Annotated in this window: 49 protein-coding genes and 7 pseudogenes (1 of these 56 running past the window's edge); 21 read left to right on the forward strand and 35 right to left on the reverse strand. The window is 63.5% G+C overall.

From position 1 onward, the window contains the following. Positions 1–102: 102 nt before the first annotated feature. From NI18_RS03555 to NI18_RS03565, 3 genes are all read right to left on the reverse strand, one after another. Entirely contained in the window at positions 103–2298 is a 2196-nt protein-coding gene (locus NI18_RS03555) for a hypothetical protein (RefSeq protein ID WP_128082063.1), read from the reverse strand. Between the two features lie 118 nt (positions 2299–2416). Continuing rightward, positions 2417–3106 carry a hypothetical protein gene (locus NI18_RS03560; RefSeq protein WP_128082064.1) on the reverse strand — a complete coding sequence of 230 codons (690 nt, stop codon included), beginning with the start codon at positions 3104–3106 and terminating at the stop codon, positions 2417–2419. Positions 3107–3228: 122 nt separating this feature from the next. Then, positions 3229–3747 (reverse strand): hypothetical protein, encoded by a 519-nt coding sequence (locus tag NI18_RS03565; protein WP_037528171.1) that lies wholly within the window; start codon positions 3745–3747, stop codon positions 3229–3231. 311 nt (positions 3748–4058) lie between these two features. On the opposite strand from NI18_RS03565, the gene NI18_RS03570 reads away from it, so the two are divergent. Continuing rightward, positions 4059–5186 (forward strand): hypothetical protein, encoded by a 1128-nt coding sequence (locus NI18_RS03570; RefSeq protein ID WP_037528173.1) that lies wholly within the window; start codon positions 4059–4061, stop codon positions 5184–5186. A 91-nt stretch (positions 5187–5277) separates the two neighbouring features. On the opposite strand, the gene NI18_RS03575 is transcribed toward NI18_RS03570, so the two are convergent. Beyond that, positions 5278–6198: a hypothetical protein gene (locus NI18_RS03575; protein WP_037528175.1), complete on the reverse strand. Its 921-nt coding sequence runs from the start codon at positions 6196–6198 to the stop codon at positions 5278–5280. Between the two features lie 1158 nt (positions 6199–7356). Here NI18_RS03575 and NI18_RS03580 point away from each other — a divergent pair. After that, entirely contained in the window at positions 7357–7707 is a 351-nt protein-coding gene (locus tag NI18_RS03580; RefSeq protein ID WP_037528177.1) for a hypothetical protein, read from the forward strand. Positions 7708–7718: 11 nt separating this feature from the next. Continuing rightward, positions 7719–8381 (forward strand): hypothetical protein, encoded by a 663-nt coding sequence (locus NI18_RS03585; RefSeq protein ID WP_128082067.1) that lies wholly within the window; start codon positions 7719–7721, stop codon positions 8379–8381. Between the two features lie 19 nt (positions 8382–8400). Here NI18_RS03585 and NI18_RS22970 read toward each other — a convergent pair whose 3' ends face one another. The 14 genes and pseudogenes from NI18_RS22970 to NI18_RS03650 all read right to left on the reverse strand — a co-directional run bounded on the left by NI18_RS22970 (position 8401) and on the right by NI18_RS03650 (position 25086). Continuing rightward, positions 8401–8676: a metalloregulator ArsR/SmtB family transcription factor gene (locus tag NI18_RS22970; protein ID WP_084215014.1), complete on the reverse strand. Its 276-nt coding sequence runs from the start codon at positions 8674–8676 to the stop codon at positions 8401–8403. A gap of 362 nt (positions 8677–9038) precedes the next feature. Then, positions 9039–10202, reverse strand: a complete 1164-nt coding sequence (locus NI18_RS03595) for an acetyl-CoA C-acetyltransferase (RefSeq protein WP_037528182.1) — start codon at positions 10200–10202, stop codon at positions 9039–9041. A gap of 47 nt (positions 10203–10249) precedes the next feature. After that, positions 10250–11008: pseudogene (locus NI18_RS03600) on the reverse strand (SDR family NAD(P)-dependent oxidoreductase). Next, complete coding sequence (locus NI18_RS03605) at positions 11008–12606, reverse strand: fatty acyl-CoA synthetase (RefSeq protein ID WP_084215015.1); 1599 nt, start codon at positions 12604–12606, stop codon at positions 11008–11010. The pseudogene NI18_RS03600 and the gene NI18_RS03605 overlap by 1 nt, the downstream one beginning before the upstream one ends. Before the next feature lie 3 nt (positions 12607–12609). Further along, a pseudogene (locus NI18_RS03610) lies at positions 12610–14302 on the reverse strand (acyl-CoA dehydrogenase). A 256-nt stretch (positions 14303–14558) separates the two neighbouring features. Next, positions 14559–15743 (reverse strand): acetyl-CoA C-acyltransferase, encoded by a 1185-nt coding sequence (locus NI18_RS03615; RefSeq protein WP_037528184.1) that lies wholly within the window; start codon positions 15741–15743, stop codon positions 14559–14561. Between the two features lie 25 nt (positions 15744–15768). After that, positions 15769–16894, reverse strand: a pseudogene (locus tag NI18_RS03620) (acyl-CoA dehydrogenase family protein). Between the two features lie 45 nt (positions 16895–16939). After that, on the reverse strand, positions 16940–18607 hold the full coding sequence (locus NI18_RS03625) for an AMP-binding protein (RefSeq protein WP_198526933.1): 1668 nt from the start codon (positions 18605–18607) through the stop codon (positions 16940–16942). Positions 18608–18632: 25 nt separating this feature from the next. Next, on the reverse strand, positions 18633–19571 hold the full coding sequence (locus NI18_RS03630; protein WP_052148964.1) for an alpha/beta hydrolase: 939 nt from the start codon (positions 19569–19571) through the stop codon (positions 18633–18635). Between the two features lie 14 nt (positions 19572–19585). After that, on the reverse strand, positions 19586–20743 hold the full coding sequence (locus NI18_RS03635) for a serine hydrolase domain-containing protein (protein ID WP_037528186.1): 1158 nt from the start codon (positions 20741–20743) through the stop codon (positions 19586–19588). A 1-nt stretch (position 20744) separates the two neighbouring features. Next, the gene (locus tag NI18_RS27790) at positions 20745–20912 is read right to left on the reverse strand and encodes a hypothetical protein (protein ID WP_347574797.1); all 168 of its coding nucleotides are present in this window, start codon (positions 20910–20912) and stop codon (positions 20745–20747) included. A 759-nt stretch (positions 20913–21671) separates the two neighbouring features. Beyond that, on the reverse strand, positions 21672–21965 hold the full coding sequence (locus tag NI18_RS26420; protein ID WP_306286219.1) for a glycoside hydrolase family 68 protein: 294 nt from the start codon (positions 21963–21965) through the stop codon (positions 21672–21674). After that, on the reverse strand, positions 21962–22786 hold the full coding sequence (locus NI18_RS03645; RefSeq protein ID WP_306286220.1) for a glycoside hydrolase family 68 protein: 825 nt from the start codon (positions 22784–22786) through the stop codon (positions 21962–21964). The genes NI18_RS26420 and NI18_RS03645 overlap by 4 nt, the downstream gene beginning before the upstream one ends. 95 nt (positions 22787–22881) lie before the next feature. Further along, positions 22882–25086 carry a TonB-dependent receptor gene (locus NI18_RS03650; RefSeq protein WP_037528188.1) on the reverse strand — a complete coding sequence of 735 codons (2205 nt, stop codon included), beginning with the start codon at positions 25084–25086 and terminating at the stop codon, positions 22882–22884. A gap of 158 nt (positions 25087–25244) precedes the next feature. On the opposite strand from NI18_RS03650, the gene NI18_RS03655 reads away from it, so the two are divergent. Further along, positions 25245–26762 (forward strand): MFS transporter, encoded by a 1518-nt coding sequence (locus NI18_RS03655; protein ID WP_084215018.1) that lies wholly within the window; start codon positions 25245–25247, stop codon positions 26760–26762. Positions 26763–26834: 72 nt separating this feature from the next. Next, positions 26835–27827, forward strand: coding sequence for a LacI family DNA-binding transcriptional regulator (locus NI18_RS03660; protein WP_037528289.1), 993 nt, complete (start codon positions 26835–26837; stop codon positions 27825–27827). 330 nt (positions 27828–28157) lie between these two features. Here the strand turns inward: NI18_RS03660 and NI18_RS03665 are convergent, their stop codons facing one another. Next, positions 28158–28745, reverse strand: coding sequence for a TetR/AcrR family transcriptional regulator (locus tag NI18_RS03665; RefSeq protein WP_037528193.1), 588 nt, complete (start codon positions 28743–28745; stop codon positions 28158–28160). Positions 28746–29106: 361 nt separating this feature from the next. Between NI18_RS03665 and NI18_RS03670 the strand changes: the two genes are divergently transcribed. Beyond that, entirely contained in the window at positions 29107–29742 is a 636-nt protein-coding gene (locus tag NI18_RS03670) for a glutathione S-transferase family protein (protein ID WP_037528197.1), read from the forward strand. A 30-nt stretch (positions 29743–29772) separates the two neighbouring features. Here the strand turns inward: NI18_RS03670 and NI18_RS03675 are convergent, their stop codons facing one another. Beyond that, complete coding sequence (locus NI18_RS03675; RefSeq protein WP_084215019.1) at positions 29773–30678, reverse strand: LysR family transcriptional regulator; 906 nt, start codon at positions 30676–30678, stop codon at positions 29773–29775. Between the two features lie 84 nt (positions 30679–30762). On the opposite strand from NI18_RS03675, the gene NI18_RS03680 reads away from it, so the two are divergent. From NI18_RS03680 to NI18_RS03715, 8 genes and pseudogenes are all read left to right on the forward strand, one after another. Next, positions 30763–31929, forward strand: a complete 1167-nt coding sequence (locus NI18_RS03680; RefSeq protein ID WP_037528199.1) for an acyl-CoA dehydrogenase family protein — start codon at positions 30763–30765, stop codon at positions 31927–31929. Then, positions 31926–33521, forward strand: a complete 1596-nt coding sequence (locus NI18_RS03685; RefSeq protein WP_037528201.1) for a carboxyl transferase domain-containing protein — start codon at positions 31926–31928, stop codon at positions 33519–33521. Before NI18_RS03680 ends, NI18_RS03685 begins: the two co-directional genes overlap by 4 nt. Positions 33522–33609: 88 nt before the next feature. Beyond that, positions 33610–35463, forward strand: coding sequence for a biotin carboxylase N-terminal domain-containing protein (locus NI18_RS03690; RefSeq protein ID WP_037528204.1), 1854 nt, complete (start codon positions 33610–33612; stop codon positions 35461–35463). Continuing rightward, a complete protein-coding gene (locus NI18_RS03695; RefSeq protein WP_037528207.1) occupies positions 35463–35915 on the forward strand; it encodes a MaoC family dehydratase in 453 nt (150 codons plus the stop codon). Before NI18_RS03690 ends, NI18_RS03695 begins: the two co-directional genes overlap by 1 nt. Next, positions 35912–36253: an aldolase/citrate lyase family protein gene (locus NI18_RS03700; RefSeq protein WP_084215020.1), complete on the forward strand. Its 342-nt coding sequence runs from the start codon at positions 35912–35914 to the stop codon at positions 36251–36253. Before NI18_RS03695 ends, NI18_RS03700 begins: the two co-directional genes overlap by 4 nt. A 93-nt stretch (positions 36254–36346) precedes the next feature. Then, a pseudogene (istA, locus tag NI18_RS03705) lies at positions 36347–37834 on the forward strand (IS21 family transposase). 29 nt (positions 37835–37863) lie between these two features. Then, positions 37864–38682 carry an IS21-like element helper ATPase IstB gene (gene istB, locus NI18_RS03710; RefSeq protein ID WP_198526934.1) on the forward strand — a complete coding sequence of 273 codons (819 nt, stop codon included), beginning with the start codon at positions 37864–37866 and terminating at the stop codon, positions 38680–38682. A 77-nt stretch (positions 38683–38759) separates the two neighbouring features. Next, on the forward strand, positions 38760–39749 hold the full coding sequence (locus tag NI18_RS03715; protein ID WP_052148968.1) for an alginate export family protein: 990 nt from the start codon (positions 38760–38762) through the stop codon (positions 39747–39749). An 86-nt stretch (positions 39750–39835) separates the two neighbouring features. Here NI18_RS03715 and NI18_RS25480 read toward each other — a convergent pair. The 3 genes and pseudogenes from NI18_RS25480 to NI18_RS03730 all read right to left on the reverse strand — a co-directional run. Continuing rightward, positions 39836–40118, reverse strand: a pseudogene (locus NI18_RS25480) (IS3 family transposase); the annotation flags it as partial. A gap of 623 nt (positions 40119–40741) precedes the next feature. Continuing rightward, a complete protein-coding gene (locus NI18_RS03725; protein WP_037528209.1) occupies positions 40742–41596 on the reverse strand; it encodes an SDR family oxidoreductase in 855 nt (284 codons plus the stop codon). A 29-nt stretch (positions 41597–41625) separates the two neighbouring features. Then, on the reverse strand, positions 41626–42465 hold the full coding sequence (locus NI18_RS03730; RefSeq protein WP_306286221.1) for a class III extradiol ring-cleavage dioxygenase: 840 nt from the start codon (positions 42463–42465) through the stop codon (positions 41626–41628). An 87-nt stretch (positions 42466–42552) separates the two neighbouring features. Here NI18_RS03730 and NI18_RS03735 point away from each other — a divergent pair, with 87 nt between their 5' ends. Beyond that, a complete protein-coding gene (locus tag NI18_RS03735; RefSeq protein ID WP_037528212.1) occupies positions 42553–43461 on the forward strand; it encodes a LysR family transcriptional regulator in 909 nt (302 codons plus the stop codon). Positions 43462–43688: 227 nt separating this feature from the next. On the opposite strand, the gene NI18_RS03740 is transcribed toward NI18_RS03735, so the two are convergent. Beyond that, entirely contained in the window at positions 43689–44705 is a 1017-nt protein-coding gene (locus NI18_RS03740) for a zinc-binding alcohol dehydrogenase family protein (protein WP_037528214.1), read from the reverse strand. Positions 44706–44789: 84 nt separating this feature from the next. Continuing rightward, the gene (locus NI18_RS03745) at positions 44790–45725 is read right to left on the reverse strand and encodes a LysR family transcriptional regulator (protein ID WP_037528216.1); all 936 of its coding nucleotides are present in this window, start codon (positions 45723–45725) and stop codon (positions 44790–44792) included. Positions 45726–45838: 113 nt separating this feature from the next. Between NI18_RS03745 and NI18_RS03750 the strand changes: the two genes are divergently transcribed. From NI18_RS03750 to NI18_RS03775, 5 genes are all read left to right on the forward strand, one after another. Beyond that, the gene (locus NI18_RS03750; RefSeq protein ID WP_037528301.1) at positions 45839–46633 is read left to right on the forward strand and encodes a type 1 glutamine amidotransferase domain-containing protein; all 795 of its coding nucleotides are present in this window, start codon (positions 45839–45841) and stop codon (positions 46631–46633) included. 71 nt (positions 46634–46704) lie between these two features. Next, positions 46705–47001 carry a putative quinol monooxygenase gene (locus tag NI18_RS03755; RefSeq protein WP_037528217.1) on the forward strand — a complete coding sequence of 99 codons (297 nt, stop codon included), beginning with the start codon at positions 46705–46707 and terminating at the stop codon, positions 46999–47001. 10 nt (positions 47002–47011) lie between these two features. Beyond that, on the forward strand, positions 47012–47191 hold the full coding sequence (locus NI18_RS03760) for a hypothetical protein (RefSeq protein ID WP_037528219.1): 180 nt from the start codon (positions 47012–47014) through the stop codon (positions 47189–47191). An 18-nt stretch (positions 47192–47209) separates the two neighbouring features. Further along, on the forward strand, positions 47210–47950 hold the full coding sequence (locus NI18_RS03765; RefSeq protein ID WP_037528221.1) for an SDR family oxidoreductase: 741 nt from the start codon (positions 47210–47212) through the stop codon (positions 47948–47950). Between the two features lie 742 nt (positions 47951–48692). After that, on the forward strand, positions 48693–48986 hold the full coding sequence (locus NI18_RS03775) for an antibiotic biosynthesis monooxygenase (RefSeq protein ID WP_037528225.1): 294 nt from the start codon (positions 48693–48695) through the stop codon (positions 48984–48986). A gap of 193 nt (positions 48987–49179) precedes the next feature. Here the strand turns inward: NI18_RS03775 and NI18_RS26425 are convergent. From NI18_RS26425 to NI18_RS03790, 4 genes and pseudogenes are all read right to left on the reverse strand, one after another. After that, positions 49180–49440, reverse strand: a pseudogene (locus NI18_RS26425) (transposase); the annotation flags it as partial. A gap of 11 nt (positions 49441–49451) precedes the next feature. Then, positions 49452–50561 (reverse strand): S-(hydroxymethyl)glutathione dehydrogenase/class III alcohol dehydrogenase, encoded by a 1110-nt coding sequence (locus NI18_RS03780; protein ID WP_037528303.1) that lies wholly within the window; start codon positions 50559–50561, stop codon positions 49452–49454. 415 nt (positions 50562–50976) lie between these two features. Beyond that, positions 50977–51267, reverse strand: coding sequence for a metal/formaldehyde-sensitive transcriptional repressor (locus NI18_RS22990; protein WP_084215022.1), 291 nt, complete (start codon positions 51265–51267; stop codon positions 50977–50979). A gap of 284 nt (positions 51268–51551) precedes the next feature. Further along, positions 51552–52541, reverse strand: a complete 990-nt coding sequence (locus NI18_RS03790) for a zinc-dependent alcohol dehydrogenase family protein (RefSeq protein ID WP_037528229.1) — start codon at positions 52539–52541, stop codon at positions 51552–51554. A gap of 96 nt (positions 52542–52637) precedes the next feature. Between NI18_RS03790 and NI18_RS26430 the strand changes: the two genes are divergently transcribed. Next, positions 52638–53258 carry a TetR/AcrR family transcriptional regulator gene (locus NI18_RS26430; protein ID WP_037528231.1) on the forward strand — a complete coding sequence of 207 codons (621 nt, stop codon included), beginning with the start codon at positions 52638–52640 and terminating at the stop codon, positions 53256–53258. Between the two features lie 102 nt (positions 53259–53360). On the opposite strand, the pseudogene NI18_RS22995 reads toward NI18_RS26430, so the two are convergent. From NI18_RS22995 to NI18_RS03825, 6 genes and pseudogenes are all read right to left on the reverse strand, one after another. Beyond that, positions 53361–53930 (reverse strand): annotated as a pseudogene (locus NI18_RS22995) (LysR family transcriptional regulator); the annotation flags it as partial. 655 nt (positions 53931–54585) lie between these two features. Continuing rightward, positions 54586–55029, reverse strand: coding sequence for a hypothetical protein (locus tag NI18_RS25485; RefSeq protein WP_031439399.1), 444 nt, complete (start codon positions 55027–55029; stop codon positions 54586–54588). Between the two features lie 103 nt (positions 55030–55132). Then, positions 55133–55336: a DUF5818 domain-containing protein gene (locus tag NI18_RS26435; protein ID WP_081874104.1), complete on the reverse strand. Its 204-nt coding sequence runs from the start codon at positions 55334–55336 to the stop codon at positions 55133–55135. A gap of 109 nt (positions 55337–55445) precedes the next feature. Next, the gene (locus NI18_RS26440; protein ID WP_306286222.1) at positions 55446–55841 is read right to left on the reverse strand and encodes a hypothetical protein; all 396 of its coding nucleotides are present in this window, start codon (positions 55839–55841) and stop codon (positions 55446–55448) included. A gap of 316 nt (positions 55842–56157) precedes the next feature. Continuing rightward, complete coding sequence (locus tag NI18_RS03820) at positions 56158–57372, reverse strand: restriction endonuclease (protein ID WP_037528240.1); 1215 nt, start codon at positions 57370–57372, stop codon at positions 56158–56160. 33 nt (positions 57373–57405) lie between these two features. Further along, positions 57406–57671 carry the end of a hypothetical protein gene (locus NI18_RS03825; RefSeq protein ID WP_037528242.1) on the reverse strand. The gene runs 1861 nt beyond the window's last position, so the window shows 266 of its 2127 coding nt (coding positions 1862–2127); its start codon lies beyond the right edge, outside the window; the stop codon is at positions 57406–57408.

Raw genomic sequence — 57671 nt, forward strand, 5'->3', positions numbered from 1 at the left:
CCTGTGGCGCGGCGGGGTCCTGCCGGCCTGCGGCTTGGCGGCGGCGCCGGGGGCCGTGATCTTGCTTTTGCTAGGCATCGATAGTTTCCTTTTCGTTGGTGATCAGAAATAGCCGCCGGAACCGGAGTCGCTGTCCAGACGGCGGGCGGTCTGGGCAGTGTCCTGGCGTGCCTGCTCGGCCGCTTCGGACCTCGTCGCGCCGGAAGCGTCGTGACTGGCGCCGCCCTTCCCGGTCGTCTTCTTCCGGCTGGAACTGCGCGGAGCGACTCGTGTCGCATCGCGGCGGGTTCCGACACGCGTATCGTGGGCAACGATCGTCTCCATGCCGCTCGGCGACGGCATGACGCCGAGAAGCCCTACCGAATCGCCGAGGTATGCCCGGCCCTGTGAGGAATCCTCCAGGCGGGCTGCAGCTCGACGCTCCGCCACCACGGCCTCGGGCATGATCCGCGACATGGCCTGTGCGTACGCATCGCGGACCGCGACCATGTCGTGCTCGGTCTCGAACTTCCGCTTCTTCTGGCGCGCCCATTCCTTTAGGCGGACGTGTAGCCAGAGCGGCAGGTTCTCTGCGTAGCGTCGCATCGTACAGGGAATCGCCACGTATTCGCGCAATTGCTCGTCGAAGAGCCAGGCGCTGCTCAGGTCGTTCGGGTCGTACTTGATCTTGACGTCGTCGAACGATCGCTTCTTCGCGTCGGACGCGACGCCTCGTGCGAGACCCAAGTGGAATAGGATGTCCTCGTTAGACAGCGGATAGCGCTCGTCGGAGCCGTCGCTGCCGTACCTAAGACCTTCGACCCCTGCCCCGTCACCGCGGAAGGAGACGTAGACGACCGACCCGATCGCCCGTCGGAAGTGGTCGGCGTCCGTGACCCAGTCCAGGCCGTGAAGCGCCCGCTGTTCCAGCCAGACGTCCAGTGGCGTGCGCTGCACAAGCCCCTCGTGCCCTTTCGTATGATAGCGGGCGACGACCTCGGCGAAGATCTCGCGAAACTGCTCCATCGTGACGATGGCATGCTTCGAAGGATCATAGTCGAACTCGCGCATCAGCGGGATGTCCCAGGTGGCACCCTGCAGGCGATCGCGCAGGATCGTCTGCAGGGTGCCGAGGCAGCTCTCCACATGCCCCTTGTGAGTCGGCTGCTTCTTGCCTGCCCAGCGCACACCGAAGCCGATGTCTCCACCTGCATCCTGCGCCGCTCGACCGATCTGGTGCCGCGCGTTGTCGAGCATCATGTGGCCGACGACCTTGCCGCACAGCTCGGCCAGGCCCGCCTCTATGCTCGGCTCGCACTGGAAGCTCTCCGGCACCCGCTTTGGCAGCGCCGTATGCAGCATGGTTCGGAAGTAGCTGGCATAGCTCGGCGGCTCGTAGGTGATGTCCCAGCCCAGGATGACCCGGGTGTAGACGTCCAGCGCGATCGTCACCGTCGGCACGCCCACGGGAAGGCGGCGCACGGGATCAAAGACGAAGACCATGGGAAACGGGGTGTCGTCGAGCTGGACGTACTGGAGGAAGCGCACCGGTTCCTGCGCGACGCCGCCGCCGCCATAGCGCTGCTCCCGTGCACGCTGCCCATAGGCGACGGACATGGCCTTTCCACCGCGCGCTCGCTCGAGCTCCATCGTAAAGATGCGCCGAGTGCACATCTTTACCCTCTCGGGATCCACCGGCGGATCTATCGCGCGTTCGAAGTCCAGTATCTCGAGCTTCTCACCGCGGCGATAGCGGTCCACGTCCTCTTCCACCCTGCGAAAGAAGGCGTTCACAGACTGTCGCGGCTTGGCGTGGAAGCGCACGGCCCAGTAACGAATGATCGCCAGCACCATGCTGTCGATGCGCCGACGGCGCGTGCCGACGCTCTTGTAGGAGGCGAAGTCTCCCGGGCGTCGATCACCGTCCGAGCCCCGCGTCTGAACCCACTTGCGGAAGGTCGTATCACTGGGAAGACGGCCGAACCTGCGCTCCAGGTCAGCCACGTCGAAGTTGCGCGCGTACCATTCCGGAATGGCTACGCGGGTAAGCGAGCAGCGCTCGATCTCGGGATCGTCCCAGGCGCGAAGCGTCTCCTCGCGCAGGTAGTACCACGGATCGCGGGACTGGCCGGGCCTACTCTTGCACTTGACCTCTGCAAGCTCCTTACGCGTACCTTCCTCGCCGCGAGCGCGCCGGCGGACCGGATTGTCGAGGGGATCGGCGCGGAGGATCAGATACTGATCGGCCATGAGTTCCCGGACGCGATCCGGCAACGGCCACACTGGAAGACCGGTTTCCGGATCGGAGACCTCGAGCATCCAGCCGGCGCCGTCCGTGAACTGGCAACGCCCGTTGGCCGCCACGCCATGATAGACGCACGGATGGCCGTGATAGGAGAGGTGGGATCCTCTGCTGAAAGGAAGTCTGTCCATGAGATCAGAAGCCGAAGACGTCGGTACAGATCTTGGCGGGCACGAGTCGGACCGGCATGGGATCGAACAGATACCGGTCCAGGTCGAACTGCACGCGACCCCGGCAGATCATCGCATGGGCAAGCGACGTGCCCATGACGCGATCGGAATGGAGCGCCTCGCGAAGGTCACGGAAGGTGACGTCCGGCTTCTCGTCGCACATGCGATCGAAGACATCGAGCACATCCTCCGGCACATGCCGCGTCTGCCGCGCGTAGATCTCGCCGAAGTTGACCTGGCGCTCGCCGCTGCCTTCGACGTCGCGCAGGTAGAGCACGCGGTGCCGCCAGCCCATGCCGCGCATGACCGCGCCAACGGCGGTCTGCACGGCGCGCTCGTCGTCATCCAGGAAGGACAGGTTGGGCTTGCATTCGATCGCCTCGACCACGTCGACGCCATCGACGCGCACGTGCCGAAGGTGATCGCAGATCCACTCGCGTACGGAGACGCCGACGAGCAGACGCAGGCGGAACGCCTGCGTCCGATAGGTCCAGACGTCGGAGCGGAGCTCGCTCTCGATGATGAGGGCGTGCTCCGTCGCGCCGTCGTACGGATTCGAGCGTCCTGTCTTCTGCGAATGCTCCTCTCCCGTGTAGTGTCGATGGCCGTCGCCGACGATCGTGCGGATTGGACCGCCGTCCTCCGCGACGAACATCTTTGCTGCGAAGCGAGCGCCCTCCGCCTCGGCGCTTCCGGCGCGCACGAGGCGCAGCCGCTGCTCCGGATCGGGTCGAGGCACTCCGTGAAGATCGCGCGCCTTCGCGCTCGGAGCTACGCTCACTTGCCGGCCGCCCGGCCGCGCCTGGCCGGAACGGCCACCGTCTGCACCCTCGTCGATGCGCCGCCATTATCGGGCACGTAGCGGACCCTGTCCTCGTGAGCCCGCCTGCGGTGGCGACGACGCCCGTGACCGTGCGCACTCCGGACTGCGTCGATCTCGATCCCCACGGGTGCGCCCGGCCGGGCGAGTTCCCCCACGCCAACGCGGTCGTCCGGGATGTCACGCATGGTCCGCGGGGAGGCCGTCCCCCCCGGCAGGAGAGACACCCGGCCGCGTCGCACCATCTGGATAAAGGTCCTGGCCTGCATGGCCTGCCGCAGACTACGCAGGTACGAGTGCGTCATCTCGAAGCGGATCACCACCACGTCGCCGCCCATGCCGGCCCGACAGCGATGGATCTGCTCTATGCGTGCCTGATCACCGTCGAGTTCGAACGCGCACCCCTGAAGGCAGCTCCATGCGATCGCCGCGGCCTCGGAACCTGCCCGCGCCGCGGTACACTGGACGACACCCATCACTCGAACTCCCCGTCGCAGGGTCCCGGCCGGTAGAGGAGCCGGAACGTCGACGTCCGGCAGGAGCGCCGGCGCCGCCAGGCTTGCTGCGGCGTGCGTCGGGAAGACGGGCCGTGGGGCGAATCGGGCTTGTCCGTGTCCTTCATGGGAGCATGTCCTTCTGTCAGAGATTGATCGACAGATAGTTGGACATTCGTCGAATTTCAACTGCCCTTAGTTGGATATCGAGGGCTGGTTGGATATTCCCGTACTCGATCCACTTGGTGGCTGCGCTGCTCGACTACAAGTTGGTCATGCGCTAACCAGACTTCATGAGCGTCGATGGCCACGAACGGAACGCCGGGACGGACACTACGCCCGCGCGCGCCCGAAAGGGCAACACGGAGGCGCTGCTGGCGTCTATCTTCGGCTCGCCGCTTCCTAGCGAGGAGGCGGCGATGTGGGCGCTGATGTCTCCGGCCCAGCGCGATAGCGCCGTCCAGCGGCTCAGGACGCTGCTGAAGTTCGACCGGCCGGAGACGGCGCCACCGGTGGAGCGGGCCGCGGCGGACGCGGGGCTGAGTCTCAACCGCTGGTACGAGATGCACCGCCAGTGGCGCGAGCATCGCTCGCTGGCGGTGCTGGGAACATCCGCTGCGCTTCCGAGGTCACGAAAGCTGTGGTACCACGACGACCTGCAGCGTCTGGTCGTCGGGGTGGTCGATCGCGATCCCGCGGGCAGCGTCAGGAAGCTCGCTCTTGCGCTTGGGGAAGCTCTTGGTGAGGCGCTCGGCGTGCCGCCGGACAAGCGCCCGAGCTACAACACCCTGCGCAGATTCGCGGAGATCGAGACCAGGCGACGTGCGCGGGAGGGTGCGCCCGGGAACGAAATTCTATTCGACTGCCTGGCGTGCGAGCTTCCTCATTCGTCCGCCGTCTTCGTCGCTTTCCTCGTACTGGACAAGGGAAGCCACGCCGTACTGGGCGCGGCCCTGGGCGACGCGCGGCATAGTCGCGACGGTTACGCATCCGCAGCACGAGACGCCCTCTCGCGCCTCGCGCGGGCACCCCTTGCTAAAGTGCCGTGGACGGAGAAGACGGAGCGCAGCCAGCTCGTCTTCGGCCCCGACGACGTCTCCTGGAACGGTATCGCGACGACGCTGGCCCGTGCAGGCCTCGCGGGCCACCTTCAGCCCGCGGGATCGAAGCGGCGCTTCGGCATGTATGTCCGACGGATACTCGGCGAGCGCATGGGCCGAGTGAAGTTTGTACCGGGCCGGACACTGGACGACGAAGCCGGTGCGCCGACGACTCTAGACGCCGCCGCTCGTCTGGCCGTTGAGGTCGACGTCCATAACTCGGGTCTGCCGGTCGCGACCAAGGCTACCGAGCCGTATGCCCCGCCGCCGGAGCTCCTCGCCATTCTGCGGGCACTAGCCGGGAGCACCGCCCCGATCTGATCCCGGCTATCAGAGACAGCATCCCGCTTCCCCCCAATGCCGACACGTCGCGCTCAACTATTAGAAGCCGGGACGAATTCTGCTAGCCGGATCATTGCGATCCCGTATCGATCCAGATCGGAGGGGGAATCTGACGAGCGCCATTATGTCGGGTCAACGCGTCCGCAACGATCACGTGCGCATCCCCGGGCGACAGAGGGCGATCCTCTCTTGTAGTGAGTAGGCGCTCCGGCGCGATGGCCTTGCTGGCGACGTACACCAGTCGCAACCTTTCGATGCCGCGCCCGAGGACGCGCGAGAGCGCCGATCGCGCCGCCGTCGGCGTGATCGAACGCGATCGGTGGCCGTCGTCCGGCAGAAGCGGCGACAAGGTCTCGTCGATGCGCACGTCCTCTTCCGCGGCGACAAGTCGGAAAAGAAAGTCGGACCAGCCGTCATTCGGCTCCGACATGGAAGCGGCAAGAACCGCTCCATCCTCGCTACGAACCGCTAGCGTCAGCGAGGGCATAGCGATAACCGTCCCCGCCTGCACCGGCAGGCGAACGCGACATGTCCCTACCACGACGCCTTTTAGCGGGCCGGCCTGGGTGCTGCGCCGGCTCATGACCATGTTCCAGACGGTGCTCCGCGACGGCGGCGTCAGTCCCTGTGCCAAGCACTTCTCGGCTACCCTCCGGTTGATGTCGACGAACGGCGCAGATCCTCCCAGCTCGTCGATGATCGCGGCCGCGACGGTCTTGGATTCATGTGGCACCGCCAGCCGGGTGCGTCGGCGAGGGGCACCGCGCTTCGCGCCGGATCCCGCCAGCCGCGCCGCTCTGCCCTCGTGCTCGCGCCATGCCCGCACCAGAGCCATGAACTGGTTCGGACTGAGACCGAGCAGCCTGGCGTGCTCTTTCCGATGAACCTCGTCGGCGTCCTCGACTGCGAGATACTTCCTGATCACGTCGGCTCTCCGACGAACTTCCGCCCATCGAAGTGGGTCGACGCCGTCCATGTCGATCTTCTCCATTCTCCACTCCTGCTAGATGTTGTTCGGATGGCGGATCGATCGAAGCGGTCCGAGATTCACGTTCGAATTCGCCCCTCAGACGCCCCGATCGGCCGATCGAGTGGCATGGGGGACCCCGGGGGGTGGCCCTTTCGTCGAACGGCTTGGGATATCGCATGAGGGGCGGACTGCCGCGTGGCGTGCGCCGCGCGATTTGCGATGACGTCGTGATGGGTGATGCCGCCGATCCGAGGGAGCGACTTCGCGCCGCCGTGCGCTTGGCCGACCTTATCGGCGAGACCTGCGTGCTAGCTGACGATCACGGCCTGCTACGTGCAGCGTGCCCTGCCCATCCCGATTGGTCGAACAGTCTGCACGTTGCCCGGGATGGCAGTTTCTATCACTGCTTCTCGTGCGGTCGACATGGCGATGCAGTGCGCTGGACGATGGATCGGGAGGGGGTCGACGGGTCACGAGCGTTTTCACTGCTCGCGACGTGGATGGCGAATGACGAAGTGCTATCGTCTCGGGCGGATTTTTACCGGCAGGCAACACTTCCGGCTGAATGTGGTCGGTCCGATCCAGCGCCCCTGGTACGTCGCTCGTTTTGAGTGAGACGTCTATGCGAAGGCATCGTCGCGGCGATCCACGCCAGGAATGCAGCCCAAGGCTATGGAGAGGGTGGCACGGGACGTTGAAGCGTGCGGATGCAGCCGGACACCTCCGTTCCAAGATCATTGCTCCAAGCGATCGTTTTGAGTCGCGCGGGTTCCACATGCCACCACAAATCCGTCGTTGACGCGCGATCGCTCCTAAAAGCCCATCGCCTTCGGGAACCTGACAACCTATAGTGGGCGATGCACGGGAAGCGGTTCCCGGGCCGGGGCGTGGAAACCCTGAACGAGAGTCGGTCGAAAGACCAATGACGGTCGAAGAGCTTCTTCGGCCGGGTGGCGGACACGTATGTCCAGACCACCCGGTTAAAGGTGCCCGCGCCAGCTCGTTCTGGTTTCCAACACCCGGCTCAGGGGGCCGGCGTCCCGTTCGACGGGGCGCCGCCGACTGGCTGCGCCCTTCCATGACGGAGGGAACGATGGCCAACGATGAAGCCGGATACATGACGAGGGTCGCTGCAATAGCGGCCTCCGGAGAACTTCCCTCGATGCGAGGGGACTAGCCGTGCCGATCCGTACTGTACCGTTCGTCCCGATATTCGTCCTGGGCGGCTTTTTCCTGATCGTTCCGGGCATGGTCGTGACGCTCTTCACGAATAGCGACCCGCTTGGCTTCGCGGTCGTGATGGCCACCGCCGTCACCGCGCTCGTCAGGCCGACCGCGTCCTGGATTCTGTTCGCAGTGCTGTGCTCCATGCGGACCGTGCCGTTCATCGCAGCCGCTCTTACGGCGGTGGCGATGCGGATCGGTCTTGCGAAGCACGCTCTGCCCTATCTTGTCACATATCTGGTCGTCGGCGCGATCGCGCATATCCGCATCCGCGCCCTGCACCGGTCGGGCGAAATCGACATCTGAAAGGAAGCATGATGACACATACGATGGCACTCGTCCTTGCTGCCGCGCTAGCCGCTGCAACCGGTCAGGTCGGCGTGAACACCGTGGCCCCGCAGACGGTCAAAGGCGTTCCGGCAACCTTCGACCTAGGTGGCTTTCGGCTCGGAATGACAGAGGAGGAAGCACAGCGCGTTTTGAAGGCGCGCGGCATGACCGTCCGTCGTAGCAGTAGGACCGACACGTTCGACGACCGCGTCCGCAAGCTCGTCAACATGCGAGGGGGCCGGCGCCCACTCAGGGGCGACAGCGTCCTGGACAGCGCGGACATCGACGACGGCAGAGGCGGCAGGATTATGATCCGGATGCTCGGCTGGCCGGAAGGCGCCCGGATCCGCGGCGTCACCTACCTCCCGCCCGCCGGAACCGACCCTGCTAAGTGGCGCTCGCTGCTTGCCGACAAGTACGGTATGCATTCGAAAGACAGCGGAGCGGTCGACGGCGACGGTCTGCATGCCCGCTGGTGCGGCCAGGCAGCGTGTCTCGGTGAAGGTAGCGTCTTCAGACTGGGCGCCGACGTCGGGCCGCTCGGCGGCCAGATCACGTTGGCCCAGCCCGACGGTACTTCGCAGAGGGTGACGACGCTCGTCGAGCAGGAAGCACTACGTCAAGGAAAGCGTTCTGCGCCCTCGCTCTAGCGGAGCAAAGTAGCAAGGACTAGCGTGGCATCAGACGGCCGAGCTCTGCCACCAGAGCGGAAAGGGGCTCGATTACCGCCTCGTAGACGATGTTCCGCCCCTCTCTCGTCGACTTCACGAGACCGGCATGTGAAAGAATGGTGAGGTGGCTGGACATGGTGTTTGCTGGAACGCCCAGCACGACCGCAAGATCGCCGGCAGTGCACCGCCCGTGACCGACCAGGTGGGATACGCAGCGGTATCGAGTCGATTGCGACAGAGCGCTCAGAACCGTCATCGCGTCGCCAATTTCCATGATCCTAGAATAGTCGTACTTTTATGACATTCAAGCGCCCCGAAGATGTTGAAGCCGATTTAACCACAAAGAGCGACCTGGCGATCGGCTTCCGAGACGCGGGCTTGGCCGCCTGCTACTATCGGTCTCGCCGGACACCCCCCAGAAGCGTGTCGCGACATCGATGCGGTGCCCCGGGTTTCAGCAACGCTACCCGACGGCCGGCGAGCGGCCAATTATCGAAAACACGATCTGAACTTCATGGCTGCTTGGTACGGCCTGGAACAATTCGACGGCGATACCATGGCATTCCTCCGCAAGCGACTGCGACCGCGAGAGCCAGTCGGGGGCGGTGCACGCGCTCCCCTTCGGACGGCACGCCGTCAGTATAGCGCCTCGACGATCGTCACGTTCGAGACTCCACCACCCTCGCACATCGTCTGCAGGCCATATCGCAGACCTCGTGCGCGGAGCGCATGGATCAGCGTAGCGAGCAGCTTCGTACCGCTGGCGCCGAGAGGATGACCAAGAGCGATTGCTCCACCGTTCACGTTCATCTTCGAGGCATCTACGGAAAGGGCCTTCGCCCAGGCCATCGGGATCGAGGCGAAGGCCTCATTGACCTCGAAGAGGTCTATGTCGTCCAAGGTCATCCCCGCTCTGGCTAGCGCCTTTCGCGTCCCCGGTATCGGCTCCTCGAGCATGATGACCGGATCGCCCGCCGTCACGCCCAGGGCGTGTACCCGAGCGATGGGCGTCAGCCCGTATGTGCGGAGCGCTCTTTCACTGACGATCAGCGCCGCGGATGCCCCGTCCGTCATCTGGCTCGCATTCGCCGCGGTGATGGTGCCGCCCTCCACCAGCGGCTTGACCGCAGCGATGGCTTCCGGCGACGCATCGTACCGGATGCCTTCGTCACGGCTCACCAAACCGGCACTCGTCGTGACGGGGATGATCTCAGAAACAAAGGCACCCGCGTCCGTCGCGATGGCGGCGCGCCGATGGCTTTCCAAGGCATAGGAGTCCATCGCCTCGCGGGACAGGCCGTACTTTTCGGCTATCGCCTGGGCGCCGGAGAACTGGCTGAAGCCTTCGACGCCGAAGCGATCCCTGATGGATCGGCTCCATGGTCCCTCGCCGATCCCGGCCTGCTCGTGAAGGGTATAGTTCGAACCCATTGGGACGCGGGTCATGCTCTCCGCCCCTGCGGCCACGACGACGTCCTGCGTACCTGACATCACCGCCTGGGCCGCGAAGTGGAGAGCTTGCTGCGAGGATCCGCACTGTCGGTCGATCGTCACCGCCGGGACGGTCTGCGGTAATCGCGACGCCAGAACCATGTTGCGGCCGAACGCGAACGCCTGTTCGCCGGCCTGACTGACGCAGCCGACGATCACGTCCTCGATCGCGCCGGGATCGATTCCCGTACGATCGAGCAGCCCGTCGAGCACGGTGGCGCCGAGATCAGCTGGATGGATGCCGGAAAGACCGCCCTTTCGCCGTCCTCCTGGCGTGCGGATCGCATCGACGATGTAGGCCTCGGCCATAGGTATCTGTCCTCTGTTCGCAAAAAGAATCGATGGTCGCGCGGGGGTCAGCGTGGAGCCATCCTGATCGCGCCGTCCAGACGGATCGTCTCGCCGTTGAGCATGGGATTGGCGATGATGGCGGCTACTAGATCCGCGTATTCCTCCGGGCGCCGAGACGGCTTGGATGCGGCACCTGTGTCCCAAGGCTGTCCTGCGCGGCCTGCGGCAGGCCGGCGAGCATCGGCGTCCAGAAGATGCCGGGCGCGATGGTGACGACGCGGATCAGATGCTGAGCGAGATCTCGCGCGACCGGAAGCGTAAGGGCCACGACCCCGCCCTTGGAGGCCGCGTATGCCGCCTGGCCGACCTGACGTCGTAGGCTGCGACTGAAGCGGTGTTGACGATGACGCCTCGCTCCTCGCCAAGCGGCTCGGCCTGCGCGAGCGCGGCGGCGAATTGCGAGAGGACGTTGAAGGTGCCTATCAGATTGATCTCGACCGCCTTGCGGAACGGGTCGAGGGGATGCGTCGCGTATTCCCGCCCGACGGTCTTCATCGCGGGCGCTATACCTGCACAGTTCACGAGAAGGCGTGCCACACCGTGGTGCCGTTCAGCCGTTCCCAGTGCGTCCCGGACACTGCTCTCGCTGGTGACGTCGGTGCGCACGAACAAGCCGCCAATGGCCTCCGCCTTCTGTTTTCCCGCCTCCTCCTGCAAGTCGAGCACGGTGACCTTGACCCCACGCGAGCCCAGCATCTCGCGGTCGCTCCACCAAGGCCCGACGCTCCGCCGGTAACGATCGCGGCCAGTCCCTCGAGGTTCATCAGTCTTGTCCTTCTATGCTGCTGCCTTGGTCGTCCGGTATGATCAGAGCACGAAGGTCGCGCTTCATTATCTTGCCGCTCGCGTTCTTCGGAATTTCCGAACGGAAGACGACGCCTTTCGGCACCTTGAAGCCCGCAAGCGATCGCGCGCAGTGATCGATGATGTCGCTTGCATGGCATTCCACGTCATCCCGCAGGACGATGACTGCCGTGATCGCCTCTATCCAGGTCGGGTGGGGCAGCCCGACGACTGCAGCCTCCGAAACAGCAGGATGGGCGTAGAGAACCTCCTCCACTTCGCGCGAGGACACGTTTTCGCGCCCCGTCTTGATCATGTCCTTCTTGCGATCGACGATGGTGATGTATCCCTCGGCGTCGATGGTCGCCAGATCGCCGCTGTGGAACCAGCCGCCCGCGAAGGCCTCGAGAGTCTTCTCCGGGTCCTGCCAGTACTCGGTCATGAGCTGCGGCGAACGGTGCACGACCTCGCCGATCCGACCGACGGGAATGTCCTGCATCTCGTCGTCGACGACGCGGGTCGTGACGTGGAGGACGGCTCGCCCGACGGATCCGGGATGGGCGAGCTGCTCGTCCGGAAACAGCATCGTCGCCAGTGGAGCAATCTCTGTCTGTCCGTACAGGTTCCACAGACGCAGGCCCGGCAGCCGGACGATCAGTTCACGTACCACCTCGAGTGGCATGATCGACGCGCCGTAGTAGGCCCGCCTGAGCGACGAGAGATCGTTTTCGGCAAATAGAGGCGACCGCAGCAGCGAGATCCAAACCGTCGGCGGTGCAAAGAAAGAAGTGACCTGATGCTGCGTAATGGCCGGAAGGATGTTGCCGGGGCTTGGTACGGACATGATCACGTTCGTCGCGCCCACGCTCAGACCTGGTCCCAGCATCGCGTCGAGCTGCGCGCAGTGAAACAGCGGAAGGGCGTGGAGCGCGACGGTCTCCCGAGACCATTCGCAGTCACCGATGCAGCTCTGGTACTGCCATAGCACCGCAGCATGGCTTAGCACCGCCCCCTTGGGGCGGGATTCGGTACCGCTCGTATAGACGATCTGAAGCGGATCGTCCGGCAGGACGTCGGTCTCCGGCGGAGGCGTCATCCGATAGAGCTGCTCGGCGGGTGCGATCCCCGCTCCGCTGGGCGCCAGCTCGGTTTCTCCCGGAATGGCGAAGATGGCCTCGATGCCCCCCCGCACGGCACCGGCGGCGGCCCCTGCCGTCGTAGCGTCAACGAACAGGATGCGGGCACCGCAGTGATCGAGGACGTAGCGGATGGCAACTTCGTCGAGCATGAAGTTGATCGGCACGAGAATGGCGCCGATACGCGCGGTAGCGAAGCGCACCTCGACGAAGGCGTCGCTGTTGCGAGCCAGCAGAGCTATCCGATCCCCCTTGCGGATGCCGAATTCCGACAGCCCCGAGGCCAACCAGTCGACGCGGTCGTCCAGTTCGTCATAGGTGAGCCGCCGGGCGCCGCAGATGATCGCAGTGCGGGCGCCGTGCCGCCGCCTGGAGCGTCGCAGCATGTCACCGAGCGACTGCTGCCGAGCGGAAGCGACCGCCTTTAAAGTGGTCCGCATCATCGCTCAGGCCGCCAGCTCGGCGCTGTCCAGCGCATACAGGACATCTGAACTGGCCGTCGCCGCTGCTCGCAGGCCAAGCGCCTCGGGAACGATCTGCTCCACGTAGAAGCGCGCCGCGACCTTCTTGGACCGGCCGAACGCGTCGTCCCCCGCCAGTTGCGCCTGCCTCTCCATGAGCCAACCGCATACTGCGACCGAAAGCATGGTCAGGAACGGCGAACTGGCCGCGAGCCGATCGTCGTGATGAGCGGACGTCAGCTCCGACCCGATGGTGCGACAGACGCCAACGAGCTCCTGAAGCTGTTCCCCAACGGCGCCGCGAGCCATGTCGTCGACGAGACGCTGGAAGACCTGCCCCTGCTCGAGGGACAGCTTGCGGCCTACGAGATCCGCTGCCTGAATACCGTTCGTCCCCTCGTAGATCGGCATGATCCGCGCATCGCGGAAGAACTGCGCAGCGCCTGTCTCCTCGACGTAGCCTACGCCGCCATGGACCTGGATTCCCAGTGAGGCGACCTCCATGCCGAGGTCCGTTGCATGCGCCTTGGCGAGCGGGGTCAGCAGCTCAAGGCGCGCTGCCGCATCCGGTGCCCCGTGCGCGGCCGCGTCGACCATTCCGGCCGCGTAGTAGACGAGTGCGCGCGCAGCCTGAGTCTGAGCCTTCATCCGCAGCAGCATACGACGCACGTCGGGGTGTTCGACGATCGCCACGGCGTCGCGGCTGGCCGCGCCCGTGCGAGCTGACTGGATCCGCTGCAGGGCGAAGGCGACCGCCTTCTGCGTGGCGGCTTCCGCTATCTCGATGCCCTGAAGACCGACGTTCAGCCGTGCGCTGTTCATCATCGTGAACATCGCCGACATTCCGCCCCCGATCCTGCCGACCAGCTCGCCGATGCAGTCCCCTTCGTCACCGAACGACATGACGCAGGTAGGTGACGCGTGAAGTCCCATCTTGTGCTCGATCGACACTACCCGCACGTCGTTTTCGCTCGGCTGGCTGACCGTCTTCATCAAGCCGGAACTTGGGTACGACGAAGAGGGATATGCCGCGCGTTCCGGGAGGGGCATCAGGCGTCCGCGCAAGAACGAGGTGGATGATGTTCTCGGCCAGATCGTGATCGCCGTATGAGATGAAGATCTTCTGGCCCGCGATGTTCCATTTGCCGTCGGAGCGCGGCGTCGCCCGCGTGCGCAGCGCTCCGACGTCTGAACCGGCCTGCGGCTCGGTGAGGTTCATCGTGCTGGTCCACTCGCCCGAGGCGAGGCGCGGGAGATAGCGCTGCTGCTGCTCGGTGCTGCCGTGATGAACCAACGCATCCATGGCGCCCAGCGACAGTGTCGGCAGAAGCGCGAGCGCGGAGTTCGCCGTGCCGAGCGTCTCTAGCACTGCCGTCTGCAGCACGAACGGCCATGCCCTGTCCCCCGAGGCCTCGGACACCCCGAGACTGCCCCAGCCAGCTTCGACATAGGCTTCATAGGCATCCTTGAATCCATCGGGCATCTCGACTCCCACTGAGGTCCAACGGGCACCGACCTCGTCTCCGACACGATTTATCCGCTCCCACTTGGCAGCCAGCTTCCCGACACCATCGAGCACTGGACGGATGACATCCTCGTCCAGGCCGTATGTTTCGCAGCCGGCGACGTGGCGCAGCACGAACTGCTGTTCTTGCATCAGGTAGTCATAATTCAGCATGTCTATGCTCCAGATATCTCATTTGAACGACACTCAGGCCATCCAGGTCATGCCAGCGACTTATGAATCCCTGGCCAGGCAGACACTTCCTCGAGCCAGCCGTTGCCACCTTCCCCGTCGATCCTGACGACCTATGCGCCCTAATCTGCAGGCAGCATCGCAGTGGGGGGCCGGCGCGATGCTCGCGAACTCTACGACGCGAAGTCCGACGAGCGGACCAGCTCGATCGATGAAGCGTCCGCGCGGCATGGCTACCTCAGATGACTTCGATGGCGACGGCAGTGGCTTCGCCACCCCCGATGCAGAGAGCGGCGACGCCGCGCTTGCCGGCGCTCCCCTTGAGTGCGGAGATGAGCGTCGCGATGATCCGCGCGCCGGACGCGCCGATCGGATGGCCGAGTGCGGTCGCACCACCGTGTACATTGATACGGTCCCGTGAGATGCCGAGCTCCTGCTGCGCGATCATTGCGACAGTTGCGAAGGCTTCATTGATCTCGAACAGGTCGACGTCGGCGACCTCCCACCCCGCCTTGGCGAGCACCTTGCGTATGGCAGGCACGGGGGCGGTGGTGAACAGGGCGGGAGCATGAGCGTGCGCCGCTGTGGCGACCAGGACCGCTTGCTGTTCCAGACCGGCCTCCTCCGCTACGGAACGTCGCGTCATCACCATCGCAGCTGCCCCATCGGAGATCGACGCGGACGTGGCTGCAGTGATCGTACCGTCCTTGGCGAACGCGGGCTTCAGACCCGGGATCTTGTCCGGCTTGGCATTGCCCGGCTGCTCATCCGTCCCGACCATCGTTTCACCACGTCGAGTGCGTACGGCGACCGGCACGATCTCGTTCAGGAAGGCCCCATCACGGACGGCGGCCTGTGCGCGACGAAGGCTTTCGATCGCGAACGCTTCCTGATCCGCACGCGAGAACTGATAGTCGCGCGCACTGTCCTCGGCAAACGCGCCCATTGGCTTGCCCTCGTCATAAGCGTCTTCGAGACCGTCACGCATCATAGAGTCGACGACCACATCATGGCCGATGCGCGATCCTGCGCGGTGCTTGCCGAGCAGAAAGGGGGCATTGGTCATGCTCTCCGTGCCGCCCGCGATCACGACGTCGACTGCACCGGCCATCAAGGCTTCCGCTGCCATGATGGTAGCCTGCATCCCCGAGCCGCACATCTTGTTGATGGTGGTTGCCTCGACCGATTCCGGAAGTCCGGCGCCAAGCGCCGCCTGGCGCGCCGGTGCCTGGCCGAGACCCGCCGGCAGCACGCATCCCATGTAGATGCGATCGATCCGGTCGGGCGATACCTTGGCGCGTTCGACGGCGCCTCGAACGGCTGCAGCGCCAAGCTCAACGGCACTCATGCTTGAGAACGCCCCCTGGAACGCTCCCATCGGTGTGCGGGCATAGCTGGAGATGATGATCGGATCCGTGGTCATGTATCTACCTCGTGAAGCTGGAGATTCAGAGCGCGCGGGAGATGACCATGCGCTGGATGTCGGACGTGCCTTCGTAGATCTGACAGACCCGTACATCCCGGTAGATCCGCTCCACGCCGTAGTCCTGGAGGTAGCCGTAGCCGCCGTGGATCTGGATTGCGTCCGAGCAGACCCGCTCCGCCATTTCCGAGGCGAACAGCTTCGCCATGGCGGCCTCCTTCAGGCAGGGCAGACCGGCATCCCGAAGGCGCGCGGCTGCAAGAACGAGATGCCGACCGGCTTCGATCTGGGTGGCCATGTCAGCGAGACGAAAGGCTACGGCCTGATGGTTCTTGAGCAGCGTCCCGAAGGTCTCGCGTTCGTTGGTATATCGCACCGCCGCTTCGAACGCAGCGCGTGCCATTCCCACGGCCTGCGAGGCGATGCCGATCCGGCCGCCTTCGAGGTTGGACAGTGCGATGCGCAAGCCCTCGCCTTCCTGACCCAGCATCATCTCGGCGTCCAGCCGTAGATCCTGGAACACGATCTGCGCAGTATCCGAGCAGCGCTGCCCGAGCTTGTGCTCGACGCCGGCCACGACATAGCCAGGGGTGTCCGTCGGAACGATGAACGCCGAAATACCCTTCTTGCCGGCCGCAGGGTCGGTAACGGCGAAGGCGATCGCAACCCCTGCGGTGCTGCCTGACGTGATGAACTGCTTGGTACCGTTCAGAACCCACTGGTCGCCATCGAGTACGGCCCGCGTTCGCAGGGCGGAAGCATCGGAGCCTGCTCCAGGCTCGGTCAGGCAGAACGCTCCGATCGCCTCGCCCCGTGCCATCGGTCGGAGGAACCGCTGCTTCTGTGCCTCGGTCCCAAACTTCAAAATCGGCATGCAGCCGACGGAATTGTGGACGCTCATGATCGTCGAGACAGCACCGTCTCCGGCCGCGATCTCCTCGATCGCAAGCGCGTAGGCGACGTGATCCACCCCCGGCGCCGTCGTATTCAGTGGGTATCAGCATGCCTAAGAAGCCCAGGGCTCCCATCTCCGCGATCGCGTCCTGGGGAAACGTGCCGGTGAGGTCCCAGGACGCGGCATTCGGTTGCAGCCGCTCCTGCGCGAAGTCGCGCGCTGCGTCCCGTATGGCAGTCTGATCGTCGGTAAACATCGAGAAGTTCCTGGTTCGAGGATACGGTGGCCATTGGGGGCGGCGTCATTCGCGATGACGCTGCCTCGCCACCTCCGCGTTCCTGAGGAGAAAGCGCTGCAGCTTTCCGCTGGGCGTCTTCGGAAGGGACGGGACGAACTCAATCTCCCGCGGATACGCATGTGCGGACAGGCGCTTCTTCACGAAGCGCTGAAGGTCGGCTGCAAGTGTAGGATCGTCGGCGTCGAAGCCCTGGTTGAGGACGACGAAGGCCTTGATGATCTCCGTCCGCTCGACGTCGGACTTCCCGATCACCGCCGACTCCAGAACCGCCTCATGCTCGATGAGCGCGCTTTCGACGTCGAACGGCCCGACGCGATAGCCAGACGTGGTGATCACGTCGTCCGCGCGGCCGATGAAGGAAATGCTGCCATCGGCGTTCTGCTCGACCGTGTCGCCAGACAGGTAGTAATGCCGTACGAAGGCGGCGGTCTCTCTGCCGAGGTAGCCTGCGAACCACATCAGCGGCGAAGCGCGCCGATCCAGAGCCAGTATGCCGGGCGATCCCTGCGGCAGTTCCTCGCCATCGGCCGTGACGACGACGACACGATGCCCTGGCGATGCGAACCCGGCCGACCCGATTCTCACGGGATGCATCAGCGCGTGATGGTTGCAGAGGACCATACCGAGTTCGGTCTGGCCGTAATGGTCATGTATCGTCGTCCGAAGCACTGTATCGAACCAGCGGATGATCTCCGGATTGAGAGGTTCCCCAGCACTGCTGACGACGCGCAGGAGCCCATTGACGGGTCCAGCCTTCGCCGTGCCGCCCGCCATCAGCAGGCGATACGCGGTCGGGGAGCCCGCTAGATTGGTAATGCCCAGACTTTTGATGACGTCGTATGTATCGTCGACGTCGAACGCTCGCTGATTGAAGGTGATCGTACAGCCCAGGGCCAGCGGCCCGGCGACACCGTAGTACAGGCCGTATGCCCAGCCCGGGTCGGCCAGGTTCCAGAAGCGATCTGCCGCCCGTAGATCGACTGCATCGTGCATGTAGCCGACGAACGCCGCGATTGCCCGGAGCGGAACCAGCAGCGGCTTGGCGGCACCGGTCGTGCCCGACGTGAACATTATAAGGAACGGATCGTCCGGGGTGCACGAGGCGGGGGCCGACGTCTCCCCCTGCCTGTCGATCTCTGTCCAGAAGTCCGGGTCCCTGGAGGGCGCTTCGTTATCAACGACCACGACCGTCACGTCGTCGGGTCGGACCTCGATCTTCGTGACGTTGTCGCGATCGGTGACGATCACGCGGGTAGCTGCCTCTGCTACACGGTGCTCGATCGCCTTCGACCCGAACGCGGTGAACAGGGGCTGATACACGCCTCCGAGGCGCCAGGTTGCGAGGATGACGATGAGTAGTTCCGGCGTTCGGGGCAGCAGCCCGGCTACCCGATCACCCTTGCCAACCCCGAACCCCCTCAAGGCCTCCGCGAAGCGCGCCGAATGCTGCTGCAGTTCGGTGAAGGTCCATTCGCGCACCACCCCGTCGATGCCCCGATGTCTCAGTGCCAGCCGGCCGTCATCGTCCGCATGCCTATCGCAGCAGATCCATGCCGCGTTGCATCCGCCATCGTCATCGGCGTCGAGGACGGCAAGGGCTGCGGATAGGTCGAAGGCGACCGATCCCGAACCGAGTTCACGGTGATCTGCAGCTTCATTCATCGACGGCATCTCCTGGCGTTGAGCGCTCGGCTTCTCAGGCGACAGCGGACACGAGCTTGGTCAGCCGCTCCATTACCTCGTCCGTAGCATCGGCCGCCGCTGGTACGAGTCCAGCCATGTGGACGAAGCCGTGCGTAAGATTGCCGAATTCGATGACGTCGACCGGCACGACGGCGTCGCGGAGACGATCGGCATAGGCGATGGCCTCGTCACGGAGAGGATCGACCGTCTGCACTACGACCAGTGCGGGCGGAAGCCCCTCGACGCTCGTTACTGCCAGCGGGGAGATCCGCGGATCGGCAGCGTCCGCGCCGCCGACGTAGGCGTCGACGTAGTGCGACATGTCGTCCGCTCTCAGCGTCGGATCGGCGTTGCGTTGCCTGGAAGGGTATTCAGCCGCACCCGGTCGCAGGTCGACGGCGGGATAGAGCAGCAGCTGGACGTCGAAGGTCTGCTCGGCCGTGTCGCGCATCGCTATCACGATGGCGGCCGCAAGATTACCTCCGGCGCTGTCGCCGCCGATCACCGTCGGCAGGTGCTCTCCGCCAAGCTCCTGACGGTGCGACTGTACCCAGCGTGCTGCAGCGATGCTGTCCTCGAAGCCGGCGGGGAACGGGTTCTCCGGCGAAAGACGGTAGGAACTGGCTACCACGACCATGGACAGTCCGGCGCAGAGACGCCGAGCCGTCGGGTCGATCGTGTCGAGGTCTCCGACTGACCAGCCGCCCCCATGGATGAAGTGCAGGATGCCGGTCACGTCGCCTACCGGGCGATAGATCCGCAGCGGCACGCTGACGCTGCCGTCGACGACCTTTCGGTCCTCGACGCTTTTCACCTCGGCGCGGGTCGCGACCGGCGCGATCATCGGCAGCAGGGCAGCGGCTTGAGCGCGGATCGTCGGATAGTCGATCGGGCCAGGCGGAACGGTCGGAACTTGTGCGAGCAGCTGCTGCAGCACTGGGTCGAGCGACATGGTTCGTATCTCCATCATATCTTGGTAACCGGAATTTCGAGGATTTCGGCGAGAGCGCCGACGACGCGGTAGACCATCGGATCGACGATCCCGGGCGGACCGGTCCGATTGCGTACGTATGCGAAGCTCACGCCTGAGGGGGCATGGGCAAACGCGAGCGAGCCCCCCATTCCGTCATGTCCGAAGGAGCCCTGCCCGAGCATCGGCTGCACGCCGCCGGGCAGCATCAGACCGGCGCCATAGGTAGGGCCTGGCATGCCGCCCCATTGTTCACCTTCGGACACGACTCGACACGCATCGGCAATGGTGCGGTCCGACAGCAGGCGCTCACCATCGATGGGATCCATGGTCGCGGCGAACAGCTTGGCCAGGGAATGCGCGTCCGCGATCGCGTTGGTCCCGGCCTGCTCCACTTTCTGGACCGCGGGATCGTTCAGCATCGCAGCGAGCCCGCTGACGCGAGGCACGATCAGGCCGTTCATGCTGATGGGCCTGGCCATATCGCTCATCGGGTCCACGTCCGGCGTATCGCGCTCGGGAAGCACTTCGACCCGGGCCACTGGACTGACGTCGTCTGTCGTCCGACCGATCGCGATGTTCAGGGATCTCGGATCGGCTACGTGCTTGCGAAACCAGGTTCCGATCGGCTCGCCCGTGATCCGGCGCATGAGTTCCGACGTGATCCAGCCCACGGTCACCGCGTGATAGCCGTGCATGGATCCAGGCTCGAAGATCGGCGTCGCAGCCGCGAGCCTGGCCGCCATCCGGCCGGGGTTCCCGAAGTCGTCCAGGCTGACGGGACCATCGATTAACGGGACGCCGGCACGGTGGGCCAAGGCGGCGCGGACGGTTACACGGTCCTTCCCTTCGGCTCCGAACTCCGGCCAGTAGTAGGCAACCGGCTTGTCCAGATCGATCAACCCCCTGTCTGCCTGCATGAGGATGCAGACCGCGGCGACGCCCTTGGTGACGGAGAACACGGGCACGGCCGTGTCCCGCCGCCAGGCCTCGCCGCCGACGTGGTCCGCGAAGCCGCCCCACGCATCGAGCACGGGTCTGCCGTTCTGGTAGATCACGCATGCCGCACCCAGTTCGCCGGCTTCGGAGAAGTTCGACTGGAACGCGTCGAAACACTTCTCGAAGGCGGGGTCCGCCCAGCCGTTCGTATTCATGTCAGCCAAGCCGTAGTTCCTTTCTCGATACGCCTTCGAAATAGGCTGCCTGTCCCAGCGACACGGCGCCGAGTGGCCCGGCCTCCTCGCCCAGTTCCGCCGTGACGATGAAGCGGTCGATGGTCGCAGGTGTCACGTGCGGCAGATAGCCATTCAGTTCCGCCAGCACCCGCGTTCGGATCTGCCCGAGCAGGAAGGCGCGTCCGATGCCGATACCACCCCCCCAGTATCACCCGGCCCGGGCTGGCAGTGAGCGATAGCGCGGAGATGAGTGCCGCCACGTCATGGATGAAGAACGACCACCGGGGGTCATCGTCGTCCACGTGTTCGCCCGGTCGCCCGAAGCGGGCATGAAGTGCCGGTCCGGAGACCAGTCCCTCGACGCAGTCTCCATGAAAGGGGCATATGCCTGCGAAGCGTCTCCGGTCGCCCGCCGCATTCTGAGGTGACCGACCTCCGGATGGAGAGCGCCCCGGACTGGGGCTCCGTCGATCAAAAAGGCCCCCACCTACCCCGGTGCCGAGCGTGAGATAGCAGGCGCTGGCAACGTCCCTTGCAGCACCCCACCGCTTTTCCGCCAGCACTGCCGCATTCACGTCGGTATCGATGCGGCATGGACGGTCGTGTCCTCGCGTCAAGGCGCCGATCACGTCGGCACCTGACCAGTCAGGCTTGGGCGTGTCGAGGATGCGGCCGTAGTCCTCAGCCTCGGGATCGAGCCGTACCGGTCCGAACGAGCCGACGCCTAGAGCCTCGAAAGGTCGGTCCACATGCCAGCGAGCGAGCTGGTCGGCGATGCGGGACAGGGTTTCTGTCGGTGTGGTCGTCGGAAGACGGAAGCGATCGATGATGGAACGCCCCCGCGCGAGCACCGCCACCGCCTTGGTGCCGCCGAGTTCCACTCCGGCAATGATCGGATCGTCCAAGATCAGTTCCGAACGTAGGCTTTGTCGCCATCGAGGCGGAGATGGAGAAAGGGAGCGAATGTGCCACCGAAGCGACGGACGCCGTCGGTCCCCCAGTCGTCGACGAAGCTCGTCACGGAGAGATCCGGAAATACGAACCAGCTATAGGCCTGGGCGGGTGCCTCCTCGGGGTTGGCCACGATCAGGCCCGTCCCGTTCAGCGGCTTCCACTCGCCGAAAAGGGAGTCCGAGACCATGCCGTAAAGGCCCGTGGGCCCCGTCGGTCCGGCAGGGTCGAACACGTGGCGCTGGGTCACCCAGAACAGGTAGTAGAACCCGTCGCGATAGAGACGTGAGGACGCTCCAGTTCGTTGTTCACGCCGTCCGCGGTCACTATCGGGGGCAGCAGCTCCCAGTCGTTCCCGACTGCACGGGCGATGGCGATAACGCCGTTGTATGCCGAGCTCGAGCCGGCGGCGGAGGCGGCGAATAGGAAGTAGTCGGTCGCGTCTGCCGGATCGCGAAAGAAGGCAGGATCTCGGAACGCCTTGATGGTTCCGACCTTGCCGGTGCCTCCCGTCGTGGGCATGTAATGTTCCGGATCGCGCTGGACGAGTTCGCGCAGATTGCGCCAGTCGACCAGAGAGCCGCCTTCTTCAAGCGTCGAATCCGCGGCGAAGAGGCGCTGCTCAAAGGTCGTCTCCGCTTCGCCTCGTCGCCCTGCCGCCGTGAAGAAGAGCGTCACGTTGCGCTTCGCATCGTCGATGACGGCCGTCCCGGACCATTCCCGGCTCCCGGGCGCGAAGCCGTCAGGCAATGCGGGACCGACATGCCGCCAGCCGCTATCATCGCGATGGATCACATGGATTCTCGCATGGCTGTGGCGATCGTCGGGATTGTCGAACAGCGGGGTTCCCAGGGCCATCCAGATCTCCACCCCGTCCGTCGTACGATACACGGCGCCGTCGGTGCTTTGGACCGGCCATGCGTCCCAGAAACCGTAGCCGTTCAGGACGGGAACGACTTCCGAGGGGCCGATCACAGGCGCGGACTGCGACGTCGCTTTCGTGATCGTCAGGATGTCGGCCGCTTTCCAGCGAGAGGGTGTAGTCATGACTTGTTCCGATGGTTCGAGCACCTGTGGCCACTGTCGGGGCGGTGGTGCGATCGGGGCCTGGCCCGGTTGCGGTAGAAGAGGCTGGACCGGCCGCTGCCCGGTCCAGCCTCGATACGTCAGTCGAGGCTCGCCCGAAGGCGAAGCCCGATCGTCCGCGGGAACGGCCCTGCCAGGAGCAAGCTATTGCGGACGAACGTCGGCCCACGCTCGTCGCCCAGGTTCTCGCCGAACAGCGTCAGCTCGACGGGACCGCGCCGGACACCGATGCTCGCATTGTAGAGCGAGTAGGCAGGCACGACGTAGCCATCATACATGATGCGGTTGCCGGTTCGGGAGGCTGACGCGTTCATGACCAGATTGAGGTCGTTGCCGATCGACCGGTCGTAGTCCGCATCGACCCGGTAGTTGTATTCGGCGGTGCTGCTGAGCCTGCGGCCGTCGGCAACGCTTGGAAGGCTTGCGGAGACGCTCGAGAAGATATTCCGGAATTCGCTGTCGTTGACGTTTGCGACGGCGCCGATGTTGAGGCCGCGGACAGGAGTGCGCCAGCGGATCTCCGCATCGACGCCGGTCGTCCGTGCCTGGCCGACGTTCGCGAAGGCGGCGACGCCGAACGGAGTCAGGCCGAACTGCAGGTTCTTGAAGTCGATACGGTAGAGGTTGAGCCCCACGTTGACGGAACCGCCGAACAGACGTGCCTTCATCCCCGCCTCGTAGTTCGTCAGGGAGTCGGGGCTGAGCGCCGTCGAAGCCGGCACGCCCGACAGCTGCACGAGACCTGCCTGGAAGTCGGTCTGGGTGATCCCGCTCCGGAATCCTGTGCTGACGGTGACGAAAGCCGTCAGATCGTCGTTCGGGAAGTAAGACACGTTTGCCCGATAGGTGACCTTGTCCGGCTTCGTCTCGCCCGAGCCCGTGCCCGTCAGGATAGAGTTCGCGACGAAACTGCGATCGTCCTTGAAGTAGCGGATCCCGAACAGCGGCACGAGCTTTCCGCCCATCAGATCGTAGCTGACCTCGCCGAAGGCGGAGTAGTTCCGGGTCCGCGTAACGTTGAAGCCGCTGATGGTGAGCTGCGTCAGCTTGGCGTCGAAACCGAAGACCGACTTGGCGCGCTGAAAGAAGCCACCGACCACCCAGTGGAAGGGAGACTTGCCCGCCGAGCGCAGCTGCACTTCCTGCGTCAGGCTGTAGGCATCGTAGCTGTTGACCAGAGCCCCCGTCCCCAAGGGGCCGAAGGTCTGCCCGGTCAAGTAGCCGAACTTCGCGTCCAGGTAGCTCGTCGAAGTCGAAAGGTTGGCGAAGCCAGCATCGTAGTCGATCGAGACACTGTAGAGATCGAAGTTCCCACGCTCGTAGCCTTTGACGCCGCCGGTGAACCACTGCTGCGGTGGATTGAGGGAGTTGATGCTCTGCGTATAGTCCTGCCGGGGCTCGAAGTGGGCGACCTGGGCACGTACGGTCAGCGCGTCGTCAGGCTTGAACAGCAGCACCGCCCGGATGTCCCGACTACTTATGTCGTTTGCATCCTTGGCTCGGGGAGCGCCAGCCGCGGGAGTCGTATCGTATACGTCGATATACCCTGCGCGCTTGTCATAGCCACCGCTTACCCGGATCGCGAGCTTGTCCTTGATCAGGGGGACGGAGATCGCTGCGGATGCTCCGAAGTTCAGATCGCTGGCATCGCCCATCTTTCCGACGGACGTTTCGCCCTTCGCCTCGATCCGGACCAGGTTTGGATCGCGGGTGTGATAGATGATGGTCCCGCCGGCGGAACCCTGGCCGTAGAGCGTCCCCTGTGGTCCGCGCAGGACCTCGACACGGTCGATGTCGACGAAGCGGAGGGGCGGTGCGAGCGGAAAGTTCGGAACGGAGAACGGTACATTGTCGATGTAGTAGCCGATCGGCGAGTCGCCGACGCCGCCTGCAGCGCCGACACCCCGGATGCTGATCGTGCGGATGACCGAGCCGACCTGCTCGCCCTGCGACGCACCAGGAATGGCATTCACCAGGTCTGCGGTCTCGCGGATCCCTCGGCTCAGAAGCTGCTCTCCGCTGAAGGCCTGGATGGCCAGCGGGACCTGCTGCAGTGTCTGCGCACCCTGACGCGAAGCTGTGACGACGATGTCTCCAGTGGCCTGGTCGGTGGTGTCCGAGTTCAGCGCGGGGGACGTGGTCGAGGAGGTCTCGGGCACAGCCGCCTGCGCGACGGGCGCGGCAGGCTCCTGGCTGCCACTTGCGTCCTGAGCGTACGCCGAGCTCGCGGCGACCAGAGCGGAAAGAGCTACGCCAGTCAGGGCGACACTGCACGAACGGATCATCGAAATACCTCTCCTGTCTTGTTGAGCGACGTCGCACTTGTTCGTGCAATCGATTGCCCAATTGTTTAGGCAATCGATTGCCCAACTGTCAAGCGCCTGTTACGCGACTGGCAAGAGTACCGTCGGAGGAGATTCGACGGGAGAATCAGGAGAGGAAGATGGACGCCATGCGAAACGAGGTCGACAGCTATCGCATCTCGACGAGACTCAAGCTGTTCTACGGCAGCGGGCAGGCTGTGAATGCGATCCTCGACGCAGCCATCAACACCTTCCTGCTGTTCTATCTGACCGCGGTCTGCGGGATGTCGGGATCCGCCGCCGGCGCCGTGTTCCTCGTATCGCTCGGGGTCGATGGCCTGCTCGATCCTTTCATAGGGCGGCTGTCCGATCGCTGGACCTCGAGATGGGGGCGTCGCCTGCCGTTCATGGTCGTGGCGCTGCCCCCGATGATGCTGGCATCCGTTCTGCTCTTTGCCCTGCCCGTCGGCCTGAGCGGAGCGACGATGTTCGCATACGTCCTGATACTCAACCTCGTCCTGCGGGTCGGCCTGTCGATATTCGCCCTCCCGCACTCGGCTCTGAATGCAGAGATCACGGACGACTATTCGGAACGCACTGTTCTCAGCACCTACCGCGCCCTGTTCCTCGTCGTCGGCTTCGCAATGGTCTTGGTGCCGGCGTTCAGCCTGATATTCACGGGGAGCGATGGACTGCAGGTGCGAAGCAGCTATCCGAAGCTCGGGATGTGGGTGGCGGCACTGGTAGCCGTCTTCGGCGCGAGCTGTACCGTCGGCATCGCAAAGGACCTACTGCGTCTGCCAAGTCCGCCGCCACCATCAGAGGGCAGTGACCAGGCCGGGTTCCTGTCGGAGATCCTGCAGCTGTTCCGCAATCCGTCTTTCGTCAGGTTGTTCACGGCCGCGGTGCTGGTCCTGGCCGGCCAGGGCATGGCCAGCGCTCTCGGCCTTCACGTGTATCGCTATTTCTGGAAGGTCCCGAACTCCCTCATTCAGTTGCCGCTTCTCGTCATGCCGGTCGGCATGCTCGTGGGGACCGTTGCCGCCGGATTGCTGATGAAGCATATCGAGAAGCGTGACGGCGTAATGTGGGCCGTCATCGCAGTAGCCGCCTATCCCGCCCTCATCGTCGCGCTGGCCCTGCTCGACATCGTTACGCCCGGCTCCACGACGGCGATCATACTCGTAGTCGTCAACGGTGCCGTCTTTGGTGGATGTGGCGCCATTTGCTTCGTGTGCTTCTACTCGATGATAGCAGACGCGGTCGACGAGCACGATCTGCGGTTCGGCGTTCGCCGCGAGGCTCTCTATGCGGCGGCCCTCATGATCGGCTCCAAGGCTGCGACCGGCCTGGGAGCGTTCGTCGCCGGACTGGGTCTGCAGCTCGTCGGCTTCTCTGCAGCTGCCAAGGCGGGAAGCACTACCATCATCTCCGGCAGTACCGCGACCGGCATAGGCCTGCTCTGGGGTCCTGGTGCCACCATCGTGGTGCTGGCAGCGCTGCCCATGCTCCGGAGATACGGGATCGATCGGAATCGTCATGCCGAGATCCTCGCGGAACTTCAGGTTCGGCGCACCCGACCGGGCGGAGGAGACGGGGCCGTGCCGGCGGGCACCTCGCTATCGACCGGACTGCAGGGCGAACCGAGGATTGCATGATGCCCTCCTGGGTCAATATAGCGATTGCGGATGGCAGGACATCAACAGAGCACGGGTCGTAGGGCGATCAAGATGGCGGACATCGCCCGCATCGCGGGGGTTTCGCCGTCGACGGTATCACGTGCGCTGTCGGGGAGCGCCAAGATACCCGAAGCCACCCGGGACGCGATCGAGGCCCTGGCCGTCGAGCATGGCTATGTCATAAATCGGTCCGCTCGGAACCTCAGGCAGAACCTCACGCGCACTATCGGCCTCGCTGTTCCCTTGGGTCACGAGACGGAGCAGCTCGTATCCGATCCGTTCTTCCTTACTCTGTTCGGGCATATCGCGGACGCCATTACGGCCCGTAAGCATGATACGCTTCTCGTGCGGGAGCCTTCACCGGACGCGCGTTGGCTACAGCGCCTGATCCTCTCCCAGAGAGCCGACGGCTATATCATCGTTGGTCAGAGCGATCAGCACGAAGCTCTGAACGTAGCGGCGAAGGGCTACCTTCCGCTTGTGGTCGGTGGCGGTGACGTACCGGGTCAGCGATACTGCTCCGCAGGCTCTGACAACCTGAGGGGAGGCCTCCTCGCGACGGAACATCTCATCCGGACCGGTAGGCGCCGGATCATGTTTCTAGGACCCGCGGACCTGCCCCAAATCGACAGGCGATACGAAGGATACATGACCGCTCTGGGCGGCGCCGGGATCGGCTGCGACGAACGCCTCGTCGTGCCCGCGCATTTCACGGGGTCGGAAGCCATCGATGCCGTAGGCAAAGCCCTCTCCGACGGTGTACGCTTCGACGGACTCTTCGCCGCCTCCGACGGCCTGGCGCTCTCCGCCATTCAGGCCCTCCGCGCGGCTGGACTCGACTGCCCCGGCGACGTTGCGGTCGTAGGTTTCGATGACGTGGACGCCGCAAGCCGGTCGCACCCCGCCTTGACGACGATCAGGCAGGACGTCGCGACGCTCGGCTCCATGCTCGTCGATCTCCTCTTCCAGCGCATGGAGGGCATCGACACGCCGTCCGTGGTCCTGCCAGTGGAACTCGTCGTCCGCGAATCAGCGCCCGGCTGATCCCTGGCGGAATGTCGACGACACCGAGGCCTGGAGTCATAGTCCGGATCCGACTGCCCTGGCGTTTCTTACGGCGGGATTGACGCCCCGGAACAGGGGCTCGCGGCATGTACGCCGCGGCAAGCCACATGCGCTCCCGAAAAACCGCTTGCTTGCTCGCCCCGAAAGGCCGCGGAGCGAAGACTGTGCCCAGGCCTCGGCCCTAGGCCCCGCTAGCCGTTTCCGGCCCGGGGCTTCGGAGTCGTCGGCCTGTTCGCCGACGTCTGCCCCTGCCCTCGACTGTCTGAAGCGTTCCTTCGCAGGTGGTAAACGAGCGCCTCCCAGATGGCCTTAAAGCACCATCCTCGTGACGAGCGTCGTATGCATTCCGATCAGCTCCGCCGTTCCGATCGCTCCTCCCGGTTTGAACCATGTGCAGACCCCCGTGAGCATCGCCAGGATGGCATATGCGGTCACTTTTTCATCCGAGAGCCTGAAGACGTTTTCCAGCCGGCCCTCACGCAGGATCTCTATCAGACGACGCTCGTATTCACGTCGCAGACCTTTGACGACACGCAGGTTGTCTGGATCGAGAGATCTGAGTTCGGAGTTGCCGACGAAGACCTCCTGCCTGCGAATGATGTGCTGCTCGACGTGGAAAGCCACGAAGGTCTTGAGCCTTTCCTGAGGTTCCGGAATGGACCTCGACAGCACCTCGTCGAGATGGAGAATGATCTGTCTCAGATGATTGGTGACAAGGTCAAAGAGGAGATCCTGCTTCGTCTTTATATGGTTGTACAGTGAGCCGGGCTGTATCCCGACACCTTCAGCGAGCATGCGCAGCGTCATGGCTTCGAACCCGTGCTCGCAGATGAGCTCGACCGCCTTGGCTCTAAGCGCCTCCTGCGTTCGTGGCCCGTTCGATCCTACCGTTCGCACAGTCTGCAAAATCCCAATGCACTGGATCGGTTACCCTAGCTTTCCTGAAGGCTTTAGTCACCGGCTTATCAAGCGACTGGGTGGACGATCCGCGCCTTCCGCCCCTGCCCCGGCCGCCGCTTTTCCTCAGCCAAACTCAATGTCGTCCGCTGACGGAATGGTCTGCAGAATATCTCTTCAGTTCTCGCAGGCTCAGGGTGCGTGATACGCCACCTCGCCAAGCCATTGCATTTCCAAAAAACAAACGTACGATCGTATTTATCAAGTTAGGTAGGGCGAGTGACGACCGTAGTTGAGACGCTCGGGGCGACCCCATCACCCGGACCGCCTGCCGTCGGACCAGATCAGAGGACCGCATCAAGTGCTGAAACTGTATCACTGCCGCGAGTCACGTTCGCTGAGGCCGCTCTGGGCTCTGGAGGAGATGGGGATCGAATACGAACCCGTCTTCCTGCCGTTTCCGCCGCGCGCGAACGCAAGAGAGTATCTCGAAGTGAACCCTCTCGGGACCGTGCCCTACATGATCGATGGCGATGCCCGAATGAGCGAGTCCACCGGCATCTGCTTCTACGTAGCGGAGCGCTACGGCCCCACGGAACTGGCAGTGCTGCCTCATGAGCCGGACTATGCCACCTACCTGAACTGGCTTTTTTTCAGCGATGCGACGCTTACTTTCCCGCAGACCATCGTACTCCGTTATCGACAGCTGGAATCTGCCGAACGGCAACTCGAGCAGGCCGCCGCGGATTACGAGAAGTGGTTTCTTGGCCGCTTAAGGATCGTCGAGACCGCGCTCGAGCATCGCGAATGGCTCTGTGCCTCCCGATTCACCATGGCGGACGTCGCCATCGGGTACGCCCTCTACCTGGGAGATCGCATCGTCGGCCTGGGATCAGGCTACGGTCCGAACGTGCGAGACTATCTTGAGCGGGCCTGCAGTCGACCGGCGTTCAGACGCGCCCTGGAGGTGGATGCGCTTGCGCCGGCGTGGCGATAGACCGTGCCGGGCGCTTCCTGCCACGAGGCACTAGGCAAACGCACCGGCGCCGAGGGTACGACATGCGCCCCCGGCAGCCCCGGCGAGGCGGCTCAGCGCGTTCATAAGACGGCGAAGGGCGTCGCAGTCGTCGATCAGGTTACCGCGCGCAGCACCCAGTGTGACGCCTATCGTCCTCGTCACGTCGAAGCCCGCGAGCGCCACCATGGATACGCCATTCGTAGCGAAACAGGCCGGCATCATCGTTACCCCCAGGCCAGCTTTCACGTACGCGATGGCACGATCGTCATTGTCCGTTCGGGCCGCCATGAAGGGTCGAATGCCCCGCCCCGTGAAGTGGCGGCTGATGGCGGGAAGCGCTTCGCAGGACCGTCGCACGAACATCGTCTCACTCGAGATCTCCTCGGCACGAAGCGATGTCCGCCCGGCGAGCTGATGGGATGCGGACAGTGCGAGCTTGTAGTCCTCGGTCCAGAGGGTTCTGCCAGGGCCATCGCCGCGAAGGCCGATGGCCGCGTCGATCCGGTCGCGTTCCAGGAGCACCTGCAGATCCTTGGCGCGCGCCTCGACGATCTCGACACGTTCCGACGCAGATCCCACCGCATGGGCGATAGCCTCTCCGACCCATGCGCCAGGCAGCGTGGACATCACCCCAATGCGTACTGTCGGAGGCGGCGCGAAGTCGAGCACGGCGCGCTCCGCATCGACGAAGGCGTTCTCTGCCCGTCTGGCGGGAGCGGTGAGCCTCGCTCCCGCCGGCGTAAGGACCACCCGCCTGTTCGTGCGTTCGAATAGACGGTGGCCGATCTCTTCCTCAAGCCGAGCGATGCCGACCGAAAGCGTAGGTTGCGCCACTTTGCAATGTCGAGCCGCTGCCGAAAAGTTACCGCGGTCGACAACGGCGATGAAGTACCGCAGCAGATGCCTTTCTATCATAGGCATAAGCTATCGAATGAATCCGATTTTAGCAAGTTCCAGCTATGATGAAATACTGTTAGCCACGACTTTGAGAGGAACACCATGGAACCGTTCGACTTTGCTCTCGGCGAGACTGCCGACATGATCCGTGACACGACCCGCGGCTTCGCGGAAAGAGCCATAGCGCCCCTAGCCGCCAGAATAGACGCGGAGGACTGGTTTCCACGCGACGAACTGTGGAGGGCGATGGGCGAGCTGGGGCTGCACGGAATCACGGTAGCCGAAGAAGATGGCGGTCTGGGATTCGGCTACCTGGAACACGTTCTGGCCGTGGAGGAGGTCAGTCGCGCGTCCGCATCGATCGGCCTTTCCTATGGCGCGCACTCGAATCTCTGCGTCAACCAGATACGCCGATGGGCGACTCCCGAGCAGAAAGCACGTTTTCTTCCGAAGCTGATATCGGGCGAACATGTCGGCAGCCTTGCGATGTCGGAAGCTGGCGCGGGATCGGACGTCGTCTCCATGAAGCTCCGCGCTCGTGCGACCGACCGAGGCTATGTGCTGGATGGAACGAAGTTCTGGATCACGAACGCCGCTTACGCAGATACGCTCGTCGTCTACGCGAAGACCGGGGAAGGTAGTCGTGGCATAACCGCGTTCCTCGTCGAGAAAGGCATGCCAGGCTTCTCGATCGGGCAGAAGATCGACAAGATGGGCATGCGCGGTTCACCGACGTCCGAGCTCGTGTTCGACGAGTGCGAGATCCCGCGCGAAAACGTAATGGGGGAGATCGACGGCGGCGTAAGCGTCCTCATGAGCGGCCTCGACTACGAACGTGCCGTGCTTGCTGGTCTTCAGCTCGGGATCATGCAGGCATGTCTGGACACTGTCCTCCCCTACGTGCGCGAGCGTCGGCAGTTCGGCAGGGCGATAGGATCGTTCCAGCTCATACAGGCGAAGGTCGCGGACATGTACGTCGCGCTCAGCAGTTCCCGCGCATACGTCTACGCGGTCGCGAGGAGCTGCGATGCCGGAAGGACGACACGCTTCGATGCCGCAGGCGCGATCCTCCTGGCCTCGGAGAATGCCGTCAAGGTAGCCCTCGAGGCGATTCAGGCTCTGGGTGGCGCAGGATATACCAAGGACTGGCCCGTTGAACGCTATCTGCGTGACGCCAAGCTATTGGACATCGGTGCCGGAACCAACGAGGTCCGGCGCATGCTGATCGGTCGCGAGCTGATCGGACACGACGCGCCGAGGGCACAATGACCCGTCTGGGGACTGCCGTCGAGGTCGTCGACGAGACTTTTGCGCAGAACGACCGGCATAATCGAGCGCTTGTCGAGGCGCTTCGCCGGCGCGTCGCCGAGGCTGCGAGAGGCGGAGCCGACCGTCATCGGGATCGTCACGTATCGCGAGGCAAGCTGCTGCCGCGCGACCGTCTGGAACGCCTCCTCGACCCGGGCTCGCCGCTTCTCGAGATCGGCCAGCTTGCGGCCAACGGCATGTACGGCGACGAGGCGCCTGGGGCCGGCGTGATCGCCGCCATAGGACTCATAGCAGGTCGGACGTGCGTCATCGTCGTCAACGATCCGACGGTCAAAGGTGGGGCCTACTTCCCCATGACCGTCAAGAAGCACCTCCGCGCTCAGGAGATCGCGCGGGAGAACAGGTTGCCTTGCGTCTATCTAGTGGACAGCGGGGGTGGAAACCTTCCGCATCAGGCGGAGATTTTCGCGGATCGCGAACACTTCGGCAGGATCTTCTTCAATCAGGCACAGATGAGCGCGGAAGGCATCCCCCAGATCGCGTGCGTGATGGGCAGCTGCACGGCGGGCGGCGCCTACATACCTGCGATGTCGGACGAGTCCGTCATCGTTCGGAACCAGGGCACCATCTTCCTTGCGGGACCACCGCTGGTCAAGGCGGCAACGGGCGAGGTGATCACCGCCGAGGATCTCGGCGGCGGCGACCTCCATGCCCGTCGATCCGGGGTGGTGGATCATCTGGCCGTCAACGACGAACACGCTCTCACTATCGTCCGCGACATCGTCGGGACGCTAAACGACCCTTCGCCGTCCGACCTCAAGATCGTTGCGCCCGAGCCCCCCGCCTTCGATCCGCAGGAACTCTATGGGATCATACCGAGCGACGTTCGAGCACCGTACGATGTGCATGAGGTCATCGCCCGCATCGTCGACGGCTCCGAGATGCACGAGTTCAAGCCGCTTTACGGAACGACCCTCGTCTGCGGCTTCGCACGTATCTGGGGGATGCCGGTCGCAATCCTCGCCAACAACGGCGTCCTGTTCTCCGAAGCCGCCCAGAAGGGAGCGCATTTCATCGAGCTGGCCTGCCAGCGAAGGATCCCGCTTCTGTTTCTCCAGAACATTTCAGGGTTCATGGTCGGCGGGAAGTACGAGGCAGAAGGCATCGCCAAGCATGGCGCGAAGCTAGTGACGGCAGTCGCGACCGCGACCGTCCCGAAGGTGACTGTACTGATCGGTGGCAGCTTCGGCGCCGGCAACTACGGCATGTGCGGCAGGGCCTACTCGCCGAGATTCCTGTTCTCGTGGCCGAACTCGCGGATCAGCGTCATGGGCGGCGAGCAGGCCGCAAGCGTGCTGGCGACGGTACATCGCGACGCGGAGACGTGGACGAAGGAACAGTCGGAGGCTTTCAAGGCCCCTATCCGCGAGCGCTTCGAGGACGAGGGGAGTCCCTACTATGCCACCGCGCGCATGTGGGATGACGGCGTGATCGATCCTGCCCAGACCAGAGATGTTCTGGGACTGGCGTTCGCGGCGACGCTCAACGCTCCCATACCTGACCGACCGCGCTTCGGCGTGTTCCGGATGTAGCTCCCCCCCCCACGTCCCTGCTCGTCAACCGAGTAGCCCCAGACTTTCCGCGTAGCCGGCACGCACGGCCAACGACGAGGATCCTGCAATGTTATCGTCAGTCCTGATTGCGAACCGCGGCGAGATCGCATGTCGCATAATTCGAACTGCGCGCCGTCTGAGGATCCGTACCGTATCCGTCTATTCCGATGCCGATCGGGATGCACTGCACGTCCGGCAGGCCGACGACGCCGTCCATATCGGCGGATCGCAGGTCAGGGAGTCGTACCTTCGCGGCGATCGCATCATCGAAGCCGCTCTTTCCAGCGGTGCGGAGGCGATCCACCCGGGGTACGGCTTTCTTTCCGAGAATGCGGAATTTGCCGAGCAGGTCGTGGATGCTGGACTGATCTGGATCGGACCCCGCCCGGAAAGCATACGCGCCATGGGGCTGAAGGACGCAGCGAAGGCGAGGATGATCGCGGCGAACGTGCCAGTGACGCCAGGCTACCTGGGTGCGGTTCAGGATGCGACGAGGCTGCGCTTCGAGGCGGAAGCGATCGGGTTTCCTGTCCTGATCAAGGCCGTAGCCGGCGGCGGTGGAAAGGGCATGCGGCGGGTAGACGATCCGGGCTCCTTCGACGAGCTCCTGGACAGCTGCAAGCGCGAGGCCAGATCGAGCTTCGGCGATGATCGCGTCCTGATCGAGAAGTACATCCTGTCGCCGCGCCACATCGAGGTGCAGGTCTTCGGAGACAGCCATGGCAACGTCGTCCACCTCTTCGAGCGCGACTGCTCGCTGCAAAGGCGACATCAGAAGGTCATCGAGGAGGCGCCCGCTCCAGGGATGGACGAAGCGACCCGGGCCGCTGTCTGCGCCGCCGCGGTGAAGGCGGCGGAGGCCGTCGCATACGTCGGTGCAGGAACGATAGAATTCATCGCGGATGCGAGCGAAGGTCTTCGCGCAGACAGAATCTGGTTCATGGAAATGAACACCAGACTTCAGGTCGAGCATCCGGTGACCGAGGCGATAACTGGACAGGATCTCGTCGAGTGGCAGCTGCGCGTGGCTAGCGGCGAACCGCTCCCGCTGAGGCAGGACGAACTCGCAATCAGCGGCTGGGCGATGGAGGGGCGTCTTTATGCGGAGAACCCCTCCAACGGCTTCCTGCCGTCGATCGGAAAGCTCGAGCATCTTGAACTTCCCGAGGGAGTGAGAGTCGACACTGGGGTCGTGCAGGGGGCGGAGGTGACCCCGTTCTATGATCCCATGATAGCCAAGCTGATCGCCTGGGCCCCCTCTCGCGCAGAGGCGGCCGCAAAACTGGCGGCCGCAGCAGCCTCGTCACGGGTCTGGCCCGTTCGAACGAACGCCGCATTCCTCCGGGCTGCGGCGCTGCACGGCGAGTTCGTGGACGGTCGGATTGATACCGGCTTCATCGAGCGACATCTGACAGAGCTTGTTCCCGACATCGATCCTCCCATGAAGGTGCTGCAGGCCGCAGCGGCTGCGATCCTGCCGTCCGGTCGTGCCGGTGCGTGGGGAGGCATGTCGGGCTTCCGGATGAACTCCGCCACCGAGACCAGGGTACAGGTCGAGTTTTCCGGCTCGACCTATCTCGTGGAGCCTCGCCCGAGCGCAGACGTCCACATCGAGGATTCGCTGGCTTTCGACGGGGGGCAGGCGTGGCACTTTACGCCCCCCCGCAGCGACTCCTTCGTTCAGGGGGCAGGGGTCTCCGACGGCGCTCTGCTGTCGCCGATGCCCGGCCGCGTCATCGGCGTCCTGGTCGCAAGCGGAGAGGTGGTCGCGAAGGGGCAGCGTCTTATCGTGCTGGAGGCGATGAAGATGGAGCAGACGCTGACGGCTCCGTTCGACGGAACGGTCGGCGAGCTACGCGCCGTCGAGGGGATGCAGGTGGTCGAAGGCGCGCTGCTTGCACAGATCCGGGAGAAAGAATGATGGGCGGCAGGCACTTCGAGGAATGGACGGTGGGCGATCGCCTGGACCATGAAATCAGACGCACCGTTACCGAGACGGACAATCTGCTCTTCTCGACGATGACGCACAATCCCCAGCCCCTCCATCTCGATCTGGAGGCGGCGAAGGCGAGTGAGTTCGGACGAATCCTCGTCAACAGCACGTTCACCTTCGCGCTGCTCGTGGGTCTCTCCGTGGCCGATACGACGTTAGGCACCCTTGTCGCCAATCTCGGCTTCAACGACGTCGTCATGCCTCGACCGGTATTCATCGGCGACACGATGCGCGCCAGAAGCGAAGTCGTAAGTCTCAAGGAGAGTCGGTCGCGGCCCGACAGCGGCATCGTCACCTTCCGGCACGAACTGCTCAACCAGCATGGCGACGTCGTCTGCAGCTGCCTTCGCACAGCCATGCTTCATCGGGGGCGCACGTGAGGCTTCGCTCACTTCTCTTCGTGCCCGGTGACCGCCCGGATCGAATGGAGAAGGCACTCAGCAGCGGCGCCGACGCGTTGATCCTCGATCTGGAGGACTCCGTAGCGAATACGGCAAAGGCCGTCGCCAGAAGGGAAGTGGCCGCATTTCTCGCGACGCGGGACGCGAACGTCGCCCATTTCGTAAGGGTCAACCCCGTTGGGGGTGACCTGATCGAGGCGGATATCACGGCCATCGCCGGCAGCAGTCCCGACGGCCTGATGCTGCCGAAGGCCTGCGGCAGAGCGTCGATCGAGGCACTTGCCGGACTCTGTCCAGGCGTCTGTGAAGGGCGGTGACAAATCAGGCCACAGGACCGCCGGCGCATTGCCGGTGGGGGCGGAGTAAAATCCGGCCATTTGGTAAGCTGCTCCCTTTGCGGAGCGGCGGGGATGTTTGTCGTGGAAAGCTACGCAGCGGTCAGAGGTTTGTGTTCGTCGAAGGCCATAGTCGCCGGGAAGCGGCGGAGGTGTTCGGGCTGAACCGGGATACGGTCCGCAAGATGTGCCTGTATTCGGCACCGCCCGGATACCGCCGGACGAAGCCTCCGACCAAGCCGAAGCTCGGGGCGCTCCTACCGGCTATCGACGCAATCCTGGCGGCCGACCGTGAGGCACCGCGCAAGCAGCAACACACGGCAAAGCGGATCTTCGAGCGTCTGCGCGACGAGCATGGGTATACGGGCGGCTACACGATGGTGAAAGACCATGTGCGGCTGTGCAGGGCGCGCGGGCGCGAGACCTTCGTGCCGTTGGCGCACCCACCGGGGCATGCGCAGGTCGACTTCGGGGAGGCGGTCGCGATCGTCGGCGGGGAGCGGATGAAGATCCACTATTTCTGCATGTCGCTGCCGCAGTCGGATGCCTGTTTCTTCAAGGCATATCCGCGTGAGACGACCGAGGCGTTTCTCGACGGGCACGTGTCGGCATTCGCGTTCTTCGGGGGCGTGCCGCTGTCCATCCTCTACGACAACACAACCATCGCCGTGGCCAAAAATCTGCGGCGACGGAACGCGTGAGCGCACGCGTGCCTTCACAGAGTTGGTCAGCCACTACCTGTTTCAGGACCGTTTTGCGCGTCCAGCGCGGGGCAACGACAAAGGCAAGGTCGAGGGGCTGGTGAAGTTTGCGCGCAACAACTTCATGGTGCCCGTGCCGGTCGCCGCCAATTTTGATGTCCTGAACGCTAGGTTCGAAGAGTCCTGCCGCGCGCGTCAGGGTGAGCATGCCGGTCAGCACGCGGAGACTATCGCCGAGCGGATGGCGGCTGACGTAGTAGTGTTACGCCCGCTGCCGTCGGTACCGCTGGAGCCATGCGAGAAACGCGCCGGGCGCGTGTCGTCGACCGCGATGGTGCGCTACCGGACCAACGACTATTCGGTGCCGACCGCGTACGGTTTCCGCGATGTCGTTGTGAAGGGGTTCGTCGACGAGGTCGTCATCATATGCGCTGGCGAGGAAATCGCCCGGCATACGCGCTGCTACGCCGAAGGCGTATTCGTCTCTAACCCACTGCATTATCTGGCGCTTATCGAGACCAAGCCCGGTGCACTCGACCAGGCGGCAGCCCTTCAGGACTGGGACCTGCCGGACATCTTCCAGCATCTGCGGCACCTGCTCGAGGCGCGAATGGGCAACAAGGGCAAACGCGAGTTCATCCAGGTGCTGCGGCTGCTCGAGGCAATGCCGCTTCCCATCGTCACAGACGCAGTGACCGAAGCCATCCAGTTGGGCGCACCTGGCTTCGACGCGGTAAAACTCATCGCGCTGGCGCGTATAGAGCGCCGTCCGCCCCGCCTGGATCTGGCGGCGTATCCTCACGTGCCCAAGATGGACGTCAAGACGACGTGCGCGGCCGACTATGCGGTGCTGGCAGCGTGACGACCAAGGATGCCATGCCGGTGGGCACGATGGCCGGCACCCCGCAGGTTCTGCTCGCTCATCATCTCAAACAGCTCAAGCTGCCGACCGTTTTGCGCGAGTATGAGAAGGTCGCGCGCGAATGCGCGCAGGGCGGGGTCGATCACACCCGCTACCTGCTGCGGCTTATCGAGCTGGAGCTTATCGACCGCGAGCGCCGGACCATCGAGCGACGGATCCGTGCCGCCCGCTTCCCGGCAGTGAAGAGCTTCGACACGTTCGACTTCACCGCCATCCCGAGCCTCAACCGGATGATGGTGGTCGAGCTGGCCCGGTGCGAATACATCCTGCGCCGCGAGAACGTCATCGCGCTCGGCAACAGCGGGACGGGCAAGACCCATGTCGCGCTCGCGCTCGGTCTGGCAGCTTGCCAGAAGGGCTTTACGGTCGCCTTCACTACTGCCGCCTCGCTGGTGAACCAGCTGATGGAGGCACGAGACGAGCGACGCCTGCTCAAGCTTCAGCGTGAGATGGCGGCCGTGAAACTGCTCGTCGTCGACGAACTCGGCTACGTTCCGTTGTCCTCGACCGGCGCCGAACTGCTATTCGAGGTGCTGTCGCAGCGTTACGAGCGCGGCTCGACCATCATCACCTCGAACCTGCCATTCGAAGACTGGACGCAGGTGCTCGCCTCCGAGCGGCTAACCGGCGCGCTGCTCGACCGGCTGACCCACCACGCCACCATCCTGACCATGAATGGCGACAGCTACCGCCTCAAGCAGTCCACCGGACGCCGGCGCCGCGGGGCGGAGCAAAACCAGGCCAGCGTCCTGTCCGACCCGGACACCGGTGAGATACTATCTTCCTGACACTCAGACCGAGGACGGCAACGATATGAAAAGGGCCCCGATCGGGGCCCTTTTCATATCGTCAGCGCACGCCTCAGGTGGCCTGCTTTTACTCCGCCCCGCTGGCCTGCTTTTGCTCCGCCGTTGACACCGGCATCCGCGTCGGCCGGCAGGACTTCCAGGACGGCCCGATCCAGCTGGTCAGCATCCAGGAAAACCCCAACATCCGCATCACCTTCGATGGCGTGCGCGCCTATGCGACGGGCAGGCGGGCGCGCATCGGCGTGTTCGACCTGCACTATACCCGGCTCGGGCTCGACGCGTTTGACGATCCGACCGACAAGAGCCGGCGCTTCTCGGGCGTCACCGGCAGCGTCGTCGTCCCCACGAATGCGTTCGGCAGTTCGAAACTCTATGTCGATCCGTTCTTCTATTATCTGCGCAACCGCAACCAGCGCTGGGGCGCCACTGTGGCGCGCGAGGAACGCCGGTTCTGGGGGGTGCGGCTGTGGGGCGATATCGGACCCATCAATGTCGACGTGAGCGCCAACCATCAGTCCGGCACCTATGACGGACGTGCCGTATCGGCCTATCAAATTTTCGCCGCGCAGACCTTCGCGCTTGGCAAGCCGACCCCGACCGCCACGCGGATCGGCTGGCGGGCCGACTTTGGCTCGGGCGGCGGTGCGTTCGGGACGGGCACGCTGCACAATGCCAGCCAGTTGTTCGGGACAGCCCCCTATTTCAGCTACGGCATCTTTGTCGGCCCGACCAACTATCTGGACGTCGCGCCGACCGTCAGCTTTACGCCGTTGAAGGGCGTGCGCGTCCTCACCGAGCTCGCATTCGTGTGGCGCAACGACGAACACGATGCGGTCTACAGCGGAGTCGGCAACGCCTATGCGGGCACGCAGAACGTGGCCGGCCACGACGTCGCACAGTTGGGCCGACTAAATGCCGTCTGGTCTGCCACGCCGAATCTGTCGTTCACGCTTCGGGCAGAATATCTCCGCGCGGGAAATGTATTGACGCGCGCCGGCTATGCGGACTCGCTGTTTACCGGAGTATGGACGACCTTCCGTTTTTGAAAACGGATCGATCCAAGGTCTGTCAACGCCGAGTCCGAATGCTCCGATGTGAATACCAAGCTTCAGCCTGAGTAGCCCCTAGTTTTCTAGACGCCTTCCGCCTTTAAAACCTGCTGCCGTTCGAACGCGACGGGCGACAGCATCCCGTTCCTGACCCGCTTGCGTACAGGGTTGATAGAACATCTCGACGTATTCGAACGCGTCCTGCCGGGCTTCCTCACGGGTTTTATTGGTGCAGCGCCGGATGCGCTCACGCTTGAGCAAGGAGAAGAAGCTCTCGGCGAAGGCATTGTCATGGCAGTTGCCGCGTCGGCTCATCGAGTGCTCAAGATTGTGAGCCCGGATGAAGCCAGCCCACTCCATGCTAGTGACCGCCTCGTGGCTCAAGCCGTCGCGTCGCACGACATCGATCGACCCGGCGAGCACCAGCCACGCCGGCGCTCCCAGCTCGCCGATATCGAAAACCACCGCGCCGGAAGCAAATTTCTGCGCGGGGCCGCTCGCGAACCGGGACGCGATTTCGAGTTGCCCCGACTCGAGGACCGGAAACATCTGGTGCTCGCGCGTGCCAAAAGTGCTCATGCGTGTTTACCGACCGGCTGGAGGCCGAGCAGCACGGTCGGGATCAGTTCGGACAAAGTAGGATGGATCGGCACAAGCATTCCCATTCCTCATCGGGGATCTCGAAAAGGCCTGAGTGCCGAAGATGCCGGCATTGCTGACCAGGATGTCGACCGCTGGTCCCGACGTTACCGGCCACACTGCGTACATCAACATGCACGACCTCGCGCTTGAGGTTGGCGACAGCCTCTTAGGTACGACTCTCGGCGCGCCCATTCAAGACGACGATTGACCCGGCTGCCGCCAATATCTTAGCGAGCGCAAAGCCGATCCCGGCGGTCGAACCGGTCACGAGCGCGTCTTGCCGGAAAGGTCGATGTTCTGAGCTACCTTCCAGGGATAACCTTCGCCGGTCGGGTTTGTTCGTAAAGTCAGCCCTGCGCGGTGAGTTGCGCCCGCACGGCATCGGCCAGCGGTGTCGTCGGACGCCCGATCAGCTTCGAGAGCTGATGGCCGTCATCGAACAACGCGCCCTTCGAGGCATCGACGTCCCACGCGGCAAGCCCTTCAGCAAAGCCGTCGGGCAGGCCGACCTGCCTCAGGATCGCGGCATAATCTGCCTGCGGCAGATCGCGGTACGGGATGTCGCAACCCGTCTGGCGTGAGATCTCGGCGGCAAGGTCGGCGAGCATCACCGCGTCGTCACCGGCCAGCTCATAGGTCTTGCCCTCATGGCCGGCGCTGGTCAGCACGATGGCTGCGGCTTGGGCATAATCAGCGCGGGTCGCGAGCGACAGGCGTCCCTCGCCAGCGCTGCCGACGAGCGCACCATTCTCCAGGGCTGCGGGAATCGAGCCGGTGTAGTTCTCGGTGTACCAGCCATTGCGCAGGAGGGTCGTCGGGATACCGGAGGACGCCAGCAGCGCTTCGGTCGCGCGATGCTCCTCGCCCAGACTGATCGGCGAGCGGTCGGCATGCAGCAGGCTGGTATAGACGATACGCTTGATGCCTGCCTGCTTGGCGGCCTCGATGACGTTGCGGTGCTGCGGCTCGCGCTGCCCGACCTCGCTCGATGAGATCAGGAGCAGCGTGTCGACCCCGGCCAGCGCCGGAGCGAGCGTCTCGGGCTGCGCGTAATCGAAAGCGCGTGCCTCGACGCCCAGATCGCTGGCCTTTTCGGGCGAGCGCACCAGCGCCACGATCGGCTCGCCGGTCGATTTGCGCTTCAGGCTTTCGATGACGAGGCGGCCAAGCTGGCCGGTCGCGCCGGTGACGGCGATAGTCATGACAATTCTCCTTCGGTGACGCGGTAAGATTAGTTGAAACGGAAGCCCGAAATGGCGGTCGACAGGACTTCCTCGGCATAGACCCGGGCGCCTTCGCCCTCGGTCGCACCGGCTGCGACCATCAGGGGCAGCAGATGCTCCTCCTTGGCCGGGGGATGGGCGAACCGTGCCGAGGGCGCATCGGCCCAGCGCGCCAGGCGCTCGGCCCGCTGCGGGCCGTCGAGTTCCATGCTTTCGGCCAGCCACTGGTCGAACGCTTGCGAGCCGGGCGTCGAGCGCGGGTCGCCATAGGCGCGCATGTTGTGAAAGCTCATGCCCGAGCCGAGGATCAGCACGCCCTCCTCACGCAGCGACGCAAGGGCGCGGCCCGCAGCGACATGGAGGGCCGGGTCCAGCCCCCGCTCGACGGACATCTCGATCAGCGGAATGTCCGCATCCGGAAAAGCCACTTTGAGGGGGACGAACACGCCGTGATCTAGGCCCCGCTTCGCGTCGACAGTCGAGGGGATACCCGCATCCTTGAGCAAGGCCGCGGCACGAGCGGCGAGCGCGGGTGCGCCTGGCACGTCGTAGCGCAGCTGATAGGTATGGGGCGGGAAGTTGTAATAGTCGTAGATCAGTTCGGGCCGTTCGGCGCCGGTGAAGGCGAAGCCGTCCGTCTCCCAATGTCCCGAGACGACGAGGATGGCCTTGGGCTTCTCGGCGAGCGTGTTCGGCAGGTTGCGCAGGAACGCTTCCATACCGATCCACACGCCGCGCGGATCGTCCATGAAGAAGCAGGGGCCGCCGCCATGCGGGATGAAGTAGGTGGGCTGGACGCTCATGGTCATACACTCCGGTGCAGGCGCCGCGGAGGCGGCCTGGATCATCGATCTGTTGGCCGGAATATGTGCCCGCTATCGCGCAATGATAATCGCTCGCGTAGAAGGATCAGCTTCAACCACGGGTAGGAAGTCATGGCGGATCGGTTGACGGGTATGGACGTATTCGTGCGGGCGATCAGGCTCGGTGGCATCTCTGCTGCCGCCCGTGATCTGCACATGTCGCCTGCGATGGCGGCCAAGCACCTCGACGCCCTTGAAGCGCGGCTTTGCACAACGCTGGTCCAGCGCTCGACGCGTCGACTGTCGCTGACCGAGGCGGGCGCTGACTATTTCGAGAAGGCCGAACGTATCCTGATGGAGATCGGTGAAGCCGAGGCGGAGGCATCGTCGCGATCGATCACCGCGCGGGGACTGCTGCGCGTCAGTGCGCCCGCCACCTTCGGCGTCCTGCACCTTGCCTCGCTCGTCCCTACATTCTCCGCGCGTCATTCCGAGGTGACGATCGAACTGGGCTTCAACGATCGCTACGTCGACCTGCTGGAAGAGCGATGGGATGTGGCCGTGAGGATCGGGCGCCTTGCCGACAGTGCGCTTGTTGCCCGCAAGCTCGTGGCGATGCGCGTCGTGCTGTGTGCCGCCCCCGCCTACCTGGAGCGGCGCGGAACGCCCACCCGCCTGGCCGATCTTGGCGATCACGATTGCCTCGGCCACACCAACGCGTCGCTTGCAGGAACGACATCGTGGGCGTTCGGCAAAGACGGGACGATCAAAGTGCCGATCTCAGGATCGATGTGTTCCGACAATGGCGAGGCCTTGGTTCGCGCTGCCATCGCGGGCCAAGGGCTGGTTTATGGGCCACGCTTTATTGCGGCAGAGGCGCTTCGCGCCGGCCAATTGAGCGAGCTTGAGCTGGACGAGCCGCCTATGATGCTGGGAGCGGCATATGCCATCACACACCCGACGCGGCGCCCCGCCGCCAAGACGCGGGCGTGGATTGACTTCTTAGCCGAAGCACTCCCCGCTCTTGGCACCGATTGGTGAGAGGCCGAGCTAGCAGACGTCCCGAGTTTTCACCCGAGGACCGCGTCTGCTATCTCAAAACATCATGGTCTTTTATGATTGTAGATATCAGTGACCCAGCGAAAGCGACGCCCACAACCGCACATGGCTGGCATCGATAACGCCGAGGCTTGGTCCCTTTCAGTTGGTGCAGCGGGGGCCGCGGGCGCCGCGGGCGCGGCGGACGTTGCGGGTGAGCGTGAACCGCATCACTGCCAACCCTCGATGACGATCTTGCCGCGTGCGGTAGTGCTCTCAAGCGCCTGGTGCGCGCGCTTGAGGTTCGCGGCGTTGATGGGGGAGAACCGTTCGGTGAGGGTGGTGCGCACCTCCCCGGCGTCCACGAGGCTGGCGATGGCCGACAGGGTCTGACCCTGCGTTTCCATATCAGCGGTCTCGAACATGGACCTGGTGAACATAAACTCCCAGTGGGTCGACACCGACTTGCGTTTGAACGGTACGACATCGAGCGTCTTGGGGTCGTCGATGAGCGCAAAACGTCCCTGCGGGGCGATCAGCTCGGCGATCTGCTCGATATGCTCGTCGGTGTGCGTGGTCGAGAAGACGAAAGCCGGCGCGCCAATGCCCAAATTCGCCACTTGCCGAGCCAGCGGCTGGCGATGATCGATGACATGGTGCGCACCGAGCTCGCCCACCCAGGCCTGCGTTTCAGGGCGCGAGGCTGTCGCAATGACGATCAGCTCGGGTACTTGGCGAGCAAGCTGGATTGCCATCGAGCCTACCCCGCCGGCACCCCCGACAATCAACAGCGCATGTGCTGCACCGGCTACAGGAGTACGCACGGACAATCGCTCGAAGAGGGCCTCCCACGCGGTGATCGCCGTCAGCGGCAACGCCGCTGCCTCTGCCCAATCGAGGCTGGCCGGCTTCTTCCCGACAATGCGCTCGTCGACCAAGTGCAACTCGGCGTTGGTCCCATCGCGGCCGATGCTGCCCGCGTAGAACACCTCGTCGCCCGGTTCGAAGCCGCGCACTTCAGGGCCAACAGCGCGAACGACACCGGCGGCATCCCAACCCAGGACACGCCAATCACCGTGGATCGAACCCGAGCCAACGCGCACCTTCGTGTCAACCGGGTTTACCGAGACAGCCTTGACCTCGACGAGGAGATCACGGCCGGTAGCGTTGGGATCGGGAAGTTCGATATCGACGAGAGCTTCCGTGCGATCGATCGTTCCGGGCTGCTGGTAGCCGATTGCGCGCATGATAATTCCTATTGTCAGGGGCTATATAGCGAATTTTGTCGCGTACGGGATACGCACAAGCGACGTCGCGGTTCGACATCGTCCTCAGGCTGGCGACGGCGTGGCTGCCGCTGCCGTCTTCCCCTTGAGATCGGTGATAACCTCGCCGATTAGTGCCCGCAGCCAGCGATGCGCGGGGTCGTGCCGATAGCGGACGTGCCACGCCATCTCAACGGGAAAGCTGCCGAGGTCGACCGGGGCCGGCAGGATCTTCAGCCGGGGGTCGTGCATCAGCCGCCTGCAGATGAGTGAGGGTAGGATGGCGCAGTAGTCGGTCACCGCCACCATCTCGGCTACCGCGAAGAAGTTGGTCACCGAGATCGCGACGTTGCGCTTCAGCTGCTGATGCGCCAGCGCCTGGAACAGCCCGGCGCGCATCCGTCCGGGCGGCACGATGTTGACGTGCTTCATTGCCTCGAACTGCTCGCGCGTCATGGCATCGCCGACGTCCGGATGGTCGGCGCGGACGGCGCAGGCGAGCCCTTCGTCCATCAGGTGCTGGACGACGAGGTTGTCAGGCGGGTCGACGATGCGGCCCAGCACGAGCGCCGTCATGCCCGACACGACGCCCGTCTCAACGAGATCGTTGCCGTAGGGGGTCAGGCGGAGCTTGATGCCAGGCGCGACCTTCTCCAGGCGCGCCACGACAGCGGGGACCAGGACGAACTCGACATAGCCGTTCGGCGCGATGGTGAAGAGCCGTTCGGCCTGTGCGGGATCGAAGGCCTGCTGACCGAGGATCGCGTCGTCGAGCTGCGCGAGTGCCTCGGCGATCAGCGGCGAGAGTTCAAGCGCGATCGGGGTCGGCTGGATGCCGTAGCGCTCGCGGACGAACAGTTGGTCCTGAAGCATCAGTCGCAGACGCGACAGGGCGTTAGACAGGGCGGGCTGTGTCATGCCCATGCGCTCGGCGGCGCGCGTGACGCTGCGCTCCTCCATCAACGCGACGAAGATCGGCAGCAGGTTCAGATCGTAGCGCATGCAGTCATCCTGTTAGCATTATATCTGAAATCAAAAAAATAAACTTCTGGAATATGTCAACGACGCCCATTTCCCATCCATCGGCGACGGGCGCCGCGAACATGGAGGTTCAGATGAGCAAGGGACAGGTTCTCGTTCTTGGATCGAACGCGACGCAGATCGGTCTGCGTGGCGGCGGTACCGCGACGGTCGGTCAGTATCTCAACGAGACGGCAGTCCCTGCGCTGGCTCTGCTCGACGCCGGCTATGATATCGTTCTCGCCACGCCCAATGGGGCTAAGCCGCACATCGACGCCGTCTCCGTTTCGGTTGATCATTTTGGTGGCGATGAGACGGCATTCCAGCGAGCCAAGGACTTTTTTGCCAGCCATCCGGCGATGAACGACGTCCGCAGCTTGCGCTCTGTCATCGAGGGCGGCCTGGACGGCTTCGTCGGAGTGTTCGTGCCGGGCGGCCACGCTCCCGTCGTCGACCTGATGCAAGACCACGACGCGGGCACGATCCTCCGTCACTTTCACACGGCGGCCAAGCCGACCGCGCTCCTCTGCCACGGACCGGTAGCCGTTGTCGCTACGCTCGACGATGCTCCGGCCTTCCGCAAGGCGCTGGAGGAAGGCGATGACGCCGGGGCGGCCGACCTGGCGCGAGACTGGATCTACTCAGGCTACCGCATGACCGTCTTCTCGGCGAATGAGGAGAAGATCGCTGAGGAGCAAGTGCTGAAGGGCGAGCTCTTTTTCGACATGGAAAAGGCGCTGCGGTCGGCCGGTGGCGACGTCTCGGTCACTGACAAGAACTTCGCTTCGAATGTCGTCGTGGACCGGGAGCTGATCACGGGTCAGAATCCGGCGTCGGACCAGGCCATGGCCGACGCTTTGATCGAAGCCCTCGATCACGCCGCTGCGTGAGTACCAGGATGACGGGCGGGGCGCTCAGGATGCGCCCCGCTTCGCATATAACCATGACAAGGAACGGTGCCATGACAGCCAACGTGAAGATCGTCGCCGTGCTCACCGCCCGTGCGGATACCGTCGACCGCCTGCACGCTCTGCTCGACGCCATGTTAAAGCCGAGCCGTGCCGAGCCGGGCAATTTGCGCTACGATCTCTGGCAGGACCAGAGCGATCCGAACCGCTTCGTCCTCGACGAGCTGTACGCGGACGCGGATGCGGTTGCCGCCCACCGCGCGACGCCCCACTTCCAGAACTACCTCTCTCAGATCGGCGATCTGGCCGAGCGCGGCGCGTTCGTCCTCAACCCCGTCTCCGCGACCTGAGGGTGCTGCCATGGGCAAGCTTAAAGAATGGGTGGGGTCGGCGCTGCTGGCACAACCGTTCTACGTAGAGGAGCTGCGGATGATCGGCCTGTTGGCACCTGCGCTTTGCCTAGGCTTTATGGGCCTCGTTTATCCACGCGGCGGCTACCGCTGGCGCGGGGCCGCGATCCAGCGGAAAATCAACATCTGAAATCAAGGACACACAGTCATGACCAAAGGTATCGAAGGCAAGGTTGTTCTCATCACCGGCGGCAGCACCGGTATCGGCGCGGAAACCGCGCGGCTTCTCGCTGAACGCGGCGCCAAGGTGGCCATCGCCGCCCGTCGCAAGGACAGGCTCGACGAGGTTGTCGCGGACATCGCCTCAAGCGGCGGCACGGCACGTAGCTACGCGCTCGACGTCACCGACAAGTCGGCGGTCCAGTCCGTCGTCGCCGCGATCATCGCCGACTTCGGTCGCCTCGACGTGCTGATCAACAACGCCGGGCTGATGCCGATCCGTCCGATGGCCGAGGTCAACACCGACGAGTGGGACCAGATGATCGACGTCAATCTGAAGGGTACGCTTTACGGCATCGCGGCGGCCCTTCCCGGCTTTCTCGAGCAGGGCAGCGGCCACATCATCAACCTGAGCTCGGTTGCGGGCATCAAGGTCTTCGCACCAGGCGGCACGGTCTACTCCGGCACCAAGTTCGCCGTCAGCGCGATCAGCGAGGGGCTTCGCCAGGAGGTGGGCGAAAAGGTCCGTGTCACGTCTATCGAGCCCGGAGCCGTCGAAAGCGACTTGAAGTTCACGACGTCGGGCACGGCTGCCGAGACGGTACTCGACTTCTATAAACAGGCCATCCCTGCGGCGTCGGTGGCGCGTGCTATCGCGTTCGCTGTCGAACAGCCTGATGACGTCGACATCAACGCGATCGTCATCCGGCCGACCGCACAGCAGTTCTGACGATGGAGTGGAGGCGGAGCGGTGTGTGCTCCGCCTTCGTTACGTCAGTCAATCACACCGCCGTTCAGCTAAAATTGCGGCGTCGCGACAAACGTGCTGACGATGGTGTATCTCACACTTCAAATTAGTCCTTGGTCGGCGCAGCGAGCCTTCCGGAAAGCAGCCCATTTCATGCCGAACGCGAACCCTATCGATGGGGCGGCTCAACCCGATACGGACGCTGGCTTCCGCCAGCGTCCGCATGGACATGATAGCGCCAAGGACGATCCTTCCCCATCAACGCCGTCCGAGGGTCCTGCAGTGGGCAGCCCCCCTTGGAGCGATCCGGGAGCAGCGCCAGAGCTTGCAGGTAACAAGCCGGCCGGCGGGGTGGATGCTGACCATCCGCACCTTTTTCATCTGGCCGAAGCGCCTGCCAATGTATTTGACGGCGGGGGTCTGCAAGGCGGACACGAGCACAATTGGCCAATCCTGAAGGGGCAGCAGGGGGCGTGCTACATCGCTCGCCTAGCGCCTGGCGGCATACGCGAACCGCATTGTCACCCCTACGCTTGGGAGATGAACTTCGTCCTTCAGGGTCGCGTTCGCTGGACCGTCGTGGGGCCGAACTCGGCGCAAGACGGTCCATTTGAGGCCACGAAGGGAGACTTGATCTTCGCGCGTGCCCGCTGGGCAACGTTTGCACCCTCTCGTTCGTTATTTAGACAACTAATACCTAGTCATTTATCTTAAGGAGTTGGTCATGCCCAAACTTGCGCTGTACGTGCCACTGAAGGCCAAGCCCGGAAAGGAGAGCGAAGTCGCGGATTTCTTGACCTCGGCGCTACCGCTCGTTCAAGCCGAACCCGGTACCCTGACTTGGTATGCGATCCAGGAAGGCCCCGGTGCGTACGCGATCTTCGATACGTTCGACACAGAGCAAGATCGGCAGGCGCATCTTGACGGCAAGGTTGCCGCCGCACTGATGGACAAGGCCGATGAGCTGTTCTCCGAACCGCCGCAGATCCATAAGTTCACTCTACTGGCAGCTAAATAGCAAAGTGCTCGACACCGTTTCGTCGGGCTTGGCTGAACGGTGAGATACGCCTGCCATTCGGGATGAACGGGCCGGCTTTGGACTTCAGTCAGAAGGACCACGACAGGCCATCCGCTGTAGTGGATGGCCTGTCTTTTGCGTTTTATCCTGCTTTTGATGCTGCTGCTGATGACGTGCTCCCCGTTGTTACCGCTCAGACGTAGAGTCCACATGGTTCATGGCTGGTGGTTGAGGACATACCAATTGGTCCGGGGCATGCCGGACCAAGTTGGTCGGCGATCTGGGTGTGGGTACGCCCGCCGAGTTGTGAGGCCGACCTGACGGTGTTGTAGTCCTGCCGCCAAGCAGCCAGCACGGCCTTGGCGTGAGCCAGCGAGGTGAACAGCGTATCGTTGAGGCATTCGTCGCGCAGGCGGCCGTTGAAGCTCTCAACGAAAGCGTTCTGGGTCGGCTTGGATCGGCCGGTCAGTAGTGGATAACCGTGCGGATCGACTTTCCTTCGAGCATCAGTTCGAACGCCTCGTTGATTTCCTCTAAACCCATGGTGTGGGTAACGAACGGGGCCAGATCTATATCGCCTCTCATGGCGTCCTCGACCATGCCGGGGAGCTGTGTACGTCCCTTGACGCCGCCGAAAGCGGACCCCTTCCAGACGCGGCCCGTAACGAGCTGGAATGGACGGGTGGAGATCTCTTCGCCCGCGCCGGCAACGCCAATCACGATCGACTGACCCCAGCCACGGTGCGCTGATTCAAGCGCGGCGCGCATGACGTGGACGTTGCCGATGCACTCGAAGGTATGATCAATGCCCCAGCCCGTCATCTCGATCAGCACTTGCTGGATGGGCTTGTCATGGTCCTTGGGGTTGATGCACTCGGTCGCACCGAATTGGCGTGCCAGCTCGAACTTGGACGGATTGGTGTCGATGGCGATGATGCGTCCCGCCTTCGCCTGGCGCGCACCCTGAATTGCCGCGAGGCCGATGCCGCCCAGGCCGAACACTGCGACCGAGTCTCCGGGCTGGACCTTGGCGGTATTGTGGACTGCGCCGATGCCGGTCGTGACGCCGCAGCCGAGCAGGCAGACATGTTCGGGGTTTGCCTCAGGATTGATCTTGGCGAGCGAGACTTCGGCGACGACAGTATATTCACTGAAGGTTGAACAGCCCATGTAATGATAGAGGGGCTGGCCATTGTACGAAAAGCGGGTGGTGCCATCGGGCATCAAGCCCTTGCCCTGCGTTTCGCGGACAGCGACGCACAGGTTGGTCTTGCCCGACACGCAGAAATCGCACTTGCCGCATTCGGCGGTGTAGAGCGGAATCACGTGATCGCCCGGCCTGACGCTCGTGACGCCCTCACCGACCTCGACAACGATACCCGCACCCTCGTGGCCTAGAACCACAGGGAAAACGCCCTCCGGATCATTACCCGCCAGCGTGTACGCATCGGTGTGGCACACGCCGGTGTGCGTCACCCGGATGAGCACTTCGCCCTTCCGGGGTGGGGCGACATCAATCTCGACGATTTCGAGTGGCTTGCCCGCCTCGAAGGCTACAGCGGCGCGAGATTTCATGTTGGGATACCCTCGTTGATTGAAACCGATTGCCGGTGCGAGGCCGTTGCGCCATTGGAAATTCGTCGACGCTCTCATACTGGCAGGGAGTATATTTTTCATACTCCCTGCCAGTATACAAGGGGTATCCGAGTAAGGATGTCAAACCAGAGAAGGCATGTAGGGGTAGCTTCGCTTCGCAGGCCTCCACCTCTGTGTCGCCACAGCCTGCGACCCGCCCATCGATCTTGAAGGGTCCATCGATCCTGACGCCCTGGAAAAACGCCGGAGAAGACGCTCGCGCTCGCTACGCCGACAACAAAGTCGAGGGACGGAACGCCAAAAGGCTGCACTCTGGTGAACGGCACCGGGTAGCAAGACACGAGGCTTTCGCTCTAACTGCGGAAGAGCAGGGGCAAGAAGATCGCTGATGTCGTTACTTAAGATATGTACGCAGAATCTTCATTACGCCCTCCACCTTGTCATCGTGATTGCCGTTCTCGCTTTTGACGGCCGGATCTGCACCGGCACCGAATGTTTCCCTAAGGTGACTCTCCATAACTTCTGCCATCAGTCCATTTGTCGCGCCTCGCATGGCTACAATTTGCTGCAGCAGGGGGGTGCAATCGGCCCCGGCTTCGATCGCGCGTTCCAAAGCGTCCGCCTGGCCCTTGATACGCCGCAAGCGTGTGATGGCTCGTTTCTTGTCCTCTGGTGAATGTGGCATCGCGCTTTCTCAAGAAATCGCTTCAGCATACTATACAGGGGGGGAGTTTCAATCCTGTCCAGAGACTGGCGCTTCTTTAATCAAGCGAGGTTCCCCGGCCATTTTCAAAATGCGCCCTCTCCGATCGGGCAGGCATAGCCGCCACGTTACCCTAAGACAGGTCTGGTACGCGGAGGAGGAGCGGTCATGCTTTCAAGCCTGCGCCACAGCGACGGCATAGGCGCTGAGGGTCCGATCCTGTGTCCGGGAGGGGGAGCCATCGCTCGCTCCCCCAGGTTTGCCGGTCAGACCGTAACGACTACCTTGCCGATCTGGTCATTCGATTCGAGGAAGCGGTGTGCGTCTTGGATGGCGTCGAGCGAGAAGGTGCGCGCGATCCGCGGCTTGAGCGCGCCCGATTCCAGTCCCGCCACAATGAACGCCTTGGCGCGATCGAGCGCGGCGTCGTCCGAGACGATCTCGCTGTAGAGATAACCCTTGAGCGTGAGGCTCTTGCCCAGCACGGAGAACAACGGGAACGGCGTCGGCTCGCCGCTGAGCGCGCCATATTCAAGCAGAATGCCGCCGCGCGCCATGCTCGCGGTCAGCGGCTCGAACGACGGGCCTCCGACCGGGTCGAGCACCACGCGCGCACCTGCACCATCGGTTATCTCCATCACCTTTGCTACCAGATCCTCTTCCCCGGTCGCGACGACATGATGTGCACCGGCATCAATCAGGGCCTGGCGCTTGGCGCCGGTACGCGTCGTCGCGATCACCGTCGCGCCGACCATCCGCGCAATCTGGAAGGCAGCAAGACCGACGCTGCTGGAAGCAGCGGTGACGATGACGAAATCGCCCTCGCCGAGCTTCGCCTGCTCCACCAGCGCACCCCAAGCGGTGACATACTGCATCCACACGGCCGCCGCTTCCTCGAACGAAAGCGCCGCCGGATGCTTGACGACGAGGCGGGCAGGCACGTTGGCGACCTCGCCATAGGTGCCCCAGCGCGCGATATCGAGCGGGGGGATGAGGCTGACGGCTTCGCCTTCCGCAAACCCGGTCACGTCCGCGCCGACCGTGCCGACAATACCGGCAGCCTCGTAGCCGAGGCGGCTCGGGAACTCGGCTTCCTGAAGGTAGGCATGGTTGCGGAACATCACTTCGGCGCGGTTTATGCCTATCGCCTTGACAGCGATCTGCACCTCGTCGGCCGCGGGCGCGCGCACTGCCACATCTTCAATCTTGAGGACGCTGGCGTCGCCATATTCGTGGATCCGAACGATGCGGCTCATGGACCATTCCTTGATTATTGAACGACCGTTCTGTATCGGTGTCAGTGACAAGGTTCAAGCTATTATTTATCGATCATTCCATATCGGGCACGAGACATGACAGACACGAAAGCCCGTCGTGGCGCAGGCCGCCCTCGAGAGTTCAACACTGACGCTGCGCTCGACAAGGCGGTACGGCTGTTCTGGCAGCGCGGCTACGAGGCGACGTCGATGGCCGATCTGGTGGCGGAGACTGGCGTCGCCGCCGCCAGTCTCTATGCGGCGTTTGACAACAAGGCGGGGCTGTTCGCGGCGGTGATCGAGCGCTACGCCGCGACGTTCAGCGTCCACCTCTATGAACCCATCAACGATCCGGCGTTGTCCACCTTCGAGGCCGTCAAAGGCCTGCTGGAACGAGCGGCGTCATCGTTCTCGGAACCTGAAACGCCGGCCGGCTGCTTCATGTATTCGGCAGCGGCAGCCGTGTCGCCCGCGTCCGCCGCCATCGAATGCCTGCTGCGCGACAAGCGTATCGCGGCGGAGGCCCTCCTGATCGAGCGTTTACATCGGGGCGCCGCGCAGGGCGAGCTTGCGGCCGATACTGATCCGGCCGTCCTAGGCAAATTCATCAATACGGTCATGGAAGGCATGTCCGTTCAAGCGCGCGACGGCGCTACGATCAACGAACTTTTCTCCATCGCTGAAATGGCACTCGATCGATGGCCGGCTGCGGTTTGATCGTCCAGGCGAGATCGTCCTCGGTGTTCTTGCAACAAACATCTGTCCACTTACAGCCGAATCCAGTCCGTATGCCCGAACTGACCTGAAGCCGACCAGGCACACATGCTGCGCCAGATCGTCGAGGCTGGCTGGCGTCCCATGCCGCGCCAGATACGCCGGCGATGCGCAGATATGCTGCGGCTGCTCCACCAGCGTCTTCGCCATCAGCCCGGCCGCATCCCTGCTCCGCCCGAAGCGGACGACAAGATCCACCCCCTCTTCGATCGGGTCGATTACCCGGTCGGTGAAGCTGAGGGACAGTTGCAGGTCGGGGTTGGCCTTGCAGATCTCAGTTAGCAAGGGAACCAGCACACGGCACCCGAACGCGGCAGGCATGTCGATCCGCAAGCGGCCGCGAGGGGCTTCGCCATGCCCACCCAGCGCGTCTTCCGTGTCGCGCAGGATGTCGATCGCGGCGACGCAGCTCGCCAAGTACGCCTCTCCGCTGACGGTGAGCGTCAGGTTGCGCGTTGATCGGGTGAACAGGGTTTCGCCAAGCCGTTCCTCGAGACGCGTGATGGCCTTGCTTACGGCGGATTTGGTGAGGCCGAGCCGTTCGGCTGCTCGAGTGAAGCTGGCGGCGTTGGCGACCTCGACAAAGACGGCGATGCCGTTGAAATGATCTGTCATGCTCGCCTGTCCGTCGTCGGTGGGTACCGCGATACCTCGATTCCCGGTGCTTTTCGAGAATTCGATAAGCGGGTGAGTTCATGCCAGCGCGGCAGAATGCGAACGATCCAATCTACGCGTTTCGCGCATCCTGCCCGTCCAGCGTACGTTTCGGCTCTCCCAAATGACCATGGTTTTCAGGACAAAGGCGGAAAAGCGAGCGGCAGCTATAGACCCCCACGTGTCCGATAGCTGCCGGGCAGAAAAGTCCCCAATCGTAGCCGTTGAGATCCGGGTTCAGCACGGAGATTTTTCTCGCCGCGACACCGCCTCGCAGGACGTTCTCGAGGCAGAGACAGAGACGTTCCTCGTTACCCAGCACGGAGGCTCATCGGTGCCGTTTGATTGGGTTCCGTATGGTCCTCGTTGGTTAAGACCTCAGCCGGACCAGGCGAGCAAATCGACCAGAAATCTAACGTCGTTCTCTTACGTTAAACAGACCATCCTGGAGCTGGTGCACTTAGAGCATACCCTAAAAGCACTGTGATGAAGACGGACGTTTCGCACCGGCTTGGATCTCGGGCAGGGGGGGGAGCGCGCGGTATCCCGTTAAAGTTCGTGCTATCAATGACACCGTTTCTGCAAGGCTGGTCGTGCGACGGCGTCAGCTAGGTGATCATGCCGTCCGAGGCATGTCGGTTATCGACGCCGTCACTGCCCTGACGTCCTGGATGTCCGATGCCTTCGTAACTGCTGCCATCAGATCGACGTCCGTCAGATCGCGGTGATCGATCCACCATTTGGCGTCAGTGACCCGAAGGCATGCGCTACAGTCGGCGTCGCTGTTTGAGTTGGTTAGCGCTGCGAGCCGCTTGGTCCTGATCGTCGACGCCCATCCGATTTGCCGATCGGTCCCCGCTAGCGGCGGAAGAACAAGGTGTGAGACAGCGGCGCTGCTCAACGCTGCCGCAGCGACCTCCTCAGCCCGCTTTTTCGCAACGAAGCAGTCTCGACAGGTAGTCGTCTTCAGCCACTTGGCTTTACGTTCCTGCTGGCTTTCAAAGCCGGTAAGATGATGAGCCTGCTCATGACCGCAGGCATGAATGATCCGCTGTTCCATGGCATGGATGATGCCCGTTCGTGGTTTGTGCGCAACGCCAATGAGTCAGGTTGAATCAGAATCGCGGCCAGTGGCTGACGACTGAACAGGAATGTCCAGCCAACTAAGCTGGCGCAACGCCGTCAGCGTTCACCAGATTTCGGCCAACCAGTGTGCCGATGAGCCGGACGCGCTTTTCTACCAGATCTACGGGGGTACGATGCAATTCCAGCTCGTAGCGGCCACCGACATCGCGGCGAAGATAGAAGGCTCCGCCATCGCGGACCAACGTGCCTATCTCGTTGATCCGCGTACCAATCGCTATCATCGCTATGTCGTCGCTCCGTTGATGATCATGCAAAATTGCGGGCGATCCTTGGGGCAGCCGATGCTCCTTGGTAGTCCCATGATCCTGCTAATTCATTCCTGACCGGTCTCTAAAGACTGATATTCCGCCGCGCCATTTCAACGAATGCCATATCCCCGATTGATGAGCGGGGCTCGGCTTTAAAGATGTCAGCCAAATCGAGCAGATCCTCGTTGGAAAGGTCCGCGATCGAGGCTTCGATCTCGGCAAGGCGCCGCACGGCGTGATCGCCGCGATCGGCGACCCGCTTCATTCTTGTCTTGAGCATGCCGCCTTTTATCATAAACGTCGCGGGGGCGGCAGGGGCATTTACGGCCGGTTGGCTGAGGTAATTCGGCCAAAAATGCCTGCTATCTGCAGGCGGAAGAAGCTTCTTTGATGGAGAACCGCACCGCGTTCTGGCAGCAGATTCCAAAGCTGCAGGAACGCACAGCTTCAAAGAGCGAACGGCGCCATCGCGGTGCATGCGGACTGCCCGCATTTGCGGTAAAAACTGGTGGAAAGCTGCCGGTCCGCTTTCGGGTGACGGCCGGCGGTAACCGGACATTCATTCAACGGCAGGGTAGAGGCCCCGAACCCTGCGCGGGTGGGAATCTGCCTGTCTGATTGCTGGCGGCAATCGGACGGGAGCAGGCGTTCATTCAGCTAGTCGTGTAGCAGCTACGACTATTTGGTCATCCAGATGGTGCTTCTCGGATCGCAAAAGCACTCGTGACTTCTTGCAAAATTCAAGCGGAGCAGATCGCTTTGCAGAGTGGGGGTGTTGAACGGTCTTGCCCGTCTCAATCGCAGAGATCGAAGTGTGCTGGCGTCCCGTTCCAAGGCGAGAACAGGTTGCTACCCGTCCAGTAGCTGACTTCGTGGTTGCAAACGGATCGCTTTGCACGGAAGACTGTGTCCGCCGACAGTCGAGCGAGGCAGGCGGGGCCGATGTCGGGGACTTCGAGGCCCCTCTGGCCATAGCCATCGTCCGATATCGTTCGTGCGGGTATGGCCATCAGTAGCGCCGCGTGCTTGGTCTCCTTCAGCACGATTGCGAACTGGTTCATAATCATCGAGTAGCCGGTGTTCGCGTGAACGATGCGGGGATCGGGTATCGCTAGGTCTTGGATCAAACGCGAGACCACTTCGGGCGCGATTAGCTTGGATTTGTCGCGGATGATCCCGTTGCTCGCGTTCCGACACCAGTCCCGCACATGCTCGGACGTCGCGAGCGTCATCGGGATCTTGGTTCTGCTGGCGAATCTACGCGCTGACGGCAGATAGTCGGAGGTCGTGACGAAGACGCTTCTCTGCGCCGCCTCCACATCGGCCACACCGTGAAGTGCCGCGACGGCGGAGAGGTCGATCTTGTTCTTCGGTGCGTAGTGCTTAGCCTGGACGAGGGTCAGTACGTCGCCAAGCGGATCGCGTTGCAGGATCCGAATGTCGACGCCACCGTCGTTGGTGCCTGGGCCGAGTTCGCAGGTGAACCCTTGGTTCTGGAAGATCCTGAAGAGAAGTATCTCATACTCTCTCCACGTCAGGCGCTCAAGATCGGCCGGACGCTTCGCGAAATGTAAATACAGCTCCTCGTGGATGTCAGCCACGTCCTGCTGGACCAGGCTGCAGACCCACTGCCAGTTCGCCTGGTCGAGGAACGGCTGGAGCAGCGGGCTTTCGTCCGCGGGGTATATGTGTGCGCTGACGGCGTCGTTTCGCTCATACCAGAAGCCGTGGCGTTTCAGCAGTTCGTGGAATTCTAAGTCGAGGCCATCGAATTCGCCGTCGAGCGCTCGGCCCAGGTCGCCGTCGAAATGGAGGATCGTAACGACGGGCGTGATCCCAGGTTCTCCGTCGACCCGTTCCGCGTAGGACTGGAAGCCGCAGTCGAACCAGAGTTCGTGCCGGGTGGCCCATTCCTGGACCGACCGCTGGAGATCTGCGACTACGGCGTCGAGCTCTCCGTCGGACGGCGGTCGCGGCACACCGGATTCGTCAGTTTCCCCCGGCTTCATAGATCACATCGCCTGTTGGAAGTGGACAACATGCTACTTCTTCGAAAAGTCGATCTGCAGCTTCTCCCGGTACACTCCAATCCGTTTGCTCGCCCGGTCCACGATGTCCTCGTAAAGGAGGGTCTCAGCATACAGCTCGCCCAGCATGCGTCCGGTGTCTGGATCTTCTAGAGCACTAGTGTGGAAGAAGCTGCGGCCGGACGCGAACTTCTTCCAGCCGATCATTCCCAGCGGATCGACCGTGTCTCCGATTAGATAGCCGTAGAACTTCTTGAGGCGTCCGTTCGACTTCGCTGCAA

It is taken from the genome of Sphingomonas sp. Ant20 (assembly GCF_000783375.1).
GTDB classification, from domain to species: Bacteria; Pseudomonadota; Alphaproteobacteria; order Sphingomonadales; family Sphingomonadaceae; genus Sphingomonas; species Sphingomonas aerolata.

Coding starts and splice junctions, on each gene's coding strand:
- NI18_RS03555 (WP_128082063.1), bottom strand. CDS start 2,298: ATGCTCGAGGTCTCCGATCCGGAAACCGGTCTTCCAGTGTGGCCGTTG.
- NI18_RS03560 (WP_128082064.1), bottom strand. CDS start 3,106: ATGTTCGTCGCGGAGGACGGCGGTCCAATCCGCACGATCGTCGGCGAC.
- NI18_RS03565 (WP_037528171.1), bottom strand. CDS start 3,747: ATGGGTGTCGTCCAGTGTACCGCGGCGCGGGCAGGTTCCGAGGCCGCG.
- NI18_RS03570 (WP_037528173.1), top strand. CDS start 4,059: ATGAGCGTCGATGGCCACGAACGGAACGCCGGGACGGACACTACGCCC.
- NI18_RS03575 (WP_037528175.1), bottom strand. CDS start 6,198: ATGGAGAAGATCGACATGGACGGCGTCGACCCACTTCGATGGGCGGAA.
- NI18_RS03585 (WP_128082067.1), top strand. CDS start 7,719: ATGACACATACGATGGCACTCGTCCTTGCTGCCGCGCTAGCCGCTGCA.
- NI18_RS22970 (WP_084215014.1), bottom strand. CDS start 8,676: ATGGAAATTGGCGACGCGATGACGGTTCTGAGCGCTCTGTCGCAATCG.
- NI18_RS03595 (WP_037528182.1), bottom strand. CDS start 10,202: ATGGCCGAGGCCTACATCGTCGATGCGATCCGCACGCCAGGAGGACGG.
- NI18_RS03605 (WP_084215015.1), bottom strand. CDS start 12,606: ATGATGCGGACCACTTTAAAGGCGGTCGCTTCCGCTCGGCAGCAGTCG.
- NI18_RS03615 (WP_037528184.1), bottom strand. CDS start 15,743: ATGACCACGGATCCGATCATCATCTCCAGCTATGCCCGCACACCGATG.
- NI18_RS03625 (WP_198526933.1), bottom strand. CDS start 18,607: ATGCCGTCGATGAATGAAGCTGCAGATCACCGTGAACTCGGTTCGGGA.
- NI18_RS03630 (WP_052148964.1), bottom strand. CDS start 19,571: ATGTCGCTCGACCCAGTGCTGCAGCAGCTGCTCGCACAAGTTCCGACC.
- NI18_RS03635 (WP_037528186.1), bottom strand. CDS start 20,743: ATGAATACGAACGGCTGGGCGGACCCCGCCTTCGAGAAGTGTTTCGAC.
- NI18_RS03650 (WP_037528188.1), bottom strand. CDS start 25,086: ATGATCCGTTCGTGCAGTGTCGCCCTGACTGGCGTAGCTCTTTCCGCT.
- NI18_RS03655 (WP_084215018.1), top strand. CDS start 25,245: ATGGACGCCATGCGAAACGAGGTCGACAGCTATCGCATCTCGACGAGA.
- NI18_RS03660 (WP_037528289.1), top strand. CDS start 26,835: ATGGCGGACATCGCCCGCATCGCGGGGGTTTCGCCGTCGACGGTATCA.
- NI18_RS03675 (WP_084215019.1), bottom strand. CDS start 30,678: ATGATAGAAAGGCATCTGCTGCGGTACTTCATCGCCGTTGTCGACCGC.
- NI18_RS03680 (WP_037528199.1), top strand. CDS start 30,763: ATGGAACCGTTCGACTTTGCTCTCGGCGAGACTGCCGACATGATCCGT.
- NI18_RS03685 (WP_037528201.1), top strand. CDS start 31,926: ATGACCCGTCTGGGGACTGCCGTCGAGGTCGTCGACGAGACTTTTGCG.
- NI18_RS03690 (WP_037528204.1), top strand. CDS start 33,610: ATGTTATCGTCAGTCCTGATTGCGAACCGCGGCGAGATCGCATGTCGC.
- NI18_RS03695 (WP_037528207.1), top strand. CDS start 35,463: ATGGGCGGCAGGCACTTCGAGGAATGGACGGTGGGCGATCGCCTGGAC.
- istB (WP_198526934.1), top strand. CDS start 37,864: ATGGCCGGCACCCCGCAGGTTCTGCTCGCTCATCATCTCAAACAGCTC.
- NI18_RS03725 (WP_037528209.1), bottom strand. CDS start 41,596: ATGACTATCGCCGTCACCGGCGCGACCGGCCAGCTTGGCCGCCTCGTC.
- NI18_RS03730 (WP_306286221.1), bottom strand. CDS start 42,465: ATGATCCAGGCCGCCTCCGCGGCGCCTGCACCGGAGTGTATGACCATG.
- NI18_RS03735 (WP_037528212.1), top strand. CDS start 42,553: ATGGCGGATCGGTTGACGGGTATGGACGTATTCGTGCGGGCGATCAGG.
- NI18_RS03740 (WP_037528214.1), bottom strand. CDS start 44,705: ATGCGCGCAATCGGCTACCAGCAGCCCGGAACGATCGATCGCACGGAA.
- NI18_RS03745 (WP_037528216.1), bottom strand. CDS start 45,725: ATGCGCTACGATCTGAACCTGCTGCCGATCTTCGTCGCGTTGATGGAG.
- NI18_RS03750 (WP_037528301.1), top strand. CDS start 45,839: ATGAGCAAGGGACAGGTTCTCGTTCTTGGATCGAACGCGACGCAGATC.
- NI18_RS03755 (WP_037528217.1), top strand. CDS start 46,705: ATGACAGCCAACGTGAAGATCGTCGCCGTGCTCACCGCCCGTGCGGAT.
- NI18_RS03760 (WP_037528219.1), top strand. CDS start 47,012: ATGGGCAAGCTTAAAGAATGGGTGGGGTCGGCGCTGCTGGCACAACCG.
- NI18_RS03765 (WP_037528221.1), top strand. CDS start 47,210: ATGACCAAAGGTATCGAAGGCAAGGTTGTTCTCATCACCGGCGGCAGC.
- NI18_RS03775 (WP_037528225.1), top strand. CDS start 48,693: ATGCCCAAACTTGCGCTGTACGTGCCACTGAAGGCCAAGCCCGGAAAG.
- NI18_RS03780 (WP_037528303.1), bottom strand. CDS start 50,561: ATGAAATCTCGCGCCGCTGTAGCCTTCGAGGCGGGCAAGCCACTCGAA.
- NI18_RS22990 (WP_084215022.1), bottom strand. CDS start 51,267: ATGCCACATTCACCAGAGGACAAGAAACGAGCCATCACACGCTTGCGG.
- NI18_RS03790 (WP_037528229.1), bottom strand. CDS start 52,541: ATGAGCCGCATCGTTCGGATCCACGAATATGGCGACGCCAGCGTCCTC.
- NI18_RS26430 (WP_037528231.1), top strand. CDS start 52,638: ATGACAGACACGAAAGCCCGTCGTGGCGCAGGCCGCCCTCGAGAGTTC.
- NI18_RS25485 (WP_031439399.1), bottom strand. CDS start 55,029: ATGGAACAGCGGATCATTCATGCCTGCGGTCATGAGCAGGCTCATCAT.
- NI18_RS26435 (WP_081874104.1), bottom strand. CDS start 55,336: ATGATAGCGATTGGTACGCGGATCAACGAGATAGGCACGTTGGTCCGC.
- NI18_RS26440 (WP_306286222.1), bottom strand. CDS start 55,841: ATGCACCGCGATGGCGCCGTTCGCTCTTTGAAGCTGTGCGTTCCTGCA.
- NI18_RS03820 (WP_037528240.1), bottom strand. CDS start 57,372: ATGAAGCCGGGGGAAACTGACGAATCCGGTGTGCCGCGACCGCCGTCC.